The sequence below is a fragment of the Paenibacillus sp. TSA_86.1 genome, from assembly GCF_052691815.1.
On sequence record NZ_JBQZGE010000010.1, the window covers coordinates 115,344 to 172,674 of the forward strand.

The window sequence follows — 57,331 nt, forward strand, 5'->3', positions numbered from 1 at the left end:
TTGGGTGGATGGTATGAACCTGACCGAGCTTAGCAAAGGCGAATTGCAGCAGCAAAGACGCAAGATCGGGATGATCTTTCAGCACTTTAATCTGCTGTCTTCTGCAACGGTGTACGACAATGTCGCTTTTCCATTAAAACTGGTGAATACACCTAAGGATGCGATTGATCGCAAAGTGAAGGAAATGCTGGCTCTGGTGGGTCTGGAGCAGCATAGCAGCAAATATCCGGCACAGCTGTCCGGTGGACAGAAGCAGCGGGTAGGCATAGCGAGGGCGCTTGCAAGTGATCCAAGTGTGTTGCTCTGCGATGAAGCAACTTCAGCACTTGACCCGCAGACAACGAATTCGATTCTGAAGCTGTTGCTGGATATTAACGAGAAGTATAACTTGACCATTGTGCTGATCACTCACGAGATGCACGTCATTCAGAACATTTGTGATCGAGTGGCTGTTATCCATCAAGGCGGTATCGTAGAACAAGGGCCAGTAACGGAAGTGTTCTTGAAACCGCAGCATGCGATTACAAGAGATTTTGTCTCACGTGACAGCGAAGGTGGACTGGCACTGGAAGAGACGGTTTTGGCGAATGCCGGAACGGAGCTGCCAGTAGGTGTATCCTCCAAGCTGGTGAGGATTTCATTTCTCGGAGATAAAACGTATGAAGCGATTCTGTCGAGAACGGTTCGCAAAACAGGTGTGGATTTTGCTATATTGCAAGGCACCATCTCTACCATCAAACAGGTTCCTTATGGTCAACTGACGGTGCGTTTCGAAGGTGACTCCCGTGCGATGGAGCAGACCTTGTCTGAACTAACCGCAGAAGGACTTGATGTGGAGGTGTTGCGATAATGGATTTTTCCAAAGTACGCTGGGAAGAGGTTGGCACGGCTTCCATTGAGACACTGCAGATTTTAGCAGCTGCCGGTTTGTTTACCGTCATTCTGGGGTTGCCGCTTGGTGTAATACTGTTTATGACAGGCCGCTCGGCTTCACCGAAATCAAGAATAACCTACGTTATTTTATCGATCATTGTTAATATTTTGCGATCTGTACCTTTCATCATATTAATTGTTGCTCTTATTCCGTTTACACGTACGCTTGTGGGTACGGCGACAGGTGTACTTGGTGTCATTCCACCGCTTGTCATTTCGGCCGCTCCGTATTTTGCACGTCTGGTGGAGAATACGTTGCGTGAAGTGGATCGCGGTGTCATTGAAGCAGCACAGGCAATGGGGGCGTCCACAGGACAGATCGTCAGACGGGTGTTACTGCCCGAGGCGTTACCTGGCTTGCTTGCCGGAGTTACGATTACCATCGTTACGCTGGTGTCTTATACGGCGATGGCGGGGATGGTTGGCGGTGGAGGTCTGGGAACACTGGCCATTAACTATGGATACTATCGTTATCAGAATGAGATCATGATCATTTCCGTTGTGTCTATGATTATTCTGGTTCAGCTTCTGCAGATGATTGGCGATCGTCTGGTCATTTATTTCACCAGGAAATAACAGATAGATGAAAAAATACAAAGCGAAGGGGTTTTACAGATGAAAAAGTGGTCTATTATTCTAATCAGTTTGATGATGATTGCAGTGCTTGCAGCATGCGGCAACAACAAGAAATCAGACAGCGGTGCGGATAACCAAGCAGGCGCTCCGCGTACTGTAGAATTGAAAGTCGGCGCTTCACCTACACCGCATGCCGAAATTTTGGAAAGCATCAAACCGGAGCTTGAAGCGCAGGGCATTCGTTTGCAAGTGGTGACGTTTAACGACTACGTGCAACCCAACCAACAGTTGGCTGATAAGAAACTGGACGCAAACTTCTTCCAGCATCAACCGTACCTGGATACCGAGAACAAAGAGCGCGGTTTTAACCTGGTTTCTGTAACTCCAGTCCATGTAGAGCCTTTTGGCGGTTACTCCAAAAAGATTAAATCCTTGGATGAACTGAAAGATGGCGCCAAGGTTGCTATTCCGAATGACCCATCTAATGGTGGACGTGCACTTTTGCTGCTCGCGAAAAAAGGTCTGATCACCCTCAAAGATGATACAAACATCGCATCCACTAAACAGGACATTACAGCGAATCCGAAAAACCTGGAAATCATCGAACTGGATGCAGCCATGATGCCTCGCCAGCTGGATGAAGCCGATCTGGTATTTATCAACGCAAACTATGCGCTGGAAGCAAACCTCAATCCATCTAAAGATGCATTGTTGATCGAAGATCTGCAAGGCAACCCATATGCGAACATTCTCGTGTCCCGTGAAGATAACAAAGACGCCGACGCGATCAAAAAACTGGCCGAAGCTCTTCACTCCGAAACGGTGAAAAAATTCATCAAAGAACGTTACCAAGGTGCAGTTGAACCTGCATTTTAAGGTGAAATAAGTTAAAACAGCATAATTACTGCTGATCCATGTTATGACAAAAAAAGGCCGTTACTCTCTAACCTGGAGAATAGCGGCCTTTGCGCATTGCTGTTTTGATCATGAACATATATTATGTATTGTCTGTTTTAGAACGTGTGTCAGATGAACGGTAGTAGGTTAATTCATTCTGTTCTGCACTATGCTGCTGCTCATGTTCTTCATAGTTATATTCTCGGGTCACCGGGTACTGTGTTTCCTCTTGATGTAATGCATCTCTCTTTTGTTGGTATCTGACCCAGCTGAATAATAATATTAGACCAATTAGACCCCAGTACCATCTATGTTTCAAAAATGACCATATTCCTTCATCTTCAGCGGTAAAAGGAATGCCTCCCAGAACGAGGCTGTTCAGGCCTAGACGCGATGTCTGGTCTGTTTTATCATTATAATCCTCATACTTATATCCGGGATTCACGGTTAGATGCTGAAGTACCGTTTCTTCAAAAGCAGCACGACTTTGCTCCAAATTAGCCTTTTGGGTTACAAGAATCGCAGTGATATAACCTTCGCGAGTTAAGAGATTAACATTATAATTGACCAAGGCTTGTTCGTAGCTATCTTTGAAGCCAAGTGCATAAATCAGTTGATGACTGGAAGGACTATATTCAGGTTCAACCTCCCATCCCGTTACATGAAGCTCGTTTTCTTCGGTTGCATCACGGTTATGTTCGACTTCCCAACGGATGTAGTTGCTTAATAACTCGTGAGCATCCAATTGATTCTCGTCATCGTCATGAATATGCCCGCTCTGTACGTATTCGAATATGACGGACCATGAACCCATAGGGTCGTTACTATACATGCTTCCGATCTCATTCCCGTTCGGCTGATTACCCGTATCCAGCATCGAACGTTGTGTATCCGTTTTACTTAGAAATGAGAAGTTTGCTGGAAGCTCTAGTGAGGCCTTCCCGTCCAAGGATACAGTACTCGGGCCAACCACCCATTGGTATTCATTGGACGAGGTAATATTCTCATTGTCAGCAGAGACAAGCCCATCACCGGTTGAGAGTAAAGAATGCATTAGCATCAACGCCATTGTGAGTCTAAATGAAGCAGATTTGAACCATTTCTTCATTGAACACGATCCTTTCAAAAATGAAAATAATATTCTTTTTTAGATAAGAAACGACTTTAAGACATTATCATAGGTGTTTGGCTTAAGCAAGATGAATTTGGATAATAAGGACTTATTTGTATTCATAAAATAACTGGAATAGTTTGTGAAGGGCTACAAGTTGTGAGAGGGGCCTAAATCTTTTATACTGGATGAGTGACTGCTCTTTGAAGAGGGGGATGAACGTGAAGGGAAAGATTGCCCTCATAACGGGAAGTGCCAAAGGCCTTGGTAAAATGACAGCCCTCAGTTTGGCGGATCAGGGATGTCACATTGCCCTTAATTATGTGCACAGCAGGTCAGAAGCTGAATCGCTGCAAGCTCAGATTATCGCCAAAGGGGTACGTTGCATTGCCGTTCAGGCTGATATATCCAAGGCGGAAGAGATTCATACACTCGTTACAGCGGTGGAAGCACAACTGGGTCATATTGATATTTTAGTGAATAACGCGGGTCCATTTGTGCGTGAGCGCAGGGTGTTCGCAGACTATTCTGAAGCAGAAGTGCAAATGCTGGTGCAAGGTAACCTGCTGGGACCGATGATTCTGGATCAGCTCGTCCTGCCCGAAATGCGCCGCAAGCAATGGGGACGGATTATTCATTTTGGCTTCAGTCATGCGGGTGAAGCAAGATCCTGGCCTCATCGTGCCGTATATGCTGCTGCCAAGGTAGGTCTGGTTTCGTTTACCAAGACCCTTGCGGTTGAAGAAGCACCCAATGGGATTACGGTCAATATGGTTTGCCCCGGAGATATTCGTGGTGCGAACAAAGAGAAAACGATTGATGATATTGCAGGGATACCCGATAAGGAAACGCCGAGAGGGCGGCCGGGGAGTGGAGAAGATATTGCGCGAGTGATCACGTATCTGTGTCTGGATCATTCGGATTTTATAACAGGCAACATTATGGATGTATCAGGCGGGCTTGATCCGATCAGGCCTACAATCTGATGGAATTACAAAAAAAGAGCCTCTCGCTTCTGACGAAGCGAAAGGCTCTCTGAGGTTTATTTCGTGAAGGATTGATTAGAATACTTGTACGACTTCTTGTACACCCTCGACTTCTTCAAGAAGGGCGCGTTCAATCCCGGCTTTTAAGGTAATGGTGGAGCTTGGGCAACTGCCGCAGGCACCGACCAGTTTCAGCTTAATGATGCCGTCCTCCACGTCGACCAGTTCCACGTCACCGCCATCGCGCTGCAGGAACGGACGAAGTTTATCAAGCACATCAGATACCTCATCATACATGGTGCTTTGTGCGTTTTCGCTCATATTGTTCAACTCCTTTCCTTCTTATATTATATTACAAATGACCATAAATTAAAATGGTCAAACAAAGCAGGTGAACTGAAATGAGACCAATTATTGAATTTTGTGCTAACAATATGCATTTTGGCACCGATGAAATCATGGATCAGCTGGATGAAAATCCAGACTATGATGTGATCGAATACGGCTGTCTGACCAATTGTGGTCAATGTTATATGACACCTTTTGCCTTAGTTAATGGTGAAGTGGTCACCACGGACAAAGTGGAGGATCTGTATAACGCCATTTTGGCCAAAATTGCCGAAGCAGACGCCTGGGACGCGCTGGATCTCGATTAACCTCAATTAACCGAGATGACGCTTGGACATCCAGAGCACGCCGCTTTTCAAAATACGAGGCACCCGTCCCATCATGGACGTTTTGCCCATCAGCCCAAATCCAGCCTTCTTGCCAAGTGCGCCCAGTGTGCCGCGAAGCTTAAGAGGTTGCGGATTGGGCTTTTCGCCTTTCCAGAGGGCATGCTGAATATGAGCGATCTGTTCACCCTGAACCTCCGCAGCCTGACCACTTGGTGCATAAGGGACACTCGCACAGTCACCTACCACGTAAACGTCAGTATATTCCGGAATTTGATAATATTCATTTAATACGACGCGACCTTGCGGGTCTTTCGTCACATTGAGGTCTTGGACCACTTTCACCGGCTGAATACCTGCCGTCCATACAACAGCATCGGTCTGGATCTGTTCATCGCGGTTGTAAATTGCATTGGGCTCAACCCTGGAGATGGCGATATGTCCTCGTGCTTCAACCTGATGTTCGCCGAACCATTCGTGAACATAAGAGGAGAGACGTTGGGGGAATGCGGATAATACACGTTCGCCACGATCCAGAATGCTGATATTCAGGTCGGGTCTGCTTTCACGTAATTCGGCAGCCATTTCAACTCCACTTAAGCCACCGCCCACAATGTGAACATGACCATAAGCTTTCACTTCATTCAGGCGCAGATACGTCTCGCGTGTTTTGCTGAAACTTTGAATGGTACAGCTGTATTCTTCGGCACCGGGTGTATTATGAAAACGATCCGTACAACCTAGTCCAATGACCAGCTTGTCATATTCAAGCGGTTCCTGACCTTCGAATTCAATCTGACGCTGCTCCAGATTAATGGCAGTCACTTCGCCGAAACGGTGTGTCACTTTCTCATTTACCGGAAATTGGATACGCAGGTCGTAATCCGATACCGTTCCTGCTGCGAGTGCGTAATATTCGGTCTTTAATCCCTGAAATGGACTCCGGTCCACCAATACAATTTGCGTGTCTGCCGGAATTTTACCTTCCAAAAGTTCCTTGATGATCGTGAGGCCGCCATAACCGCCTCCAAGAATGACGAAATTTTTCATGACTCGGCTTCCTTTCTGCATCAGTCCCACTGCTGGGGCTGCAACCTGTAAAGCAGCCATGTTAGGACATCGCTGCTCTGCTTGTTGTTTTTAATAAAAGATAGATGAGATTAAGAATTTCATTTTCATTTGCTTAATTTAAAAATAGGAAGTGCAAATTTGAGATATAGGGTCACAGCTATGCATCACTCGTTGCAAAACATTCTCCTGGTTTAAACAAGTTTCGTTCGGAAGAGTGATGCAGCTGCCACTGCTGTGTCAGGTACCCTAGGTGCGAGTGTGTCTACTCGTAAACTTGAATTTCATTGTAGAACGTATCACGTTCTACCGGGATGCGGCCTGCGCCTTTGACAAGCCAGATCAGCTCTTTGCGTGTCAATCCTTCCGGTGTCAGTGCGCCGGCAGCATGGCTGATTTTCTCACGTACAATCGTACCATGCACGTCAGATGCACCGAAGCTCAGGGCGACCTGTGTCAGCTGTGGACCAATGTTAATAAAGTATGCTTTTACATGTTGAATGTTATCCAGCATCAGGCGGCTGATCGCAATCGTTTTGAGATCCTCATAAGCGGAGTTGCGGCGCATAATGCTTGCGGATTTGCTTTTTGGCTGCATGGACAGCGGAATGAATACCATGAATCCATTGGTTTCATCCTGCAATTCACGAATCTGTACCATGTGGTTCACACGATCCTCATAGGACTCGATGGAGCCATACAACATGGTGGTATGTGTACGCATGCCCAGGTTATGAGCGGTGCGGTGTACTTCAAGATAACGATCCACATTGGCTTTATCTACACGCATTTTTTTGCGATATTCATCCGATAGGATTTCTGCACCGCCGCCAGTCAGGGACTTTAGACCCGCTTTTTGCAGTTCTTGCAGAACTTCTTTGATGCTCAGGCCGCTGATACGGGTGAAGAAATCAATCTCTGCCGCAGTGTAAGCTTTCAGCGTAACATCCGGATATTTTTCGTTTAAAGCACGCAGGGAATCGACATAATACTCAAAAGGAACATGGTTATTATGTCCGCCGACGATATGGAACTCACGCACACCTGGATGAATATGCTGCTCCACATACTCGATCATTTCCGGACCGGATAACGTATAAGAGCCTTCCTCACCCTGGTCTTTGCGGAAATTACAAAATGCGCAGTGAGCTTCGCATACGTTGGTGAAATAAAGGCTCATGTTCTCAATAAAATATACTTTCTTGCCGTTCTTGCGCAGATTGGCCTCATTGGCCAGTTGGCCCAAAGTCAGCAGATCATCTGTTTCATACAGATAGACGCCATCTTCAACGCTCAACCTTACGCCGTTCTGTACTTTCTCAACGATTTCAGCCATTCTTTTGTCTGTGAACGGTGTTACCAATGTAGACATGCTGTTTCCTCCTGTTCTTTACCGGAATTCGAGTTATGATGTGTAGGACTTGATAGCAGAACTACATAGCAAAGATGCGGTCAACTGCCGCCTTCTTGTGAAAGACTAACTCTTATTACCCGGTGCAGCGTGTGCTGCATGCGAAAAAATCTTTTTTTCAAATGAGTCAAACGACTCTATATGCATTGGGGACTGAAAACCAGTCTCGAAATGTGAAAAAAATTACAACTCCATATATGACCATCAACCGAACAAGTCATGGCAAAATATTGACATTTTCAGAGTGACCACCTATCCATTATAAACCTCGTGTCCCGGGGGTTCAATACACTGGGAAGAAAAAGGAGTATAGGGGGAAGGCGGAAACAGGCAAACATGACTTGACCCCTTGACGGGGTGGAGTATAATTTAGGGAAGAGTGATGAAAAGGAGAGTGACCTGGCATGATTAATATCAGCGAAACGGCTGCTGACCGATTGAAAGAGATGCTTGCACAGCAAGAGACTCCTGGAATGTTCCTTCGTCTGGGCGTAGCACCGGGCGGTTGTACCGGATTTTCGTACGCCATGGGCTTTGATGATAAAGAGTCCGATGAGGATATATATATGGACATTCAGGACATGAAAGTCGTTGTAGAGAAAGAAAATGTGAAATATTTGAATGGACTTGAGATTGATTTTGAAGAATCCGGCATGTCCGGCGGTTTCACCATTCACAATCCCAATGCAGTAGCCACTTGCGGCTGCGGCTCGTCCTTCCGTACGCGTGAAGAAGCGGGTGTCCCGGATAAAGATTGTTAATCTGCAATATAGTATGGGTTTGAGCGTGTGGAATCATTAAAGCGTACAGAAAAGATACAACGGTCAAGGCACATTTCCGGCGAAGAGGATTCGCTGGAAGTGTGCTTTTTGTGCTTCTTGTCATGTTATATGTGTTCTAATCCAGCCTGAAGTGGGGAGAAGTGAATACGTATTTTCATTATTGACATTTTGTTCCATGTATAGGTATATTATTTTGTGCAAACGTTTGCAAAATTTAGGGTAATCATTAACGTATATCCAGTTGATTACCCGATAAAATGTTGATGTATAAGAGGTTATTCATTTCTTCAATATGCAAACGTTTGTGCAAAAGACATCATCTTGCTTGGATGCCACGAAGATTATTTCACCAGAGAATCAAAGAATCACAGGAGAGAGGAGGCGCGATAGCAGGCTCATTTTCAAATTCAAACAAAGGGTTCGTTAACAAGGTTATAATGACTTTCAAATGAATTCAAATTCATGATCCCCACAGGGGAAACAGATAAGGGAGGAAAAACATGAAGCTTGTGCGCAGGCTTGGCGCATTCCTGTTGGCATTATCCATTGTTGTTTCCACACATACTACAGCAGCTTATGCCGAAATCTCCGCTTCCCATGTGTACCATAACCATATGCCGAATTTCTGGGCTTACTACGATACATCCAAGTATGCTTCCACACCTGTAGGATCACCCATCCGATACACTTATGACGGGCAAGTCATTGAATTGAAAAAGAATCCTCCAGCAGGTTATCCGTATTTTCTGCCTGGTGGTGCACCGATGCCACATGATGATCTGGTCGCGTATTACACACACCATGCGAAAACCGGAGCCTATCTCAGTTGGCCATGGCAAGTGGCAGGTGATCTCAAAAATAACCATCCAGCCGCAGGCATGCAGGTAACGATGTCAGGTTCTCTCCTGAACAATGTGGACAGCTTTATGTATACGAATAATGTAAACGGTTACAACAATAAAGCTTGGGGTGTTCCCTGGAAGAACGCGTACAACAATCTGAAAACGACCCACGGTGAGCGGACAATGGACCTCGTTCATTTTTCCGGGCACCACTCCATGGGGCCACTTGCGGGTAATGAATATTTGCTCAAGGATCTGATCTATCAAAATGTTGTCATGGCTCAGCCCTTTTTCCTGGGGGACAGCTTCAAATCTTCCAAAGGCTTCTTCCCGACCGAGCTTGGCTTCTCGGAACGCATTATTCCGGTACTGGATCAACTCGGCATCGAGTGGTCTGTGATTGGCAACAATCACTTTTCACGTACGCTTAAGGATTATCCGTTGTTGAACGATCCGGGCAAGGATACGATGGTATCTCCACCCAATCGAGCCGATCTGCAAAATACCAGTAGTGTTGGTTCATGGGTGTCTGCACCGATGTTCAACGAAAAACAGGTCGTGTACAACAAATACCCGTTCGCCTCTACACCGCACTGGGTGCGGCATGTGAATCCAGAAACCGGAGCGGAAAAGAAGGTTGTTGGCATTCCTGTAGCCCAGGCAGAATCATGGGAAGAAGGTTACCAAGGCTCGGTGAAGGCAGATGTACTCAAACCGTTTGAGGGACTTGTGGATCAGAAGCAGTTTTTTGTTATTGCGCATGATGGGGATAATTCTTCAGGCCGTGCAGGTTCTGAGGATACTTGGCGCAATGCAGGGAATGTAACTTATGCACAACCCGGGATAAAAGGAGAGAGCATCAACGAGTACTTGCGTACGAATACGCCGAAAGCCGAAGATGTAGTTCATGTGCAGGATGGCTCGTGGATCGACACGCGTGACTCCTCTTCCGATCCGACATGGTATCACTGGCGTCTACCTTTTGGCATTTGGAAAGGACAGTTTGATGCGTTCAACAAGGCGACGGGCCTTAATCTGGAACCGAAGAAGAATCTGGACGGGGTTCAGGAAGGCATGACGGTATCCTTTGAATACGGTTATCACTATCTGGAGCGTAACTTTGCCTTGGAACAAGCAGCGCTAAACTATGCAAAGACAGCCGAACAAATGTGGCTGGATGCCAACCCGAACCATTGGAAACCTTCTACAGCACTGGATCGGGAGATCACCTATGAAGGCAATCAGCTGAATCCATGGATGATGGCTTACCCAGTCAAGGGAGATCCGGCAAACAATTATAAGGGCGGAGCGAACCCGGCAGAGCTGAGTTGGTATTTTCTTATGCCTGCTCTGGATTCCGGTTTTGGATACTATGATGAAAATGTGGATGATGGTGTGAAGCCGACACTATCATTTAATCAGTCTCTGTTTTTCTCCAAGCCATATGTTAACGGCCAGCTAGCTAAGGATCGTACAGGACCATCAGTCTGGTGGCCGCAGCGTTATCCCTATAACCCAGGCAGTGCCAATGTCAGTAAGGCAGAGGGATGGACGCTTCATTATTTTGACAATACGTTTGGCATCTACACCTACGCTTATGATGTGAGTGGGATTCGTGATATCAAAGTGAAAGTACGGACTCATCGGGATAAGCAGGCGGATGCGAAGGACAATACTTTCCGTGTATATGATCCGGCAGCGCTCAAAGCCAAGGGTGTATCCAATATCGATCCTGCAAAAGTGAGCCCTTGGGAGGAATATCCGATGACTAAACGTGATTTGAAGCCTGACATTAATGGGGTGGCTTGGCAACCAAGCAGTACAGATATGTTTACACGTGTACCGGCTCAAGAAATCGGAGATATGTATTATACCTATTTCAATGATTTTAGGGATCAACTGGTTGACTATTATATCGAGGCCGTAGACGGTAACGGCAATATCACTCGCAGTGAGATTCAGACGGTATACGTAGGTACGGGAAAATACAAAAAGGATGCTTCCGGTAAAATCGTGGAAGACTCAAACGGAACAATTCAAGGCACCCACCCATTCCTGGTGGTGGATCAGACCCCGCCTTCCGCTCCAACCGAGGTGAAATCCACGCGTGTAACGGATCGCAGTGTCACGCTTCAATGGACAGCAGCTACGGACAATGTTGGTGTCGATGGATATGATATCTATCGGAATGGCACCAAAGTGGGCAGTTCCCAGACGACGGAGTATACAGATACCGGACTTGAACCTGCCAAAACCTACACGTACAGCATTAAAGCCAGAGATAAGGCCAATAACATATCTGTTGCCAGTCAAACTTTACAAGTGCAGACACTCGTTGCAGATACTGAGCCACCAACAGCACCGACGAACGTTGTGATTAAAGAGTCTACTTCATCCACTGTAACGTTGGTGTGGGTAGCAAGCCAGGATAATTACGGAGTTGCGAGATATGATATCTATCGTGCTGGGAGTAAAGTGGGAGAAGCAACCCAGCTGACATATACCGATTCTTCTCTCGCTCCTGCAACCAATTATGTATACACGATCAAAGCGGTCGATGAAGCAGGAAATGTCTCGGCACCCAGTGAGCCAGTAACGGTCAGGACCAAAGAAGGCAATGTGGTCACCATATATTACAAACAGGGTTACACCAATCCGTACATTCATTATCGTCCGACGGGTGGAACCTGGACGACGGCACCGGGTGTAAAAATGTCGGGAGCTGAAATTCCGGGATACATGAAAATGACAGTGAATGTAGGCACAGCTACCGGGCTCGAAGCGGTCTTTAACAATGGAAGCGGTACGTGGGACAACAACGGTGGAAAGAACTATCAGTTTCCATTAGGAGAAAGCACCTACAATGCAGGAGTCATCACTCAAGGTGCGCCGCAAGCGGATACGACTCCGCCGAGCATACCCACAAATCTGACAGTCACCTCGAAAGCTTCCGATCGTGTATCACTTGCTTGGGATCCATCAACAGATAAATCAGGTGTAGTCGGATACGAAGTATTTCGGGATGGCGTCAACATTGGCACAAGCACAACACCTTCGTATGTGGATGCAGGATTGAAGGCTTCAACAGCCTATGCTTACCATGTTGTTGCTTATGATGCAGCGCAGAACAAATCGGCAGTGAGTGAGGTAATCCGTGTTACGACCGATGCTGCACCAAAGAGCTACAGTGTCACTCTCTACTATAAGCAGGGATACTCGCAGCCTAACATTCATTACCGACCGGAAGGAGGGACTTGGACGACACCTCCGGGTGTTCCAATCCCAGCATCAGAGTTGCCCGGGTATAATAAAATTATAATTGATGTAGGCACAGCCACTGGACTTGAGGCCGTTTTCAACAATGGAAGCGGTACTTGGGACAACAACGGGGGTCGCAACTATGTATTTCCTCTGGGGGTAAGCACTTATAATGCTGGTGTCATCACACCGGGAGCCCCTGCAGGATCAACGTTTTCAAGTTCGAGTGACACCCCAGTGGCATTTTTGCCAGTAGAGTTCGTTCAGGTCTCCCCGTGGAAAATGGGACGTAAGAGCGCTTAAGTTGATGGGTGTGAAGAATAAGGCAAGTAAGGAAAAAAGGAAAATAGAAAATAAGGTCCAGGTATTCAATAAATACGTGATGTGTATTGTGTTCCGATACGAGAGGTTCATAAAACGGACGAAATTGTGTGGATGTCTGGAAATAAAGAAGCCTTGTTTATTGATGAACAAGGCTTCTTACTATGGCATTCATTAAGGATACTGGCAGGAGGATATTCATCTGTTTTTTGTATCAAGATCAGCTTTAGCCTTTGGTATCTGATGAGCTTCATTATAGCTCCACCTATTTCGTGGATGTATGGTTAAAAGATAAAAGAAAACATATTGACAAGAAAAGTTGTAACATATATAGTTACATTATGAATTAGGAAAACAACCTTAACATAATAGTAAAAAAATCGAGAATGAAGGAGAGATTGACGATGAACATTGCAATTATTGGTGCAACAGGTAAAGCGGGAAGTATCATTTTGAAAGAGGCAGCAGATCGCGGGCACGAGGTAACAGCGATTGTGCGTAATGCATCCAAATTAGAAGACAAAAGCCTGAATGTATTGGAAAAAGACGTATTTGATCTGACGGCTTCAGATGTTCAGGCCTTTGATGTTGTTGTTAATGCGTTTGGAGCTCCAGCGGGTAAAGAAAACCTGCATGTAGAGGTGGGACAAGCCCTGATTAACATTTTAAAAGATGCTCCTAATACACGCCTGATCGTTGTGGGTGGTGCGGGGAGTTTGTTCACAGACGAGTCCAAAACCCTGCGTGTTGTTGATTCCCCGGGCTTCCCTGATGCGTACAAAGCAACAGCAACGAGCCAAGGAAAGAACCTGCAAGACTTGCAAGCATCTTCGGGCATTCAATGGACATTCCTTAGTCCGGCTGGATTCTTCAATCCGGAAGGCGTACGTACTGGAAAATACCAGTCTGGCAACGATGTGATTATGGTTAACAGTGAAGGCAACAGCTATATCAGCTATGCCGATTATGCGATTGCGCTTGTGGATGAGATTGAGAACCCACAGCATAAAAATGAACGCTTTACTGTAGTTGGCGAAGCGAAATAAATGTTTTGAGATGATTGTTGAATAAACAAAAAAACAAAAGGACACTGAGCTTGGAAAAGCTGTGTCCTTTTGTTGTGGATATAAAATTATTAATAGCCTCCCGTCAAGAGTGATTCATTACCCAGATGTTTTTTTCTCCACGTTTGTCGGAAGTCTGAGCAATCCATGTTGTACGATGCAAAAGACAAATGCAAATACGGCATAAAACATTTTACTCAAAGGCAGCGTCTTATTATTGGCGTTTAGGCATCTTGCTCTCATCCATGTAGAGTAGGTTCCAGCGGTGACCGTCCAGATCTGCAAAGCCAGCTCCATACATCCAGCCGTCCGTTTCGCTTGGCTTGCCAAAGATACTTCCTCCGGCACGCTCTACTTTCTGAACAAAGGAGTCCACTTCATCTCTACTCTCGGCACCAATGGAAATGATAACCTCTGCACTATGCGAAGTGTCCACAGCTCTGGCTCCGGTAAATTTCTCGAAAGTTGCATAGGGAAAAAGCATAATTGTCGTTTGGCCTATGGAGAGCATGGCTCTCTCGCTACCAACGTTCATCGCTTTGAATCCTATTTCATTAAAAAAAGAAGTTGCCTTCTCGACATCTTGGACCGGCAAGTTAAACCAGATATCTTGTGACATCGTTTTAGCCTCCTAGATCAATTTTTATATTACTATACTCTATTTTGAGTTGAAGCGAGGATTTATATAAAGCCAGATGGATTATATCCCGCATGAATATTGTTACATATATGTATTTTATAAGTATGCCTTTACTTATGTAAGGACCGAGGCGTATAATCCGTTGAGACATTACAGATACAATGGAGACATATTAGAGAGAAAAAGAGAGGGTACGTTTCATGAACAACGGATTAATTAATGCTATTATTGCTTATGTCATGTGGGGAATTCTCCCACTTTATTGGAAGCTGTTTAACGACGTACCAGCTGGCGAAATTCTGTCACATCGGGTAGTTTGGTCATTTGTTTTTATGGGAATCTTAGTGGCGATTCAGCGTCGCTGGAGTGATGTAAAACGTATCTGGACTAGCCGTACACTCCTGTTGTCACTCACAGCTAGTGGACTGTTAATTGCGATCAATTGGCTGATCTTTATCTGGGCAGTTAACAACGGCCACGTTGTGGAGACTAGTCTTGGTTACTACTTGAATCCTTTGCTCAATGTGCTGCTCGCTGTTGTTTTCCTTCATGAGAAACCAAACCGGGGTCAATGGGTCGCCATTGCTATTGCAGCGGTTGCGGTGCTAGTTATCGCGATCGACTACGGACGTTTCCCGTGGATTTCCATTTCGCTTGCTGTATCCTTTGGTTTATATGGTCTTGCGAAGAAAAAGATCAAGCAAGACGCATCCGTAGGTTTGCTGTCCGAGACAGCAGTTGTGCTGCCTGTTGCATTAGGTTACTGGATTTATCTTGGCATCGTTGGCAAAACAACGGCCTGGACTTTGCCAGTGTCCATGTTTTTCGAATTACTGCTTTCCGGCGTTGTAACCGCATTGCCGCTACTGTTCTTTGCACGTGCAGCTGCCCGCATGTCGCTGTCCACGCTCGGATTTGTGCAATACATTGGTCCAACTATTATGTTGATCTTGAGCATATTTGTATTTAAGGAATCCGTTTCACCTGTGCTACTGGGTGGTTTTGCACTGATATGGACAGCCCTTATCGTCTATGCTGTTGCCTCCATGCGTGCTACTAAACTGGCGAAGTCGGTATAATTACGAAAATGATGTGATATCAGAGAAGTGTTGAAAGAGTAAAGGTATCTGATTTTTCTGCTATGCGGCTCTTTCCATCCCGGGGGATGGGGAGGGCTTTTTTTATAACTTGTTGAATATTGAAAAAGAAAATGTAGACGACTCTTCTCATGTACAAATTAAGGAACGTATGTTCTAATTATAGAAGCAGATTCATATTTTTTCGGACGGCGGTGGAGTTAGAATGACGAAGCAGCAGGGAATTGTAATCGTCGTGAGTGTTTCGATCGTAAATGAGGGTAAAGTGCTTATCATCCAAGAGAACAAAGCATCTGTACGGAATACCTGGAATTTCCCCTCAGGCAGAGTGGAGTATGGGGATATACTGGAATTGCGAGATCGGGAAGTGATGATGCGGATTACGGATAATGTAATGTCTAAAAAAGAGCATCCACTCACGCTTTTCCAAAGCCAGCTATAGAAACGGAGAAATAGGTTTATGAAGTCCTCGTATTTTGTATATCTTTGCTGGCATGGCTTGCTGAATACATTGGCATCGTCAAATGATGAATTAGGGGGAGAATTATAATGGTTAATGATGAGTTGGCAGAGCGCAAGCCAGGTCGTTTCGTGCTACCGGAAAACAGGATTCGTTTCATATTTCCGTTTCTTTTTTCAGTAATCATTGGGATGATCTATACGTGGTTAATCGTGAACGAAACGACAAACGGATATCTTGGCACAATATTACCAAGTACAGATGGTGCGGATTTTCACCGATATCTTCCGGTTATCCTTCCTGCATTTGTATATTCGTATGTTATGCAGAGGAAACACATGATTCTGATCGAGAATATATCGTTTAGTTGTATTCAAGCGATTATTGCTATCCTCAGTCTTTTTGTGTCTCTTATAGCTGTTATGGTGTTGATATGATTTCGATCAGAATCATCTAAACCCGTCTCCGGAACGTCCAAACGTAGCTCCCTCCAAGTACCCAGTCTATAAGGGCGTAATAACGCTCTTCAACGTCAAAAGGCGCCATCCCTAAGGGTGAGCGCCTTTTGTGAATCTTTTCTTACTCCCGTGAAAAGCCAAAGCACGTTTTAGAAGCCCTTCCTTAAGGAGCAGCGCGTAGTGGAGGGGGCGGGATCGATTCTGGAGAAGCGGAGCGTTCGCGTTTGACCTCGGATTTCCCCTATCGAGGGGAATTCAAACTGAAATCCGAGGACAACCAGCGATCGAAAGAACGACCCGCCCCCGGAACGTCCGCCCGCAGCTCCATCCGCGCAAAAGGCTTCTAACTCCCGTGCTTAGTCAATGAACCCTTCCATGGTAGCCGTCGGCATCATATTGGATTGCCAAGCACCTTTGGTATAACCGGCATTATAACCTGGAGTAGCTTGTGGCTCCCAGTAGAATACACCTTTTCCTTTGCCATTTGGCAAATTACGAATTTGATTTTTCATCGCTGCGACAAAGTTTTTACCTGCCGCTGCCTGATTGTTGTCCATACCAATTTCAGAGATCATAATTTCTTTGCCATAACGGTTGATCATATCCTTGGCGTTGTTGACCGTCTTCGTCACCGCGGTGTTCCAGCCAGAAGCGGAAGGATAGAGGGACATCGCGATCATGTCAAAGTTAGCTCCGTTATTGATCAGTCCTCCGATGTTCCAGACAAACAAAGCATTATCGTCTCCGTTTGCAAGGTGCACCATCGTTTTGGTACCGCTGCTTATGGATTTTACAGCATTATGTCCTGTGTTCACGAGCCAAGCATAATTTTTCATGTTGACCGAAGCTTTGCCATCTTCCCATAACATCCCGTTGTTCGTTTCGTTACCGATCTGTACCCAGTCCGGGGTAACGCCCTTGCTTTGCATCGTTGTCATCACATCACGAGTATGGTTCCAGACAGCGTCCATCAACTGTTGGAAGGAATAATTTCTCCAGGCGGCAGGTTTATTTTGTTTGCCCGGGTCTGCCCAGGAATCACTGTAATGGAGTGTAAGCATGACGCTCATACCCGCATTTTTGGCACGTTGTGCAAGAGCAGCGGCGCGGTCCTTATTCATGTAACCGTTACCATAATCATTCGAAGGATTAACAAACACCCGGATGCGGACGGAGTTAATCTGGTAATCCTTTTTCAGAATATCAATGATGTCGCGTTGTACCCCGTTTTTATCTTTCCATTTGTACCCTTGAGCTTCCATACCGGGGACCCAGCTGATATCGGCTCCTTTAGCAAAACTCGGTGCGGCGCTGGCGTGCTGGCCTACAGGCAGCAGGACAGAAGTGAAGAACAAAACAAAAGCTAATAAAATCCTCACCTTGAAACCCCTTACATTTCTAAACATGACAACATGCCTCCTTGGTTATAAGTTGAGATGCATCCTCATTATAGCCTCACGAAATCATGGTGCTAAAGGGTCCGTTTCCAATATTTTGGTTGTTTTCTTAACTTCTCATCTTTTTCACATGTTACATCCCTATGTATTATATAAAAAAAAGACAAAACAAAAAGCCGTCCGAAGACGGCTTTTCTACCCGTGGCGCTTTTTTAAACATTGATCCGTATCCCGCGCCTCCATTACCATCCAATTTATTTGGAAGTAGTGGATCGGGTAAGGGACACGTTCAACATGTCATTAGAAATGTTGACGCACCTCCTTTCCTTGTGGCAAGAGTATACAACACTCTGTTTTGGAAAGCTAGTCTTTTTTTCATATTTACGCAAAATTATTTTTCAGTTTGAAACATCGTCGTTTCCCGTGCATAATGGCTCTTCGTACCGTCCTCATTACGTATCCGCACACTGTCATCACTGATTTGTTCGACAATGCCGTGGCCGACTTCACAATATACACCTGCAGGATCTTCCTGCCATGCGGTAACCACACATTGGGATAGGGCAGCAGTGAAAAACTCGATGTTTTTCTGTAACGTTCTAGGTTTGTTCGATTTCATGAGATACTCCTTTAAAATGATATAAATTTGGGATAATAACAACAGCCGATCCAAATCACACTGTAGTTCACTTTACCTTGTCTATTGTTCTTTGTAAAGGGATGGAAAAAGTTACGGTCATGAGTTATCATTTACATAAATTTAACACTGCGTTAACATTCCGATGACGCTTGAAGTCGATTTCGAATAGTACAATTATATGTAGAGTTCCAATAAGAATTGACATGCATCACATTCGGAGGCCATACATGCATAAGGATATTAAAACAGGCAATTATGTTAATCGTGATTTGAGTTGGGTTGAATTTAATCGGCGAGTGCTTCAGGAAGCTCAGGATTCCACAACGCCTATGCTGGAGCGGATGAGGTTCCTTGGTATTGTTGCCAGCAATCTGGATGAGTTTGTCAGTGTCAGACTCGCAGAGACCAAGGAGAAGATCAAGGCTGGATTCACGCAAAAGGATTTCACAGGTTATACTCCTCCGGGGCTGTACCGCAGACTCATTAAACGAACCGGGACCATGGTCGCGGAACAATATAAAACATACCGTGAGCTCATTCGTCTTCTTGCCAAGAAGGGCGTGCATATCCAGGAGTATGTGGATCTTAATGTGACGCAGCAACGGGCGATGGATCAATATTATCATGATATTATTTTTCCGGTGCTTACGCCGATGGCCATCGACCAGAGCCGGCCTTTTCCGCTGGTGCATAACAAGTCCGTTTATCTGTCCGTTATGCTGCAAAAAGAAGATGAGCAAGATGGCGAGCCGTTTATGGCCATTGTGCAGGTACCTTCCAATCTTCCTCGCATTGTGAAGGTTCCCCTGAGGGCCAATAGCAAGAAAAAAAGCTTCATTCTGATCGAAGATCTGATTAAACAACATGTGCATACCCTGTTCAGCGGATATGTATCGCTGGCTGTGCAGGAGTTCAGAGTGACTCGCAATGCAGATCTCTCCATTAATGAAGAGGAAGCGGAGGATTTGCTGGAGGCTATCGAAAAAGAGTTGCGGCGCAGACGTCGCGGAGCCCCTGTCAGGCTGGAAGTGTGCAAGGATTTTCGTAGCGATGCCCTGCAGGAGCTGCAAGATGAATTTGAAATTCAGGACCCGATCTTTGAAATCGACGGACCGCTGGATCTCAGCTTCCTGGCTGGATTTGTGGATAGCCTTGAAGGTTTCTCTCATCTCAAATACAGTCCGGTACAACCTGTATATCCGCCGGAGTTCCTGCCAAGGGAAAGTCATTTTGAACTGCTTCGCAGACAGGATGTATTGGTTCATCACCCATATGAGTCGTTTGAGCCGGTGACGGATTTTATTCTGGAAGCTTCAGAAGATCCACAGGTTCTGGCGATCAAAATGACCCTTTATCGGGTGAATGGTGATTCACGCTTAATCCCAGCGCTGGCACTCGCCGCAGAGAGCGGCAAGCAGGTTACCGTCGTTGTGGAGCTAAAAGCTAGATTTGATGAAGAACGGAATATAGCCTGGGCCCGTAAGTTGGAAAAAGCAGGCTGTCACGTCGTCTATGGTCTGGTCGGTCTGAAAACACATGCAAAGATAATTCTTGTTGTACGTCGGGAGCAGCAAGGGCTGCGCCGATACGTACATGTGGGGACGGGCAACTATAACGAGAGCACAGCCAAAGTGTATACCGATGTGGGTCTGTTTACCTCTAACCCGGTCATCGGGGAGGATGCATCCGAACTGTTTAACGAGATTACCGGTTATTCTGGTCCGAAAGCATTGCAAGCATTCCGTGTTGCTCCGGATGGCATGAAGGACGAATTATTCACACTGATTCGACGAGAAACAGAGTATGCATTAAAAGGCAAACGTTCCCGTATCATTGCCAAGATCAACTCTTTATCTCATCAGGAAATGATCGATCAATTATATGTAGCTTCGCAGGCAGGGGTGCAGATTGACCTGATTATCCGCGGTGTATGCTGCTTACGTCCAGGTGTAGAAGGACTGAGCGAGAACATTCGTGTGATTAGCATTGTAGACCGTTTCCTTGAACATTCCCGGTTGTTTTACTTCGAAAATGACGGTAACCCGGATGTTTTCATCTCCAGTGCAGACTGGATGTCGCGTAACTTGAACCGGCGCATTGAGCTCATGTGTCCTGTATTTGATCCTTCATTGAAAAAGATGCTGGTGGATATCCTGAATCTGTCGCTGAATGACAATGTGAAGGCCAGAGAACTTATGCCAAACGGGAATTATATATTTGTAAAAAATGAAAAGCCCCCGCTGAGAAGTCAGACGGAGGCGATGGGGATTATCCCTTGGAAGCCTGCTGAGTGGAGTGTTTTATCGTAACTCCCCAGGCTTCCTGCAGATCTTTAACGGCATCTTCCAGACTGTTCAGTTCAAGTAAAGGCTCGTCTGTACAGGTCAATGTGACCTGCAGCGAGTCTTTTTCTTTGACTGCGTGAATGGCGGCGATGCTCTCCGCACGGTTGATCGCTTCGGCTGCACGTAGCAACGAGCCAATGCGGTGAGCATGCTGTGCATCCGAATCTTTTAGAATATCCTCATGCTTCTGCAGCAGTTGGGGGGTTCTTTTTTTCGGATGATAGTCAGCTGCAATGGCACTAAGGATCGTTTCCCTGTGAGAAAGACCGTAGATGCTTGCATTCATAATCCAGTATGCCGAGTGCTGCGTGTACCTAAAATAGTTAATTTGTTTACCAGCCATGTGCAGCATGGAGGAGGCATACAGAATTCGTTCATCAGACTCATCCGGTGCGGCCTCCTGCAAGGCGGTGTACAAGTGAACCGTATCGTGATGGATCCGGTTCAGACGTTTCTCGGGGATCGGCGGGCCATAATGAAGAAAATTGCGGATACTGTCCTTCAGTGCATCCGGTGCGGCAGGCTGACCAGATGCGAGATAGTCTCTCAAGAGACCATCACGAAGTCCTGCTCCGCTCACCACATAACGATCTCCTTGGATGATGCGGAAGATGGTACGCAGGATCAGTACGCCAGGTACGATAATGTCAGCCCGATCCTTGGCGAGACCTGGCACCTTTTTGCGTTGGGCCGAAGTAAGATAGGGCAAGGAATGTGCGATATTTTCCATCGCTTCCTGTCCAATCTCATAATGATGTGACACCGGCAGAGAGTATTGTGTCCGTTTTTGTTCTACTTTTGCAAGTGTACGCATCGTACCGCCCAGTCCAATCAACGGCAAACCGGGATGTTCCCGAATCCAGTCCGATCCCTGTAGCGCTTCAATGACCTCATTGCAAAGTGCGTGTTCATTGGCTTCGATCCATTGATCCTCGCCTCCATAACGGGCATGGGAATTCACGGCGCCGATCGGCAGGGACACGCTATGCAATCTTTCGCGATTGCGGAATACAGTGATTTCCGTACTGCCGCCCCCGATATCCACGACAAAACCGTCCTTCAGATCAATGGACTGAATCACGCCCAAAAATCCGTAATAAGCCTCCCGATCTCCCGAAACACATTCAATAGTAAGTCCAGTCTCAGTTTCTAACCAGGCAATAATCTGCGCGGCATTGGTTGCATTGCGAATAGCTGCTGTCGCTGCTGCCCGAATCAGTCCCGTTTGATAAGCTTCGCAGGTGGCTTTGAATTGCCGCAATATAGTCATCGCGGTTATTAAAGACTGCCTTTGAATGCTGCCATCCGGTTCGACAACCCCGCTTAGTCTGGCAGCATATTTGTCTTCATGAATAATGCGGTACGCTCCGTCTTCATTCACCTCATAGATCACCAGACGAATGGAGTTAGAGCCGATATCAACAATTCCAAGTGTTTTATTATTTTGTGTCATAAGCATCTCCTTCTACAAAGATCAGTTACCCGTAATGCAACAGGGCAGCCATGGCTTCCGGTGAGCCTGGAGGCGTGGCAGAGAAGGGCGTGGTGAACATAACGACAATGATAAAGACGATGAAACAGGCAAATAAAATACAACTTACGGCAAAGCCGCGATTGCGTTTTTTGATAAACAGACGAATACCGATCACGAAGAGAAGTACCGTCACCGCGACCAGTACAATGGACATTGCGAAATAGGCCACGCCATAAAGTGATTTGAAAAATACTTCCATGTCTTTTGAACGCTCCTTAAGTCCTCATTTTTAGCCAATACAAATCATTCTTTAGTAGCATACGACAGATTGAACCGTTTGAAAAGTAAAGTGGGCATTGTCCCAAATTGCCTTTCGATAAGCAGGACAGGTTCCACGGAAAAGGGGCCTTTGCCTTGGACAATCATCCAAGAATACGATCCCAGGGTTGAGTATGTATAAGGAAGGAGCATTGTTTCAGAGAGGAGATCAACCCATGTCGAGACAATTAGCAAGCAAATGGCGGAAGACAGCTGCGTTAATAAAATATCCGGTGGCTGCTGCCCATATTCCGCAGACCATGGCGTTTAGTTCAGGTAATCTGCTGCACATGCTGCAGCGTTATGGAATGGTATTTATTAAACCGGTGGTGGGCGGTGGCGGGTATGGCGTGATCCGGGTATCCAGGAACGGCGGAGCCTACAGATACACACATATGAAGGTTAGTCGTTCATTCGCCAGCTTTAAACAGATGTATCATTCCCTTGTGCGGGTGAAGGCCAGACGAAGATATCTGATTCAACAAGGGATTCATCTTGCGACGATTCATGGAAGACCTGTAGATTACAGAGTCAAGGTGGTCAAGACTGCGCAGGGCTGGGTATTTCGTTCTTTGGTCGGAAGACTTGCTCGTCCAGGTCTGTGTGTAACGAATCTGTGTAAGGGAGGAACGATGCTATCAGGCAAAAGAGCACTTGCCTTATCGCTGCCCCATATCGCTAATCGGCATAAAAGGCAGGAGATGCGTTCATTGACGCTGACTTGTACACATATTATGGAAACGCAGTTTCCAGGCATAGGTCAGTTAGGATTTGATTATGGTTTGGATCACTCCGGCAGAATATGGATTCTGGAAGTAAATACCAGACCTCAATGAAAATCGCTGGAAAGACTAAAGAAACCTTATGAAAAACCGATAGTATATACAAGAGATATCATATGAAAAACGTTTGAAAATTTTCACTTTGGGGTAATACATCCCGAGTATCGTCGGAAAATATGAAAATAGCTTGAAATTTTCTTTTGATCTTGGCTTTTATAGAGATTCCATCCGTCCTGTGTATAAATAATGTCCACATTATCCACTGTATATAATCTATGTTTTTTCCAATTATCAACAAACTATGCACAGGATTTCCACATGTTGTTGTGGATAACAAGAACGCTTGTTCTCTTTGATAATCTCTGATATGATAGTTTTGAGGAAAATAAAGGAAAGGTTGTGGCGGGAAATGGCTATGTTATCCGATGAGATGTTGTTGGATTCCTACCATAAGGCGATCGAACTGGATCTCGAACGAGATTTCATCGCGCTGCTATTGGCAGAAATCCATAAGCGCAAACTGGGTACCAACGTATCTGCCATACTTCACTAGAGATCCTCATTGCAGGCAATATTACAGGTTTCCGGACATGTCCCATAAAGAGACTGGTAGCAGCATGCTTGTCTGACAATGGTGACAGTGCATCAAGTGATTGCATACGTTTTCAGTTTCGTCTGCCGTGTCAGAGGAAACCTGAAGTTCGTAGGGGCTGTATGGTCCGGTATAGTCGACCAATTTGCCGCATTCTGACAGTCCCTGGAGGCAGTGGGGACAAGCCTGCTCCGGAACAACCAGACCGTTACACAGCGGGCATATATAAGACAAGGGTATCCCTCCTGATTATGAGATTGCTCAGGAGTAAGATACCCTTTTTTGTACCCTATTATGTGATTTCTTTGAATTAGCGTTTCATATTACTACTATGTCCAGGAGACAATTTGGCATCCGGATCGAAGTAAACTTTCGCATTATTCACTGCCGTTGGAGCTTCACCGAAGCCAACGGCAATCAGTTTCAGCTTGCCTGGATACGTAGTGATATCACCAGCAGCAAAGATGCCAGGTATGGACGTTTCCATGCGGGAGTCCACAACGATGGAATTGCTATCAATTTCGATACCCCATTCGGCAATCGGACCAAGAGATGAGACGAAACCAAAGTTTACAATGACATCATCCACTTCAATTTCTTGTGTTTCTTTCGTTTTAACATGCGCGAGAGTAACCTTCGTAATCGTTTCATCTCCGTGAAGTTCCGTAATTTCGGTTGGTGTGACCACGTTAACTTTGGAATTCATCAGGTTTTCCACACTGTGCTCATGTGCACGGAACTTGTCCCGGCGGTGAATCAGAGTAACCTGCTCAGCAATTGGCTCAAGCATAAGTGCCCAGTCCACAGCGGAATCTCCGCCGCCGCTGATCAAAACTTTTTTACCTGCAAAAGCGTTTAAATCACTGATGAAGTAATGCAGATTGGTTTTCTCAAACTTTGCTGCACCTTCCAGTTCAAGGCGGCGAGGTTCAAAGGCACCGACACCAGCTGTAATAATAACGGCTTTGGCATGATATTCATTCTCATCTGTCTTTACGATGAAATGCTGTTCTTCTATTTTCTCCACCGATACCACTTTTTCTTCCAGACGGATGTTCGGGTTAAAGTGGTTCATCTGCTCGATCAGGTTATTAACCAGTTCCTGGGCAGTGACTTTTGGGAAGCCGGCTACATCATAGATGTATTTCTCTGGATATAGGGCAGCAAGCTGTCCGCCAAGCTGAGGCATACTTTCTACGAGCGTAACGGATGCCTGACGCATACCTCCATAAAATGCAGCGAACAGGCCCGCAGGGCCGCCGCCGATAATAAGCAAATCGGTCATTTCATGACCGGATGTCTGTGCAGTCAAAAATCAACAACACCTTTCTTATTTTAATAGGTAGAGACCAGTACTTATTATTGCAAATTACGTCACATAATCTGCATGGGTGTAAACTGTCTTTCCTATTATAAACGGTGTAATCTGGGTTGCAAAGTTAGCTGGATCACTAATCTGAGAATAATTGATGAAGATCTGGTGAGAATAGGATGAAATTGGAAATGAAAGGTTATGAAAAATAACAAAAAAAACTTGATCTTTGCGAGAAATCCAGATATCCTTGACCTGTACTATGTGTTTTTTTGCCAAAATTAGAGTGATGGCGTCAAGTCGAGACACCCCGCGCGTTTTGTGTAATCTTGTGGTTAATTTCACAACTTAAATCGATGATATGCGTATAGAAGTTCAAAACCATTCATGAAGTTTACATTTGTCGTCATAATGGATAAGACCTGAGCAATACTTGTAAGTAAGAGTATTTTGCATTCCACCTGTTAAAGGGAAGGATAGGAGCAAAACCGGAAGGAGTACAGATATGAGCAGCATTCCCAAAATCGTCATTCTCGGAGCGGGATATGGCGGGATTCTGACAGCCCAGCGGCTGCAGAAGGAACTGAACTATAACGAAGCCGATGTCACGTTGGTGAACCGGCATGATTATCATTATATTACAACTCATCTACATATGCCGGCAGCTGGCACGGATAAAATAGAACACGCGAGAGTTTCAATTTCGAAACTGATCGATGAGTTCAAGATTGACCTGGTGAAATCATCGGTGAAGGAGATCCGTCTTCAGGATCGTAAAGTCATTCTGGAGGACGGTACGTTGTCTTACGATTACTTGATTATTGGACTGGGCGGGGAGCCGGAAACTTTTGGTATACCCGGTATGCTTGACCATGCGATGACAATTCGTAGTATTAACTCCGTAAGGCTGATTCGAGAACATATCGAATATCAATTCGCGATGTACAAAAACGATAATAAACGAAACCGTATTCGCTTCGTTGTAGGCGGGGCTGGTTTCAGTGGAGTGGAATTTGTCGCGGAACTTGCAGACCGTATTCCGCAATTGTGTAAGGAATTTGACGTGGACCCGAAACATGTACACATCTATAACGTTGAAGCCGCGCCTTCGGCATTGCCGGGGTTTGATCCGGAACTCGTGGATCATGCGATGAATGTGCTGAAGAAAAAAGGAGTTACGTTTAAAATCGGTGTTCCGATCAAGCAATGTCTTCCTGATGGTGTAATTGTCGGTGAAGGTGAGAAAATTGATGCGGCTACGGTTGTATGGACGGGCGGAATTCGAGGTAATTCTTTACTTGAGCAGGCTGGTCTTGAAGTGATGCGTGGCCGCGTGAAGGTGGATGAATATTTGCGTGCTCCCGGACATGAGCATGTGTATGTCATCGGAGACAACTCCCTTGTATTTAACGAGGAAGGCAGACCTTACCCGCCGACGGCTCAGATTGCGATGCAGCAGGGTGTGAATTGTGCGAAGAACATTGTCGCGGCTATTCGCAACAAGCAGCCTCAGCCTTTTGAATTCACGAGCAAAGGCACGGTGGCCTCATTGGGTAAGGGAGAAGCGATTGCTGTGGTCGGCAGCAAAAAATACAAAGGCTGGAAGGCAGCGCAGTTGAAAAAACTGGTTGATCTGCGGTATTTGTTCATCATTGGAGGCATTCCGCTGGTTCTAAGGAAAGGGCGGTTTTTCGGATGAGACATTGCAGTGTACAGGTTCGCGGTCTGTTAACCCGTGAGGAACTGGATCGCTACAATAGCCTGATGCAGGTCGGCGGTTATCTTGAGGAACAGAACCAATATGACTTGGCGTACATCGTTCAAAAAGAAGTAGACATTCTTATTCTGCCGGCGATTGAACGGCTTAAGGAAAAGAGCCGTGACCGTGACCGTGCAACTGCCGAGTTTCTTGAATCTCTGAAAGCGGTTGATGAAGAGGAGCAGGATTGAAATTTTATTAAGTTCTAAAAAAGAGTTTACTCGCACACTTCGATGACAGAATAACCTTTCAATCGCTGTTATCCCCAGATTTTTTGGAATCCCTTTTCTCAAAGGGAAAATCCGGTGATAAAGGCGATAGCAGATGCTTCCGATGTAGCTTTCTTTCAGAAAGCTTTTAGCTTCGCTTTTCCAGTTTATTTCTGTCCTCTCCGTTTTTGTGTAAACAATTCGTTCAACTTAAATAAATCTAAATCATGCTTGAAGTAAGGTAATACGGAAAAACTAAAAAAAGCACCGCGGATTATTCCTTTAGGGATATCCGCGGTGCTTTTTTTATAGTGATTAGATTATTAGCCTATCTTTACAGCTTCAGCATCTCTTCCAGCGTGCTTTCGTTCAGCAGACTTCCTACGTAGAAGGAACCGAATTCGCCATAACGTGCACTGACTTCATCAAAACGCATCTCGTAAACGAGCTTTTTGAATTGAAGCGCGTCATCTGCAAACAGGGTAACGCCCCATTCCCAATCATCAAATCCAACCGAGCCGGTAATGATCTGTTTGACTTTACCTGCATAGCTACGGCCGATCATGCCATGACTGCGCATCATGGTACGGCGTTCATCCATAGACAGCATGTACCAGTTGTCGTCCAGCTCACGCTTTTTATTCATCGGATAGAAGCAGATGTATTGGCGCTGTGGTAGCACGGGCTTAAGACGGGCAACGATCTCCGGATTTTGCATCGGATCTTCGCCCTCTTTGCCAAGATAGTTGCTCAGTTCCACTACACTGACATATGAGTAAGACTTGTTTGTATATTGGGCAAACGTCGTTTTGTTGAAAGCGTTCTCTACTGCTTTCAGATCTTCCAGCGTCTCGCGCAGATGCATCATTACAAAGTCTGCTTTCTGGCCTACAACTGTATAAACAACGGTACTGCCTTGAGAAGCCTCCTCGACTTTTTTCCATTCGTTCCAAAACTCCTGAAGCTCGTCCAGGGCAACAGCACGCTCTTCATCATCGGCTGCTTTCCAGGCGGTCCAGTTCATTGAGCGAAAATCATGCAGGGCATACCAGCCCTCCAGGGTTGATGCGGCTTCGTTCATGGATTTTGTTCCTCCTACAGGTTATATTTCCAAATCCCGGTAAGGGACAGTTTAGTGCTTTATCGTTATATTGTATCCCAACATGAAGCAGAAGGGCAAATGATCTTCTCGTGAAAATCGGCAGATTTGTCCATAAAGTTCGTTGCTTCGCCACATTTTTTGCGGTAAACTTACTACTATCCAGAAGGGAAAACCGAAAGTGTGAAAGAAGAGGTGAACGTCAGCCGATGCAGTTTATACCGGTGCTCGTATTAATGGTATTATTTTTTGTTATGATGTTTGGTATCGGTTTCATATTGAATATGCTTATGAAGACTACCTGGTTTCCTTCCTATTTGTTCGTCATCGTTATATTGCCTGTGGTGGTATATTCTTTATGGGACCATTCGTCTACGCTCATGTCACATCTGGGATCATTTCAACTGGTCGATTATATGACTGGGGTTGCAGGTCTCGCGGGTGCGATCATTAGTGGCTGGACGATTCAGAAGCTGCGACTGGGCGGATATCGTATGTTCTGATGGCTGGAAAGTGAAGGCAGCTGCGGCACTGAGTTTTGAAAAGGTCTTTTCTTTGACGCAAACGCTTACGCGTGCAAAGAGAAGGCTTTTTTTGCTGTGATGAACGGTACAGGGGAATGTTTGTTTGCTTCTTATCATATGTATAAGATGAATGAATTTAAACGATTTTGCTTGTAATCTCGTACTGCAGCTTTTATAGTATTCTAGCGACTCTTTGGAGTGACCCACTTGAAAATTCGCCCAATTTTGCGAAAACGTGAACGATGTCGACCTAGGACGAAATGCAGTGAGAACGGGTTCGTTTTTTACCTGTTTTTGAGCATTTGAGGATCGGACATTTATGATAGAATAGAAAAACAACGTTTGGGAAGAAGGAGATCAGGCTATGCGCATGAAGAATTTGCATCATTTTACGGAACATCATCGCTACTGCGTATACAGGGAGTTTGGATTAAGCGCCCTGGACGACCGCATGCTCACAGGAGCTTACCAGCCTATGGTAGGTGCTTTTGCGGTTGGCTTGTATCGGCTGTTATTTCAGCATCTTCCCGGAGAACAGGTCGGTTATTCCCCGCTTGAGCAGCAACGGCGGTTGTTTATGACATTGGGGCTGGAACCCAGTGAGAAGGGACGCAAATATTTGGTTGAACAAGCGTCGAAGCTGGAAGCGGTAGGGCTACTTCAAACCTCAAGGCTTTACACTCCGGAAAATGATGATTACATCTATGAGTATGAGTTGCAGCCGCCACTCTCTCCGGCAGAGTTTTTCCGCACACAACATCTGACATTGCTGCTTCGAGACAAGATTGGCAAGTTTGCTGTGTTATCCTTGCGAGCCGGTTTTTCAGCTGTAGAAAATGGGGACACGCCTTATGTGGCAGCAAATAAAGAAAATATTTCAGTACCCTTTTACGATATATTTGAGCTCAATACACATGTGATTGATTATGAACTGGAGCAGGCCTTATCCGAAGTGTCCTCGTCGGCGCAGCGAACAGGCACGAATGATGCTGCTGAAGAGAACAAGCTGAATTATGCTGATATTATTTTACGATTCCCGCGTGAGTCCGTGAACCGTCGGTATGTCGAACAGCTGCGTTTTGATCATGAGCAGCTCGGGATCGTCAATTATGTGGTGAACAAGTTTAACCTTAGTGTGCAAGATGTATGCCGCTTGCTGGATGAAGATGATGTGTTCGGCCCGCAAGGGCAGCTGTTACTGGATGATCTGCAGCATAAGGCAAGCATGCAATTCAGACAGACGAAGAAACGTCAGGAGCAGCAGACGGTACAAGCCGCCAAGGTGGTTGCTCTTCGGCAACATATGGAGGAGCCACAGCCATACACAGACTCTAGTGAGCCACCAGTCGAGCATGTTGTACAGATGGAATATTATGTCGAGGTACCGCCGCAGTTCTCAACCAAGTGTGATATTCATCAATACAATATGATGCTGCGCAATGAGCCTTATACACGTTTGCTACAGACATTTTTCCCTGGCGCTGTGCCGGATAACCTGGTAGATATTTTCGAAAAAATCGATCTGAGTTACAAGTTGCCCGGTGAAGTAATCAACGTGTTGATCCATTATCTGATGGCACTGCTTGTATCCGGTGGAGAGCAGCGTATTAACCGTAATTTCGTAGAGGCGATCGCCTCTAACATGTTGCTCAAGCAGGTGAATTCTTACGAGAAAGCTGTACAATACATCCGTGATCAGGCGAAGGTAAAAGGCAAGCAGGCTGCAGGAGCAGCTGGAACCCGTACCCGTACATACGGCAAAGGAACCAAAGCGAAACCCGAAATTCCGATCGTACAAGACATAAGTCATGGCGGGGATAGCGTCTCGGAGGAAGAGTTCGAAGAGATGATGCGTTTTGCCCAGGAGATGCAGGCGAGCAAGCAAAAAGGAACATTATAGTTGCATAATACAGGCGGGTCCCTTGTGAGAGGTGACTCGCTTTTTTACATCGGCGTGCAGCAGTACGTCATTAGAGGACCACAATTCAATTGGAAGGGAGAGCAACTCCGTTGAGTACGAATCAAAAAGCAATCGAATGTCTTGAAAATAATGATTATGATGCGGCTTTGGCTCTATTCCGAGAAGCGTTGAACGAATCGAGAGATGTTCAGTCTTTGACAAACCTGGCTTGGATCTATTATCACGAAGAGGGAGATGTAACGGCGGCTATAGAATTGGCTCAAGAAGCAGTGGGTTTGAACCCAACCTCCCATTTTCCTTACAGCCTGCTGGGTGAAATGCTTCTGGTTAATGAAAGATGGGAAGAAGCTAAGACCGTATTAGCGAACTCTATCCGTAGGGAACCTTCCAAAGAGGCTTGCAATAACCTCGCGATTGCCAAATACCATCTGGAAGAGTGGGATGAGGCTTCGGTTTTGTTTTTGCAAAGTGCCGGGCCTTCTGATTATGCGATGTATAGTCATATCCACTGTCTGATCAAGATGGGCAAAACAGATGAAGCAAAACAGAAACTGGATGGTTTCTCGCAAACGGATGATGATTTCGTCGGAGAAGTTCATGTCGCAGAACTGTACCTGGAGTTGAAATGTTTTTCTGAAGCAGTGCGTTGGTTTGAACAAGCGTGGGCCACCTATTATAAGTCGCCGGATTGGGTGTGTAGATATATTTACGCTTTAATTCAGACAAATGCAAAGGAACGAGCGGTTGAAATTACGAAAGAATGTATTCAATTCAAACAAGATGATATGGAGGAAGAACAGGCAGAAGAGTGTGATGAGAATTGGACAGAAGGTGACAAGGCGACATATCTGATTCAATTGCAAAATGAGAAACAGGAGTACGAGCAGATTATCGAACAGATTTCCTCGGATTTTGTTCCACCATTCCAATTCACGACATCTCCCAGTTCAAGCTGTTACTTATTCGGGTGCTCCAGACATGATCATCCCGAGTATACGAATTAGAGTAGCCGTTGAGTCATTCGGTGCGGTAGTTTTTCCAAATGTATCAGTTGAGTTATTGTCGGCTTTTCTATAGAATGAACAGTACGAATGATTGAACATAAGGCGATAATTATGTCCCGTTATTCACTAATACAGATACTATTAAAGGGGGCTTGAAGTCATGGAATCCTTGGGAGGACTGCTTCAGCAGCTGAACCCTTCGTTTCGTGAGCAGTCGCGGCGAATTATGGCGGATTTGCTGGAAGACCCGTATGTGCGCGAGTTCCGCGCAGGTCATCCTGAACTGAAAGATGCACAGCTTATGCCCGATCTGAGCAAGCTGTTTCAGTATGCCAAAGATTCGAAGAACTGCGCGAATTGTCCGGGACTCGACAACTGTCCCAACGATTTTCAGGGTCATTTTTGCAAACTGGAAGTAGAAAACTTCAACGGTAAACCCGAAATTATAGATATTAAAGCACCTTGCTCGAAACAGATCGCCCGGCAAAATGAACATATCATCAAGCAGCGCATTCGCAGCTTCTATGTGGATGAGCGTGCACTTAGTGCAGGATATAATGATGTGGAGATTATGGGTAAAGATCGCATGCGTGCGCCAGCGGTGAACCGGGTGCTTCGTTATATCAGCGAGACCAAAGCAAACGGACTTTCAACGCAAGGACTATATCTGGAAGGTTCGTTTGGAACCGGTAAAACGTTTCTGATGTGTTATCTGCTGCATGAACTTGCAGTTGCAGGTCATACGGGTGTGATCATTTATATGCCTGACTTTGTGGAGGATCTGAAATCCATGATCAGTGAAGGGCAGAAGCTCAAGGAAATGACAGATGTTCTGAAAAGCTGTGACTTGCTCATCTTTGATGATATTGGGGCTGAGAACCTGAACCCGTGGGTGAGGGATCATGTGATGGGCTCAATTCTCAATTATAGAATGAATCGCAAGCCGACGTTCTATACGTCCAATTACAACCTGGAAGGGCTTGAGAAACACTTGAGCTTTACCAACCGGGATGGCGAGGAAATGAACAAAGGCCAACGACTGATGGATCGGATTCGTCCATTTGTGGATGTTATTCAGGTTCGGGGCGAGAATCAGCGAGGCAAGGACTGATTTTGTGGAAAAGTCGAGTTGTCATCATGCTCAAGAGGGTTATCGCGTCAGTACCTGAGTCCGTGTGACTTACGTTAAATGCACAGATATACCAAGAAAAGCCTGGCTTTCGCAATTTGCGAAAACCGGGCTTTTCTGGTCTGTGGAAGTCTGAGTGAGCTTGAACATCCTATTCGGTCAGGAATTTGAAAATTACCATCCCAAAGAAGATGACAGTCATCAGGCCGCCCATGCCGACAACACCCATAATCAGATCGAAGAGGTCGTTGCGCGGCTCCTCGTTCACATGTTCACGTGGGTCGGTCATCCGAATATTAGCATCCATCGTATTGCCTCCTTATGAGGATTGATAGCTTGGCCTGCAAGCAGGGCTACAATCCGGAGTAATTTTAGTATACTTGGAAAAGAAAGCGTTTGTAAAGATTTTGCAGATGACCTGCTGCACCTGTAATTATGAAGATTTCATGTTGGGAAGATGAACATTAGCTGTTCATTTCACAAGTTTAACGCACATGTGTTATACTGGAAGTGTCGTTCACGACGTTACAGGTTAAAATAAAACCGTAAGTATATATAAGGAGGACAATTCTATGGCTATTGTTAACGTATCCGATCAATCCTTTAACACGGAAGTCGAAGGAGAAGGAACGGTTCTGGTTGATTTCTGGGCGCCTTGGTGTGGTCCTTGCAAAATGCTCGCTCCAATTCTGGAAGAACTGTCCACAGAAGTTGGCGATTCCGTAAAAATTGCTAAAGTAAATGTGGATGAGAATCCAGAATCTGCTTCCCGTTTCGGTGTAATGAGTATTCCAACACTGATCTTCTTCAAAGACGGTCAACCCGTTGATAAAGTGGTTGGTTTGAACTCCAAAGAAGCTCTCAAAGGAATCATCGAAAAACATCAATAAACTTCAAGCCAAAACATTAATAAGTGCAGGCTGACACATCGCCTCCGGTTTACATGCCGGGGGCGTTTTGCGTCGAAAAGCTTGATACAGGACAATATAAAAGTAATATATAAATGACGTAAAAAATTATTTGTATTATATAATTGAATATGAAATGAAACTGGAAATTTACATGATTAACGGAGAGGCTAGAAAAGAACTGGGGAAGCTAAAAGCTTTCTGAAAGAAAGCTGCATCGGATGCATCTGCTATAGCCTTTATCACCGGAGCTTCTCCTTTAAAAGGGAATCAAAAAATCTGGGGAAAACAGCGATTGGAAGGTTGTTCTGTCATTGGAGTGGTCGTTGTGAATTCTTTGTAACCATTAATTTTACTTTTCTCGGAAAGGAGGACTCCCGAATTATGGATCCATTTATGCAAGAGTTAAATGAGCAGGAGAAGGCATTGGAGCAAATTCGCCACAAGCTCGCACTGCTTCCTGACATGCCGGGCTGTTATCTGATGAAAAACAGTGAAGGTACCATTATTTACGTTGGTAAAGCCAAAGTGCTGAAAAACCGTGTGCGCTCTTATTTTATTGGCAGTCATAATGGAAAGACACAACGTCTGGTAGCAGATATTCGAGATTTTGAATACATCGTGACAGGCAGCAATATGGAAGCACTCATTCTGGAGTGTAACCTGATCAAAAAACATATGCCTCGTTACAACGTATTGCTCAAAGATGATAAAACATTTCCTTATCTTAAAATAACGAATGAAAAACATCCGCGGCTCGAAGTGACCCGCCGTGTGCTGAAAGATAAAGCCAAATATTTCGGTCCTTACCCGAACTCGTATGCGGCACACCAAACCAAAAAATTGCTGGATCGGATGTATCCGCTCCGCAAATGCGGCGTAATGCCGAAGGAAGTATGCCTGTATTACCACATGGGTCAATGCCTCGCTCCTTGTGTAAAAGAAGTAGGCAAAGAGCAGTATGACGAGATTTCCCAAGAAATCGGATCATTTCTGAGCGGTGGGCATGAGGAGATCAAAAAGGACTTGCAGCGCAAAATGCAGGAAGCGGCCGAAGATTTGTATTTTGAACGGGCCAAAGAACTGCGTGACCAGGTTATCGCGATCGACGCGATCATGGAAAAACAGAAAATTACGATGGCGGATGCCAGAGACCGTGACGTCTTTGGATTTGCAATTGATAAAGGCTGGATGTGTGTCCAGATTCTATATATGCGTCAGGGGAAAATGATTGAACGCCATGTGTCCACTTTTCCGTTTTACGGTGAGGCCTACAGTGATTTCATGTCTTATGTAACACAATATTATAGTGACAATCCAGCTTTGCCACAGGAAATTTTGTTGCCAGAGATGCCAAAAGAGTTGATCTCTGAAGAGGATGTTATCGATTCAGGATCCGAGCCACTTGTGGCTGAGACACGTACAACTTATGGCACGGATTCAATGAAGGTAGAAAATAACGATACAGCCGATCAGTTGGAAACATCAAACGCCAAGCTGCCATCCGAGCTGGAGGAGCCGTCCCAGATGGCAGCCTCTCTTCAAGAGTGGCTGGAGATCAAAGTCCATATTCCGCAGCGCGGATTGAAACGCCAGATGATTACGATGGCACTCGACAATGCACGGGTGGCATTGGAGGAGAAGTTCCGTCTCATCGAGCGTAATGAAGAGCGGACTTCCAAAGCATCCGAGGGATTGGGGCGTTGGATCGGTCTGAATCAGTTGCGTCGGATCGAAGCATTCGATAACTCGAATATTCAGGGTACGAATCCGGTATCTGCCATGATTGTATTTACTGACGGTAAACCGGACAAGAAGGAATACCGCAAATATAAAGTACGTTCTGTGGAAGGGCCGGACGATTATGAAACGATGCGGGAAGTCATCCGCCGTCGTTATGAGCGAGTGCTTAAGGAGAATTTGACCCAGCCTGACTTGATCGTGGTCGATGGTGGTAAAGGGCAGATTTCGGCTGCTGTGGATGTGCTTGAAAACGAGCTGGGGTTATTCATTCCGGTTTGTGGATTGGTCAAGGATGCCAAACACAAAACATCACAGCTGATGATTGGCAATCCACCAGAGGTGATTTCCCTGCCGCGGGATAGCCAGGAGTTTTATCTGCTGCAGCGGATTCAGGAAGAGGTTCACCGATTTGCGATCTCGTTTCATCGCGAGCAACGCGGTAAATCGATGGTTACGTCTCGGCTGGATTCCATCCCAGGCATCGGAGAGAAACGGCGCAAGCTGCTGTTGAAGCATTTTGGCTCTTTACGCAAAATAAAAGAGGCCAGCGTCGAAGACTTCCGGCCTCTATCTATTGGAGATAAGCTAGCAACTCAGATTATTGCAGCACTTCGTGATGAGGAGTCGTGACATACGGCTTCTCTTTTTGTTTTGGATTGAAACGGTAGACGACATATCCAACAATAGCCGGTAACACAATCCAGAACATTCCGGCACCCATGTTCAGTGCATCTCCCATGAAAATCAAGCTGAGTCCCATCAGCAGGCTGTCGAAGATGACATGTGCGAAAACGACAGCAATGAAGCCGTGACGCAGCATGATCAGGCTGAATAACAGTCCGATGACGGTTAGCTCGATCGGCCGTGTAATGACCGGATAGATCGGATACAGCGTGTGTCCAAGTGCCCAGATAATTGTAGGAATCAGGCAGGCGATAAACGTATTACGCACGACCTTTTGCATCATGCGAATACCAAACAGTCGATATACCGCCTCTTCGCCAATACCAGCCATCCAGGCCATGATCGGGAAGATCCATGCATACGTCATGTTATACGTCGATTGATCCGCGGAGGTTGTGGACCATGTGCCAATACTGCGTTCCAGAATAAAGAACAACACGGATTGCACACCTAGCAGAATGAAGGCCCACAGATAACCGGTAAACATACTGTGCAGCACATATTTGCCGTAACCTGGCTCCTTGGCACGTGGCCATGGATTGAATCCGATTTTACGCCACATACCGTCGCCTGCTACAAGTGACAGATATATGGTGACACTCATCACAATTGTAATCCCTGTTTGAATGAGCATGAGAAACACTAACATGAAGCTGGAAAGTCCCCGTGCCTCAAAGAGAGGTAACATGTTCAGTGTACCGATCATGGAGGCTGCAAAGTACACCAGCGATAATACCACACCGCGTTTGAACGATGTATTGGCCCGAGCCAGGATGCTGTAGATGATGGCAAGCACGCCGAGAATAAATGTCAGAAAGGCGTAACCACCGTAAGTTAACCAGTTGGCCAATTGGGTCTGGTTTTTAACATAATCCGTGTGAGATTTCGGTACGGAGAAACCCGGATCGAACGAACGGACAGCACCGTTTTCAAAAGTGAAATTCAATTCTAACTTGGAGTTGCCAATCGTTTTACTTGCATCTGTGTACTTCAGACCCGGCTCGCCATCCCGTGTATCCAGTTGAAGCTTGGGACCGTCATAGCCAAATTCTTTTAATACTCCAGCCGCCAGTTTTTCTTTCTCGTTCAAAGGCATGTGGCCCTCCGCAAGCGACTCGGAAGTGCTCTGGATGCCCTGCTCTTGTTGAGTTTCAACGGCCGTATAGAGCGAGGAAGGTTGTACACGTTTGAAAGCGACCACTTTTCCTGTTTTCATATGTACGTCAACGTTAAGGTAACCGCCCTTGTCCTGATCAAGCAAGCGAACGCGGTACACATCGTAAGGATAGGCTGGTTCCCACTTCTGATTGTACGTGCTGAGCTGCTTGGTCTTCGCCATATATCCGTAAATATCGGAATGGGTCTGATAGGTTACAAGAGGTTTACTGTCACTGCTCGGAAGTGTGTAGTCATCAACAGAAGCTGCAAATGAACGTGCAGACTGAATCGCTTGTTCCTTGCTAATGAAGGATGTTGACGAGATTTCTGTCGTTTGTGATGAAGTTGCAGGTAAGATCTGAAAGACAAAAAATAAAATCAGGCCGATCACCGCAAGCAACCCCAAACGTTTGAAGTTAGCCTTAAGCTGTAAAGGCTGCCCTAAGGGATTCATGAAATGGTGTTCCTCCTTTATTCAATTACATATTTAAGTAAAGATAGCACAGGGCATGTACCCATTGCCAATGACATCACGAAAACAGGTGTAAATCTTTGAAAAAGAATGAAAATGACCGAAAAAAACGGATACAGCTGTCCGGACATGAACTTTTTTCCCGTTTTGCTCGAATTCGATGTTATTTACACAAAAATCGTTTTGTCTGTAATCGCCACAGCGCTTATAATTTTGAAGCAAATATGCAAAAATCCGCATGCCTCAAGTCTAACAAGGGAACGAATAGAACGTAGAACCAACTGAACTATAGGGAGAACAAACTGAATTATAGAACGTACAGAGTTATTAAAATGAACAAGATGTATATTAACTCCAATTATATGTTGCTTTTTTATGATTGATACATGGGCTCCACAGGGTGGAGTTATTTTCTTTTTAGCAGAGGTGGATGATACAGAAGTGAAAGCGAATGTTCAATGGATGCGATTATCGCCGCCACGTATTCTGGTTTTGGGGTTTGCTGGCATTATTATGCTGGGAACATTACTGCTCATGCTTCCGGTATCCAGCCGCAGCGGTGAAAGTCTGGTCTTTATCGATGCACTCTTCACGGCGACGTCAGCTGTCTGTGTGACAGGACTGGTTGTTGTGGATACGGGAACCTATTTTTCGGTATTCGGTCAGGTGATTATCGCTATTCTGATACAGATCGGCGGTCTCGGCTTTATGACGATGTCGACGCTGGTTGCGATTGCCTTCAAACGAAGAATATCGCTCAAGGAGCGTTTGATTTTGCAGGAAGCGATGAATCAGAGCACGATGGAAGGCATTGTGAGGCTGATTCGCAAGGTTGTGATCTACTCGCTGATTTTGGAGGGGATCTGCGGCACTTTGTTTGCATTGCGCTGGTCGTTTGATATGCCCATTGGGCAGGCGATGTATTATGGGTACTGGCATGCGATTTCGATGTTTAACAATGCCGGTTTTGATATGTTTGGTGACTTTCGCAGTCTGACCGGGTATGTCTATGATCCGCTTGTCAATTTTACCGCGATGTTTCTGATCGTTTCCGGAGGAATTGGTTTTGTTGTGCTGTCCGATTTGGTGGATTATCATAAAACAAAGAAGCTGTCGCTGCATTCCAAAGTTGTGCTGCTGATGACCGCTTTGTTGATTGTGTTTGGCGCACTGGTCATCTTTGTGTTTGAGTTCAGCAACCCGCGGACGCTGGGCGGCCTGAACTGGGGCGGTAAAATAATCGGTTCGTTTTTCCAGTCGGTAACACCACGTACAGCCGGGGCAAACACGGTAGATATCGCTGGACTGAGGCAGGCCACACAATTTTTCATGATTATATTGATGTTTATCGGTGCTTCGCCGGGTTCAACGGGAGGCGGAATCAAAACAACGACATTCCTGATTATGGCCGGAGCGGTCATTGCCATGATGCGTGGAAGGGAAGATATCGTCTTTTTCCGGTATCGGCTTGTGCAGGAACGGATCTTCAAGGCGCTTACGATTACGTTGCTGGCGCTGTTATTCATTATTACAGTCACGATGGTGCTGAGTACAACAGAGGACAGTACTTTTTTAATGATTTTATTTGAAACGACTTCCGCCTTCGGTACCGTAGGACTTTCACTTGGCTTGACGCTGAAGCTGACCACGTTTGGCAAACTAATGATTTGTTTTACGATGTTTGCAGGACGGCTTGGGCCGATCACGCTGGCGTATGCACTGGGGCAGAAAAAGGGTAAGGACTTATATAGATATCCGGAAGGCAAGATGATTATTGGTTAGTGATTGTTAATGATTATTTGGATAGAGGGGTTCGTGAGGCACAATGAAAAAACAGCAGTTTGCGGTGATCGGGCTTGGCCGGTTCGGCTCTAGTCTGGCACAGGAATTAATGGAATTAGGCTATGAGGTGCTTGGTATCGATAAAAATGAAGAACTCGTCGAAGACATGAGTGATCTGGTCACTCATGCTGTTGTGGCAGATGCTACGGATGAGGAAGTGCTGCGCTCCCTGGGCATTCGTAATTTTGACTGCGGCATCGTTGCGATTGGCGACGATATCCAGACAAGTATCCTCACCGCCATCCTACTCAAAGAGCTGGGTGTCAAAACGGTTGTCGCCAAAGCCATCTCCGTTCTTCACGGACGGGCACTCGACAAGCTGGGCATTGACCGCGTCGTATACCCTGAACGGGATATGGGGATTCGGGTTGCCCACCAATTAGTTACACCAAACCTGCTGGATTACATCGAATTGTCCAATGATTACAGCATAGTTGAGATGAAAGTGCCTGCTTGTCTACACAATAAAACACTCTCCACCCTCAATGCACGCGTACGCTTCAACTGCAGCATCGTGGCGCTGCAAAAAGAAGCCGGGGTCATTATTGCCCCGACGGCAATGGATTCGTTGCAAACCGGGGATATCATGGTCATTATTGGTAATAATAATGATATCGACCGATTTGAGGAAGAAGTTATTAGTCAAGAAAGCTGAGCAGGTAAGCTGCTTCTTCTGCATGATATCAAGGCGTTGTTGTCTTCCGTGAGGGCAATGGCGCCTTTGCTGTAAAAAATGCAGCTGTCTCCCTGACCCATTGTCTGGAGGTTTCGCTGAGGTTTTCTTTTTCCCCATAGATCATGCAGGTTGTTCTTCGAGTCTGTTTCAATTGGGGTAAATGCACCGCAACAAGATCATTATCTGCCAGCAACTGCGGGCGAAGATAGGATTTGGGAAGCAGGGCAGCAGCTTTGCAGGTCGGCAGCAGGCGAATAATCGCTTCAAAGGAATCGATCTCCATACGAATGTCAGGCATCACAGTGCAGCGTTGGAACAGATCGTCTGTCAGTTTGCGGTACCATGTTCCTTTGGAGAACGTAATCATCGGCAGATCCTGCAAATGCTCCATCCCGGCCTCTTTGTCAGCAAGAGGGTGCGTAAGCGGCACAACCAGTTCCAGGTGATCATCAAACAAAGGCACACAATTGAGACCTGTTTCGCTAATGGACGAGGCCACAATACCCACGTCGGCTTTTTTATCACGTACAAAAGATACGATCTCATGTGTCTTGCCTGTTAAGAGCTTCAATTCAGCATGAGGATGTTTCTCCATAAAAGCGTTGACGAGCGGAGGCAGGGTGGTCTGGAGTGTCGTGAGGCTGGCTCCGAGAGTAATAATACTCTGTTTCTCATCCTTATATTGAGACAGCATGGTGAGAAATTTCTGCTGCTGCTGTTTTTGCTCGACGGCGAAAGTGTAAGCTAGTTGACCTACGTTTGTTAATTCTAGCCGTTTACCGCGGCGGTGAAAGAGGGACACGCCCAGTTCGCCCTCCAGCTTGGCAATTTTGCGCGAGAGTGCCGGCTGGGACAGATTTAGTAATTTGGATGCGCGGTTCAGGCTGGATTGTTCTACAACCGCCGCAAATGCGTTTAATTCTTCGAACATGAACACAACCCTCTTTTCTTATGTATGTGATTCTTGCCCTTGATTAATCGTTTGCCCTATTGTATGGCCTTTTGACCGGATGTTATAAGATTGTACGGCCTAGAAACCCGTTGTTTCAAAGCTTATACCTATAGGTTATAACATTTAATAATTATATTGCAATTCCCTTATAAGAAAAAAAGGAGTAACATGAATCGTGACACAAGTTGTTCACACCTGATGAAAACGGAACAATTTGTCGAACCTTTTCATGGAAAAGTGTTCGAGTCGTGATAAGGTATGAGTATTAACATTTATGAAAACGTTGTATTTAGCGAAAGGGGATCGACATTTTATGAAAGGGTTTTACTCCAGAAAGCTGCACTCCTTGCTTGGCGTCATTCCGCTCAGTCTGTTTTTTGTTGAGCACTTGGTGACGAACTTCACGGCAGTTGAAGGCGGCAAAGAAGCTTTTTACGGTGCCGTTGCATTTCTGAACGGTTTGCCTCTTGTTATTGTTATTGAGGCGCTCCTCATCTGGCTGCCACTGTTCTATCATGGTGTATACGGTCTGTATATTGCTTATCAGGCCAAGCCTAACGTTGGGCGTTATGGCAATGAACGCAACTGGCGTTATACCTTGCAACGGGTCAGCGGGATCATCACCTTTGTTTTCGTGATCTGGCATGTATGGGAGACGCGTGTACAAATTGCTTTGGGTAATGTAACACATGAAGAGATTGGCGGCGTCATTCATAATGCTGTGACGAATCCGATAACCTTTGCAATATACATGGTCAGCGTGGTTGCGGCGTCATATCACTTTGCCAACGGATTGTGGTCGTTCCTTGTTAGCTGGGGTATCACAGTTGGTCCGCGTGCGCAGCGTGTATCCTCTTACGTATGTATGAGCATGTTCGTTATTATTTCCATTATGTTTATCGCTTCATTGTTTGCTTTCCGGAACGTTGATTTCCAGACAGCTACTTCAATGATCGACAGCGTAAAATCAGTTCTGGTCTAAACTTGTTGAATATTGTTTGTAATTTTGAATTAAGGCTTACTTATAAGGGAGTGAACTAGCAATGGCATCATCGAATGTAATTATTGTGGGCGGCGGTCTCGCGGGATTGATGGCGGCGATCAAATCGGCTGAAGCCGGAGTCCACGTTCATTTATTTTCACTGGTTCCTGTTAAAAGATCCCACTCCGTATGTGCCCAGGGCGGTATCAACGGTGCGGTAAATACCAAAGGGGAAGGAGACTCCCCATGGGTTCACTTTGACGATACGGTTTACGGCGGAGACTTCCTGGCTAACCAACCGCCAGTTAAAGCGATGTGCGAAGCAGCACCTGGCATCATTCACCTGATGGACCGGATGGGCGTTATGTTTAACCGGACACCGGAAGGTCTGCTCGATTTCCGCCGTTTCGGTGGAACGAAGCATCACCGTACGGCGTTTGCAGGTGCAACGACAGGTCAACAGCTGTTGTATGCACTCGATGAGCAAGTACGCCGCTGGGAAGCAGCAGGTCTCGTTACCAAGTATGAGAACTGGGAGTTCCTGCAAGCCGTTATCGACGATGAAGGTGTATGTCGCGGTATTGTGGCACAAGACCTGAAAACGATGAAGGTGCAGACGTTCCCTGCCGAAGCCGTTATTCTGGCGAGCGGTGGTCCAGGTATCATTTTCGGTAAAACGACAAACTCCGTTATTAATACAGGTACTGCTGCAAGTGCGGTGTATCAGCAAGGCGTGAATTATGCTAACGGCGAATTCATTCAGATTCACCCGACAGCGATTCCAGGAGATGACAAGCTGCGTCTGATGTCCGAGTCTGCGCGTGGTGAAGGTGGACGGATCTGGACTTACAAGGACGGAAAACCTTGGTATTTCCTTGAGGAAAAATATCCTTCCTACGGTAACCTTGTTCCGCGTGATATCGCAACACGTGAAATCTTCAGCGTCTGCGTAGATATGGGACTTGGTGTGAACGGTGAGAACATGGTATACCTCGACCTCTCACACAAAGATCCGAAGGAATTAGATGTTAAACTGGGCGGAATTATTGAAATCTATGAGAAATTCATGGGTGACGATCCACGTAAAATTCCGATGAAAATCTTCCCGGCAGTCCACTATTCCATGGGCGGCATGTGGGTAGATTATAACCAAATGACCAACATTCCAGGGCTGTTCGCAGCTGGCGAATGTGAATACCAATATCATGGTGCAAACCGTCTGGGTGCAAACTCACTCGTATCCGCAATCTATGGTGGTATGGTAGCTGGACCGAAAGCAGCTGAGTATATCAAAGGACTTAAGAAATCATCTGCTGATATCTCTTCTTCTGTATTCGATGGTTACACGAAGCGCCAAACCGACAAATACGAAGGCATCATGAAAATGCAAGGTACAGAAAATGCTTATGTGATTCACAAAGAGCTGGGCGAGTGGATGACAGCTAATATGACCGTGGTTCGTTACAACGACAAACTTGAAGCGACTATCGGTAAAATCAAAGAATTGAAAGAGCGTTATGGCAAAATCAACATGTATGACAACTCCGGCTGGAACAATCCGGGTGCGGCATTTACCCGTCAGTTGTGGAACATGCTTGAGCTTGCTGAAGCGATGACACTCGGCGCATTGCTGCGTAACGAGAGCCGCGGAGCGCACTACAAACCGGAATTTACACAGCGTAACGATGAAGAGTTCCTGAAAACGACCATCGCAAGCTGGTCGAAGGAAGGCCCGCAAATCTCGTACGAGCCAATCGATGTATCCCTGATTCCACCACGTATCCGGGACTACTCGAAAGACTAATCGGATGAGGGAGTAACAGCGATCAAAGGGCATTCCACGACCGGAGCGCATACCCGAGCACCAACACAGCTACTTTGCGCACTTTCATTAAAATTCAAGGAAGCCCAGCATCAGCAGGCTTCCACAAAAATTACAGCAATCCAGATGAATGGATTGCAGTTCCAGCAAAGCAGCAGAGGTGCAAGTCGTAGCGGAGGGAGTGGAAATGCCCGAAAGAAGCGAAGCGTTCGCGTTTATCATCGAATTTTCACCCTAGTAAGGGTGGATCAAAAAATTCGAGGATAATGGCGATCCAAAGGGCATTCCATGACCGAAGCGTCCACCCGAGCACCAACATTGCTTTGCGCACCAGCAATACAATCATCGTCACCAGAGGAGGGGACAACGATATGGCGGAACAAGCAACAGTGAGTAAAACCGTCAAGTTTATTATCACCCGTCAAGACAGCCCGGAGTCATCTTCGTACACCGAAGAGTTTGAACTTCCGTACCGTCCGAACATGAACGTGATCAGTGCCCTTATGGAAATTCAGAGAAATCCGGTTAATCAGGAGGGCAAGTCGATTGCTCCGGTATGCTGGGAATCCAACTGTCTTGAAGAAGTGTGCGGCGCATGTTCCATGGTTATTAACGGCAAACCGCGTCAAGCGTGCGCGGCGCTGATCGATAAGCTTGAACAGCCGGTTCGTATTGAACCGATGAAAACATTCCCGGTTGTACGTGACCTCGTCATTGATCGTACACGGATGTTTAACGCTTTAAAACGTGTTAAAGCCTGGATTCCAATCGATGGCACTTATGATCTCGGTCCTGGACCTCGGATGCCTGAGAAGAAACGTCAGTGGGCTTATGAGCTGTCCAAGTGTATGACTTGTGGCGTATGTCTCGAAGCCTGTCCGAACGTAAACGAAAAGACCGATTTTATTGGTCCGGCAGCGTTATCCCAGGTACGTCTGTTCAATGCTCACCCTACAGGAGAGATGAACGCAGACGAGCGTCTGGAAGCATTGATGGAAGATGGCGGTATTGAAGGATGCGGAAACTCACAAAACTGTGTGCGTTCATGTCCAAAAGGTATTCCACTTACAACGTCCATTGCAGAGATGAATAAACAAACCACCAAGCACATGTTCAAACGTTGGCTGGGTGTATAAAGTTGTAACGTAGAAGCAGAGATCCACCCTGCTTCATGAAGAGGTCGTGATCCCGTATAGCGTTAAGGGGGCACGGCTTCTTTTGTCATCCACCGAAGGAAGCGGGCAACCTATGCAGAATATGATATACTACAGGGATGGATAAAGCTTATAACAACTTTTAAGAAACACGATCCGAGGAGGGGAAAGATGGGAAAAGCACCTCGTTTGAACAACGGTACTCCGCCGTCCCGGCACTTGAACAGGTCCAATGGATCCAATGCACCTCTTTTTCCCGGAGAAGAAAAGGATCACGACCCTTCTCGTCGAATGTTCCAATTACGAAAAAACGTCATGACCATGGTAGCCAGTGTGCTGACGTTGGGATACGCGCTGTGGGAGCCAAAGCGTTTACAGATCAATCACATTGATCTCAAGCTTCCTTCATTTCCTGAATCATTTGATGGATTGCGTATTGTTCATTTCAGTGATGCACACCTTGGTTTTCATACAGGGCTGAACGAGTTGAGTAAACTGGCAGCACAAATCGAGAAGCAGCAGCCGGATCTCATCTGTTTTACCGGGGATATCGTTGAGAGACAAGCGGAGCCTATGCGTGAGTGTGTGCCAGTTCTGGCCTCCATGGCGGCAAGATACGGAAAATTTGCTATTTTGGGGAATCATGACTATCGTGGACGGCAGCAACAAGACATACGGGACATGTTTCATGAAGCTGGTTTTACGTTGCTGTGTAACCAGCATGTCATTATAGAACAAGGGCGCGAGAAGATCGCGGTAGTAGGCCTGGATGATGCGTTAACAGGTAAGCCAGACCCGGAAGAAGCCATTACAGGGTTGGATGAGAGCGTATGGAAATTGCTTCTGATGCATGAACCGGATTATGCTGATTATGCCGTTCCATATGGATTTGGGTTGCAGCTTTCAGGTCACAGCCATGGTGGCCAGGTTCGTTTCCCTTGGTTCGGAGCTATGACAACTCCGCGCGGATCGCGCAAATACATCCAGGGATTACATTACACCTCTCAGAGCCAGATGCCGGTGTACGTGAATCGGGGGTTTGGTATGACGCAGCTACCTATTCGTTTTCTATGCAGACCTGAACTGACCGTGCTTCATTTAGGCCGGGATGATGAGAGCGAACTTAAGGCTTAATAAACATGAATGGAGGTTAACCCGATGGAACGAATAGCGATTGTATCCGACATTCATGGCAACATGACTGCCTGGGAAGCCGTGATGAAAGATATTCAGCATCGCGGCTTGAGCAGAATCTTTTGTCTGGGTGACCTTGTAGGCAAGGGGCCACAGCCAGCTGAAGTGGTGGATCAGGTCAGAGCAGCATGTGAAGTGATCATTCGCGGCAACTGGGATGAACTTGTCGCTGTGAACCAAGATGTACGTGATTTCACATGGCAAGCTGAGCGGCTGGGAGCCGAGCGAGTGGCTTATTTGGCGAGTCTACCTTTCAGTCATGAATTTAAATTAAGTGGACGCGTGGTTCGGTTGGTTCATGCTTCACCCCAAAGTGTCTACCATCGTGTTCAGCCATGGGATGAGATGGATAAGCGACTGGCGATGTTTAATTCTCCAACGGACGATTCAGGGGCTGGAATAGCCGATGTGGTGGGTTATGGTGATGTGCATAATGCATTCCTGCAATATCTGGATGGGAAAATGCTGTTTAATACAGGAAGCATAGGCAATCCGCTTGATCTTCCGCAAGCCTCATATTGTATCCTCGAAGGGGAATACGGCGAGGATAACCAGAAGCCGTTTAACCTTCAATTTGTTCGAGTTCCTTACGATATTGAACATGAAGTACAGATCGCACAGAAAGCAGAAGTTCCTGCACTCGATGCTTATGTTCGTGAGATCCGTTCAGGCATCTATCGCGGATTACAGGAGTAAATATGCATCGTGACAGAATAGGGCTGAGCGAGTAGAGGATATACTACAATTTATATCACGAAATCAATTCTAAAATGCCGGATCATCTTCAGAGCATGCTTGTCTTACCGGACTAAAACCCGTTAGACAAAGGAGTGATTGTCATGCTTAACCGAGACATGTTAATCCAAGGTCTGCCAGCCTTATGGACAGAACGTCTTGTACTTCGGTCATTACGTCAGGGTGACTATATGACTTTATCTGAACTATTATCCGATCCTCAAGTGATTCGATATGTCAATCGAGGGAGCCAGCCTCCACCTATTCGGGCGAGGAAACTGCTTAACCAGATCCGGAGCAGCAGTGCCAAGCTGGATTCGTTGCATTACGGCATCTGTTGGAAAGGGAGGGAGCAAGTGATCGGCATTACCTCTTTTCAGCACTGGAACGATCAAAAAGGGACTGCACAGATCGGTTACATCCTGGACAGGTCGTGCTGGGGAAAAGGCGTGGCGACTGAAGCCGTTCACCGCCTGCTGACATTTGGATTCGACGAACTTCATCTATGGCGCGTTGAAGCACGATGTTATGAGGCCAATGGTTCCTCCGAGCGGGTACTCCTTAAAATGGGCATGACGTATGAGCGCAATCTCCCATCCTATGGCCTGAATGATGGAGAGGATCAAGCGTCTGAATGCTCCATGGATGTTAAGGTATATGGTATGTATCGAGAACAGTTTCAGCTCTGAAACGAACTTCAATCTTTTGTTACACAATTGAAATATAGCTGCAATTGAACTCTAACAGACAAGGGGTAAACTTATCTCATGACCCCCTTTTTGATAATAGATAATGCAGTTGGAACCCGCGATGAGCGGGTTCATTTTTTTTGTCTAGACATATAGCGATAGCACTAATCTGTTCAGTTAGTGAATAAAACAAGAAAAGATCCTCACGCATATTTATGCTACGTGGGGATCTTTGCGTTTCGCCAGCTTTTATAGAGGCACAATCTGCATTTGCTTCTGCTTGAAATACACCCAATCCGTGAAACCAATTTCCCGCAGACGTGTGCGTACATCGTCAAGCTCATCCGCTACCCGGCCTGGGATATGAGCATCTGAACCGAAGGTGACTTTTACACCGTAATGATTGGCACGTTCTAAAATGGCATCGGACGGATACCAGCCGCCGCTAAGCTTGGTTTTGCCTGAAGTGTTGATTTCAATCGCAACGTTGGCATCGGCAATGACCTGCAGAGTTTCGTCAATCGCATGGTCTGCAATAATTTCCGAGAATGGCGGATAATTGCCTTTCATGGCATCGATATGTCCAAGAATCTGGAACATGCCGCTGCGGGCCGATTGCGCGATCAATGCATAGTAGCCTTCTTTCACTTCAATTTTACGAGCAGTGCTTAGTCCGTTCCAGCGGGTCTTGTTGAAAATACTCACATCCTCTGTGTGATGGACGGAACCGATAATATAGTCAAATGGATACTGCCCCAGCGTTGTCCGGTACAATTCAGCATGAGGCGGAAAGTAGTCGGATTCGATCCCGAGCAGAACATCAATTTTGCCAGCATATTCTTCTTTTAACGCGAGCACTTCAGCTACATAATGTTGTAATTCAGATTTACCCATCGCAATTCGTGGATGCGCCTGCTCCAGTTCACTGCCAAAGTAAGGGGTGTGATCCGAGATTCCGATGGCCTGAAGTCCTGCCTCAATGCCTGCTTCAACGTAATCCCTGATGTTACCGTCCGCATGACCGCAGCGGAAATGATGCGTGTGAAGATCAAATTTCATATGGAATCCCTACCCTTTCTTTTCATCTATTTAAGTTGAACTGAAGATTTTACACAATCCACTCCGATGACAGAACAACCTTCCAATCGCTGTTATCCCCAGATTTTTTTGATTCCCTTTCCGAAAGGGAAAATCCGGTGATAAAGGCGAGCGCTCCGCTTTTCAGGTTTTTTCTGTCCTCTCCGTTCACGTGTAAAAGAATAGTTCAACTTATCTAGGCTTATTCGGAGCTTATAAATTGTGTTTCCGGCATGCCCTTGAGATCACTCAGGAATTGATGCATTGCCGAGTTAAGATAACGACTGGATTTATAGATCACTCCTACAGGATGACTGACCTCCAGCTCACTTAAAGGTATCATTCGTAGTGTGCCTTGCCGCAGTTCATGTGCTACAGATTGTTTAGAGATAATAGCAGCACCGAGATCAATCTCTACCATCCGTTTGACTTCTTCACTGCTCGACAGCTCCATGACCACATTGGGGTCGATGTTGTATTTTTTGAAAACAGCTTCTGTAAACCTGCGTCCGACCGTATCCGGGGACAAGAGAATCAGAGGTGTGCTTCGCAGCACATCAACCGCCGCATGTTTTTTCTTCGCCAGCGGGTGGGAGGGAGATACAACAAGTTCGAAGGTATCATAGTACAGCACCGACGTACTGAGATTAGGATTCCGTTCGGTCAGATATCCGATTCCAATGTCCACGAGACCATTCTCGACCTGTGTATAGATCTGAGAGGAAGGCAGAGATTGAATGCTTGTTTTGATGAGTGGGAATTGATCTTGGAAGTAAGAGAGTACTCTTGGCAAAATCTGAATCGCTATTGATGTTGTTGTTCCAAGCACAATGCGTCCTTGCGGTGTTTCATCCAGATCAGACAGCTTCTGTTTCAACTCATCCACAATATCTAACATCCGCTCAGCATGTTCCAGAAAAACCTGGCCGCGATCTGTGAGGGTTACCGGCTGGTTCCGATCGACAAGCACTGTGTTGAATTCGTCCTCCAGGCTTTTGATCTGGGCCGAGACAGCCGGCTGGGTCAAGTTAAGGAGTTCTCCCGCTTTGCGGAAACTCATCGTTTTGGAAATCGTAATCAGCGTTTCCAGTTGGCTTATGTTCATATACGGCCTCCTTGCGGCAAAATATCCTCTGTATGATGTCATGTATCATGCAGCGAATTCCGTGACGGGTTATGTTTCTCTTATCTTAAATTATAGGGGATTACGGAGATCAGAGCAATGAAGGGCATACGTCTATATGAAAGTAGGCTAACGGACTAATAAATGGAGTAAATATGAAGAGGACTATAAATTTGAATTTTAACTATATACAAAACCGGTATAAAAGTCCTATTCTCCTTTTGCAGCTTGAACGAAGGTGTAATATTTCTTTTCAAGAAGTGAAAAGCGACAAAAACAGCTATAAACATTTGCTATTCGAATGACGATAAATTATAGTACACAAGGTTTAATGAATTCTTAATGAATTCTCGTACGTGATAAAGTATAATAAATTTAACGAATATGGGACTTTTGGTATGTGACCAATAACCCAGTTTGAGGAGGGCATACACAGTGAAAGCGGAAGTAATTAACCCATTCCTGGAATCGGCACGCAACGTATTTGAACAGCTCATCCAGGTTTCGCCTTCCACCGGGAATCTTGGCGTGAAGAATGTAGAGTACATTGCTGACCATGTCTGGATCGTGATTGGAATGACGGGGCAGTTGAGCGGAAATATTGTTTTTGGTATACAAGAAACGGTTGCTTTGAAAATTGTTTCAGCCATGATGGGTGGTTTTGTCATCACCGAGATGGACGATATGAGTAAAAGTGCGATCTCTGAGTTGGGCAATATGATCAGTGGTAATGCAAGTACAATTTTGTCCAACCAAGGCGTTGTGGTGGATATTACTCCTCCTCAAGTCATGCAGTCCGAAATTTTATCCACATTTACCGCAACGAAAGCGCTCAGTATTCCTTTGTTGATGGATGGGATCGGACAGATGGATATTCAGGTGATGATCTCGTAAAATAGAAGCATAGGCCTACATCAGGCCAAATGTGTTTTATTACGGGAGGATATTAACCATGCTGAGAGATCAGGTTGTTTTTATAACAGGAGCATCGAGTGGAATTGGTGCGCTCTGTGCGCAAATGCTGATCGAGGAAGGAGCCATCCCGATTTTGGCTGCCCGTTCGCGGGACAAGCTGGATCAGATTGGTGCTTCACTACAGGGACGGCATGAACTGCTTACGCTGGATGTGACAGACAGTGAGCAGGTTCAGGCGGCTGTAGATGCGATGTTACATAAATACGGACGAATCGATATTCTGCTGAATAACGCCGGATACGGAAAGTTTGCCGCAATGACGGATATGTCTGTGCAGGAATTTGACGAGATGATGGACGTGAATTATATGGGCATTGTCCGCTGTACCAAAGCGGTACTTCCGCATATGCTGGAACGCGGCCAAGGCCAGATTATAAACGTTGCTTCGATGGCTGGCAAAATCGGGACTGCCAAATCAGCCTCTTATACGGCCACAAAGCATGCTGTACTCGGATTTAGCAACGCGTTGCGTCAGGAGCTGCGCAAGACGGGTGTTACCGTCACGACGATTAATCCAGGCCCTATTGATACACCGTTTTTTGATCGTGCGGATCCTTCAGGGAATTACGTGAACAATGTGCGCTGGCTGATGCTGACACCTCAGAATGTAGCAGGCCACATGATTCGTGCCATGAAGAAACGCAAGGAAGAAGTGAATCTGCCGAGGCTGGCATCCGTTGGCATTTGGTTTTATCAATTATTCCCGCGGCTTACCGATCGATTGTCTCACGGTGTAATGAATCAGAAGTAGAATGTAACAAGTGCACCATATACCGGATGAAGAAGGGCTCCGCCGAGGGGCTTTTCTTTTTTTTTGCGTGGGCTTGAACATTTCCGGAATAAGATTTGGTACGCAGGCTTTTTTCGCATATAATGAAAGGTAATGTGATGACAGGCTTTGTTTTAATACGAATAAATTTAAAGGATGGAATACATGACGAATCAAACTTTTGCATCAATAGGCGTGGAACAGGATCTGGAGGCGCTGCTGGCTCAGCATGGCATTAACGAACCTTCACCGGTACAGGCGCAGACCATTCCGGTTATTTTGGAAGGCAAGGATGTGGTGTCCAAGTCTCAGACGGGGACAGGCAAAACGCTGGCCTATCTGCTGCCACTATTACAATCCATCAAGAGTGAAATTAAAGGAACCCAGAAACTGATTATTGCGCCAACCCAGGAACTTGCGATGCAGATTGTACGTGAGGCACAGCGTTACGGCGCGGAGCGGGGCATCGGAGTACAAGGTCTGATTGGCGGTGCAGCTGTGAAACGTCAGATCGAAAAATTGCGTGAGCATCCAGAACTTGTTGTGGGTACGCCAGGACGACTGAAGGAACTCATTACACTCAAAAAGTTAAAAATGCACAACATATCCACTATTGTTATCGATGAAGCGGATCAGGTGTTCCAGCTCGGCGGCGTAAGTGATGTGGAATTTGTGTTGAAAAGTGCATTGCGTGACCGTCAGTTAATCTTCCTGTCCGCAACCATTGATGAGCATACGGCTACACTCGCCAAGCGCGAGATGAAAGAGCCTGTGCAGATTGGCATCGAACCGGATCGCGCAACGGCTGCCGGACTTGAACATTATTACTTTGTAGAAGAGGGACGTAACAAGATTGATATGCTGCGTCGTCTGGTTCGACAATATAACCCGGATCGTGCCATTGTATTTGTGAATGCAACAGAGGACATCGGTGAGGTAGAAGCAAAAATGAACCACTTGGGGCTGAATGCGGCTGCGCTGTACGGGGATGCCGACAAGGTAACTCGCAGCAACGTACTGGCTGCCTTCCGTAATGGCAAAATCCAATTGCTGATTGCCTCCGAGGTGGCAGCGAGAGGACTCGATATCGAAGGCTTGCCGATGGTCATCAACTACGACCCTGCCTTTGACTCAGAGCATTACGTTCATCGCGCTGGCCGGACAGGCCGGATGGGGCGCTCAGGTATCGTGCTGTCCATCGTTGATGAAACGCAAATTTTCATTATGCGTAAATTCGCACGGGAACTCGGCATCGAATTGCAGGAGCGTACTCTCTTCGGCGGCAAAGTTTTGGAGGCTGATCCACGGCCGGATACTCGCCCGGAAGGACATTCGTTCTCCCGAAAACCTGGACAGTCCCGGGATCGCAAACCAGCTCAAGGGAGCCGGAAACCGGGCACGAGAGCAACCATTTCGAATGCGAGTCAACGTCCTGCAGGCGGCAAGCCAAGTGGTAATGGAGGCCGCACAGGTAGCGACCAGAATCGCAAAAACAAGGGAGCACCCAAGTGGAGCAAAGACAGAGCACCGCGCTCTGAGGAATAATCGGATGAAAGGGGTGCAGGGATAGATGGAGAACGTTCAATCGCCTGTGCTGCAAATCAGCGGGCTTAGCGGAGGTTACAGTGCCAAAAGACCGGTGCTTCATGGCGTTGATCTGGAAGTCGGACGCGGAGAAATGGTCGGACTGATCGGATTAAATGGTGCTGGCAAGAGTACAACCATGAAACATATCCTGGGCCTAATGACTCCGCAGCAGGGAGAAGTTCGGGTCATGGGCAAAAAACGGGATGAGGATGCGCAGATCTACCAATCTGCGATGGCCTTTGTACCGGAATCTCCCGAGTTATATGATGAAATGACTGTTATGGAACATCTGGAGTTCACAGCAAGGGCATATAATGTGTCTGAGGCTGATTTTAAACAAAGAACAGAGAAGCTGCTGAACTTGTTCCGCATGAATGAGAAAAGTACAAGCCTGTCCACACACCTGTCCAAAGGGATGAGGCAGAAGGTTATGATTATGTGTGCTTTTGTCGCAGGCCCACCGCTCTACATTATCGATGAGCCGTTTCTGGGACTTGACCCGCTGGGCATTCGCTCCCTGCTTGATTTTATGCTGGAGATGAAAGCCGCCGGGTCTTCCATTCTGCTGAGTTCGCACATTTTGTCCACGATTGAAAATTATTGTGACCGTTTTGTTGTATTACATCGTGGACATGTCATTGCACAAGGAACACTGAATGAATTGCGTACACAGTTCGGAGAGCCTGACACAACGCTGGAGCACATGTTCTATTCCCTCGTGCAAGGCAGGGATTAAGTATGGATCTCAAGCTGTTATGGAAGCAACGTCGGACAGGTTTCTGGAATGGAATTCTCCCTTATGTGGGTTATGTCATCCAGAGCGGTGTAGCGATGGTCTTTTTGTTTCTCGTCATCGCTTTCTCGGCCTGGTATACATCATTTGTACAGAATATTCCCGCGGGATTTCCAGTTCGCTGGATTGCTCTATTGCTGCTGGCTCCGCTTGCGCTGTTTAGCAGCTATCGTACATATCTGCTTCCGGCAGATATTGTTTTCCTAAGGCCGCAGGAGTACCGGATGCAGGATTATTTAAAAAACAGCTTTGTTCGAGGCGTCATTTATAAAATGCTGGGGCTTCTGTTTGTATTTATTACACTGTGGCCGCTCTATGTAAGAGCAGATACAGCTGCCAAGCCGCTGGGCTGGTCCATTCTGTTTCTGGTGTTATGGAAAGTGCTGTCCAGTTACGGTGCGTGGCAAGAACTGAGAATGGTTCAGGCTGGAGCATCAAAGGGATATCGGGTGCTTCGTTGGGCTTTGGCTATCCTTGCCGTTGCAGCTTGGCTATGGCAGCCGCCGCTACGGAGTCTCTGGTTCCTGTTGCTGCTTGCCGCTGTTTATATCGTTGCACTGCGTGTGCCTGTTAAACATCGAGTTGCTTGGGAACGTCTGATTCAAGTGGAGCAGACACAGGCGGGCAGAGTGATGCGCACATTAGGCTGGTTTGTAGATGTGCCGTCGTCCGGACAGAAAGTAAATTCCCGCCGTTGGCTCAGCAAATGGGGGAACGGCCTTCCATGGAATGCAGGACAGGCCTACCGGTATCTCATGACCAAAACATTTATTCGAACGGAAGTATTTACAATTGTTCTGCGTTTAGTCATTCTTGGTATGCTGCTGTCCTGGTGGACGGCGGGCAGTTACTTCGGAATTGGGGTTTATCTGTTCTTCCTGCTGCTTGCAGGCATTCAACTCGGGGTGCTGCGGCGTAGTCATAGTGAGTCCTTCTGGGTCATGATCTACCCGATCTCAGGGGAGAGCAGGCGATCACAGGTACTCGGTTATATCTTCCAACTGCATGCCATAGCTGCATTGCTCATGTGGCTGCCGATGCTCGCGGCAGGAATGGAAGGACTGAGTATAACAGGCATTGCTCTTCTACTCGGTATACTGGTCATTGTGCTGATGCGTCGTTCGCAGGGCAGCAAATGGCTCAAAGAAGAAGAGGATGAGTAGAGCCGACTCATGCCAAGCCGCTGTGCTTATCCATCGCAGGTGAATGAGTCTTAGGCATAATATAAAGAAGGGTATTTCGGGCTGTATCCCGAAATACCCTTCTTTTTGATGTGTGATGTAAACTCATGATGTCATGCGAGTGAATGGTGAAGGCATACTAACACAGAAACGATTTTGTGATGATCACGAGCAGGATGAACAGTACGAGAATGGCACCAATGTTTGTGAATCCTCCAACGCCACAATATCCGTATCCGCCTCTTGTATCTTCAACTTGGGACATGGGTCATACCCCTTTCGAGTGATGGTTTGGCACGCCCTTGCGTACATCGTATATTATGTGCCATAAGGTTAGGCTGATTGGGCCTTTGCCCGTACGTCCGTGTTTTGGGCATTTGTCTGGAAGAAGAGACAGTTACGCTAGTGGAAGCAGAACGAGGTACGCAATAGTGATGTTTCTGACCTTGTAAATGTAGATGGAATAGACCAAAGAACCCTTTGGGACACATTAGCTTTCGCCTTGTGCTCCAAAGGGTTCTATTCTTGAGACCGTCTATGTGAGATCGTTATATTACCTGTATATTAAGTCGTTTGCAGATCCTGCACGCCGCGATAGATGGTATCGAACAACTCTTCCAAATCACTTTCTTCAATACATGAGAAGGCAATCCGCAGATCGGATTCACCAAGTGCGATCGTACCTACACCATATTGGTGCAGAAGATGACTGCGAAGTGCTTCAGCACCCACTTGTTTCAGCTTCAGACACATGAAGTAACCGGAGTTGAATGGATAATAATCCCATACTTCTCCATACTTGCTGCTGTCGAGAATCGCTTTGACTTTGTTGGCGCGGCCTTTCATAATCTCGAACTTTTCCTGTTTCTGTGCTTCAAACTCCGGTGCTTTCAGCGCATCCAGAACAAATGTCTGTGAAGGATGTGGCCCGCTGGAGATGGTTGCACGGATGATACCGAGCGTTTTCTGTTCCAATGCATGCAGTACAGCAGCATCCTCGTGTGCAAACGTAATGAATCCAACGCGGAAGCCCCATACGAATTCTTCTTTGGTTGCTCCGTCAATCTTCACCGTTAATACCCGCGGATGAATATTGGCAAGCTTACCAAAAAGAGACTCGTGAATAGAATCTTCGAAGAACAGACCAAAGTATGCATCATCCGTAACAACAACGACATTAACGCCAGCTTCTGCGGCTTGATGAATGGCATCTACAATAGCATCTGCCTCTGCGCCCCCTGGTGTGTAACCTGTCGGGTTGTTCGGGAAGTTAAGCAGAACGATGGCTTTGCCTTTGTCCTTCTGCGCCAGCAAGGCCTGAAGTAGCCCGTTGCTGTTAAAGTTCAATTGATTATCAAACAATGGATAATGAATCAATTGGCCATGGCGACGAATTCCGAAAGTCAGCTCGTAATTCTCCCAGTTTTTATCCGGATATATAACAGCGTCCCCTTCTTCAGTGAACAGGTCGGCTACGATACTGAGTCCATGAGTCAGTGCATTGGTTACAATCGGGTTACCGAAAGATTTACCTTCAAGAGAAGGGGTTTCTCTCAGCATCTTCTCTCTCCAAACGGTGCGCAATTCAGGTTTGCCTGCAGGCGGCGCATAAGGATACAGATCCTTCGGCTGGAATGCGGACAACTTCTCCTGAATCACCGGAAGATGCATCGGCACACCACCCTCCAAGGCGATACCAATCGTGGCATTATAGGTCTTGGCCAGGCTTGCT

The 57,331-nt window shown here is 46.2% G+C and carries 55 protein-coding genes (2 of these 55 only partly in view); 35 read left to right on the forward strand and 20 right to left on the reverse strand.

Going from position 1 to position 57,331, the window contains the following annotated elements; translation table 11 throughout:
* The 3 genes in view from ACUTVW_RS18650 to ACUTVW_RS18660 are tightly spaced (at most 39 nt apart) and all read left to right on the forward strand, a layout consistent with a single transcriptional unit that may run on beyond the window.
* On the forward strand, positions 1-850 hold the 3' portion of the coding sequence (locus ACUTVW_RS18650) for a methionine ABC transporter ATP-binding protein (RefSeq protein ID WP_445647155.1). The gene continues 185 nt to the left of window position 1, outside the view; only the last 850 of its 1,035 coding nucleotides appear in the window; the start codon falls outside the window, past its left edge; its stop codon occupies positions 848-850.
* Entirely contained in the window at positions 850-1,509 is a 660-nt protein-coding gene (locus tag ACUTVW_RS18655) for a methionine ABC transporter permease (protein ID WP_445647156.1), read from the forward strand. The genes ACUTVW_RS18650 and ACUTVW_RS18655 overlap by 1 nt, the downstream gene beginning before the upstream one ends.
* 39 nt (positions 1,510-1,548) lie before the next feature.
* Positions 1,549-2,385 carry a MetQ/NlpA family ABC transporter substrate-binding protein gene (locus ACUTVW_RS18660; RefSeq protein ID WP_445647157.1) on the forward strand — a complete coding sequence of 279 codons (837 nt, stop codon included), beginning with the start codon at positions 1,549-1,551 and terminating at the stop codon, positions 2,383-2,385.
* 121 nt (positions 2,386-2,506) lie between these two features.
* Here the strand turns inward: ACUTVW_RS18660 and ACUTVW_RS18665 are convergent, their stop codons facing one another.
* A complete protein-coding gene (locus ACUTVW_RS18665; protein WP_445647158.1) occupies positions 2,507-3,514 on the reverse strand; it encodes a DUF2167 domain-containing protein in 1,008 nt (335 codons plus the stop codon).
* A gap of 224 nt (positions 3,515-3,738) precedes the next feature.
* Between ACUTVW_RS18665 and ACUTVW_RS18670 the strand changes: the two genes are divergently transcribed.
* Positions 3,739-4,503 carry an SDR family oxidoreductase gene (locus tag ACUTVW_RS18670; protein ID WP_445647159.1) on the forward strand — a complete coding sequence of 255 codons (765 nt, stop codon included), beginning with the start codon at positions 3,739-3,741 and terminating at the stop codon, positions 4,501-4,503.
* Between the two features lie 75 nt (positions 4,504-4,578).
* On the opposite strand, the gene ACUTVW_RS18675 is transcribed toward ACUTVW_RS18670, so the two are convergent.
* Entirely contained in the window at positions 4,579-4,824 is a 246-nt protein-coding gene (locus ACUTVW_RS18675) for a NifU family protein (protein WP_053783253.1), read from the reverse strand.
* An 80-nt stretch (positions 4,825-4,904) separates the two neighbouring features.
* Here ACUTVW_RS18675 and ACUTVW_RS18680 point away from each other — a divergent pair, with 80 nt between their 5' ends.
* Entirely contained in the window at positions 4,905-5,159 is a 255-nt protein-coding gene (locus ACUTVW_RS18680) for a YuzB family protein (RefSeq protein WP_441929858.1), read from the forward strand.
* 6 nt (positions 5,160-5,165) lie between these two features.
* On the opposite strand, the gene ACUTVW_RS18685 is transcribed toward ACUTVW_RS18680, so the two are convergent.
* Both ACUTVW_RS18685 and mqnE read right to left on the reverse strand, forming a co-directional pair.
* Positions 5,166-6,227, reverse strand: a complete 1,062-nt coding sequence (locus ACUTVW_RS18685; RefSeq protein ID WP_434753209.1) for an NAD(P)/FAD-dependent oxidoreductase — start codon at positions 6,225-6,227, stop codon at positions 5,166-5,168.
* A 283-nt stretch (positions 6,228-6,510) separates the two neighbouring features.
* On the reverse strand, positions 6,511-7,617 hold the full coding sequence (gene mqnE / locus ACUTVW_RS18690) for an aminofutalosine synthase MqnE (RefSeq protein WP_445647160.1): 1,107 nt from the start codon (positions 7,615-7,617) through the stop codon (positions 6,511-6,513).
* Between the two features lie 443 nt (positions 7,618-8,060).
* Between mqnE and ACUTVW_RS18695 the strand changes: the two genes are divergently transcribed.
* From ACUTVW_RS18695 to ACUTVW_RS18705, 3 genes are all read left to right on the forward strand, one after another.
* A complete protein-coding gene (locus ACUTVW_RS18695) occupies positions 8,061-8,417 on the forward strand; it encodes a HesB/IscA family protein (protein ID WP_434749531.1) in 357 nt (118 codons plus the stop codon).
* A gap of 521 nt (positions 8,418-8,938) precedes the next feature.
* Complete coding sequence (locus ACUTVW_RS18700) at positions 8,939-12,841, forward strand: carbohydrate binding domain-containing protein (protein WP_445647161.1); 3,903 nt, start codon at positions 8,939-8,941, stop codon at positions 12,839-12,841.
* Between the two features lie 422 nt (positions 12,842-13,263).
* Entirely contained in the window at positions 13,264-13,905 is a 642-nt protein-coding gene (locus ACUTVW_RS18705) for an NAD(P)-dependent oxidoreductase (RefSeq protein WP_445647162.1), read from the forward strand.
* Between the two features lie 232 nt (positions 13,906-14,137).
* Here ACUTVW_RS18705 and ACUTVW_RS18710 read toward each other — a convergent pair whose 3' ends face one another.
* Positions 14,138-14,542: a VOC family protein gene (locus tag ACUTVW_RS18710; RefSeq protein ID WP_445647163.1), complete on the reverse strand. Its 405-nt coding sequence runs from the start codon at positions 14,540-14,542 to the stop codon at positions 14,138-14,140.
* A gap of 221 nt (positions 14,543-14,763) precedes the next feature.
* On the opposite strand from ACUTVW_RS18710, the gene rarD reads away from it, so the two are divergent.
* The 3 genes from rarD (at position 14,764) to ACUTVW_RS18725 (ending at position 16,557) form a co-directional block, all read left to right on the forward strand.
* On the forward strand, positions 14,764-15,642 hold the full coding sequence (gene rarD, locus ACUTVW_RS18715) for an EamA family transporter RarD (protein WP_445647164.1): 879 nt from the start codon (positions 14,764-14,766) through the stop codon (positions 15,640-15,642).
* A gap of 223 nt (positions 15,643-15,865) precedes the next feature.
* Positions 15,866-16,102, forward strand: a complete 237-nt coding sequence (locus ACUTVW_RS18720; RefSeq protein WP_445647165.1) for a hypothetical protein — start codon at positions 15,866-15,868, stop codon at positions 16,100-16,102.
* A gap of 107 nt (positions 16,103-16,209) precedes the next feature.
* Positions 16,210-16,557 carry a hypothetical protein gene (locus ACUTVW_RS18725; RefSeq protein ID WP_445647166.1) on the forward strand — a complete coding sequence of 116 codons (348 nt, stop codon included), beginning with the start codon at positions 16,210-16,212 and terminating at the stop codon, positions 16,555-16,557.
* A 377-nt stretch (positions 16,558-16,934) separates the two neighbouring features.
* Here ACUTVW_RS18725 and ACUTVW_RS18730 read toward each other — a convergent pair whose 3' ends face one another.
* A complete protein-coding gene (locus ACUTVW_RS18730; protein WP_445647167.1) occupies positions 16,935-17,984 on the reverse strand; it encodes a glycoside hydrolase family 53 protein in 1,050 nt (349 codons plus the stop codon).
* Positions 17,985-18,366: 382 nt separating this feature from the next.
* Positions 18,367-18,594, reverse strand: coding sequence for a hypothetical protein (locus tag ACUTVW_RS18735; RefSeq protein ID WP_434749539.1), 228 nt, complete (start codon positions 18,592-18,594; stop codon positions 18,367-18,369).
* A gap of 248 nt (positions 18,595-18,842) precedes the next feature.
* Here ACUTVW_RS18735 and ppk1 point away from each other — a divergent pair, with 248 nt between their 5' ends.
* The gene (gene ppk1 / locus ACUTVW_RS18740) at positions 18,843-20,924 is read left to right on the forward strand and encodes a polyphosphate kinase 1 (protein WP_445647168.1); all 2,082 of its coding nucleotides are present in this window, start codon (positions 18,843-18,845) and stop codon (positions 20,922-20,924) included.
* On the opposite strand, the gene ACUTVW_RS18745 is transcribed toward ppk1, so the two are convergent.
* A complete protein-coding gene (locus ACUTVW_RS18745) occupies positions 20,884-22,413 on the reverse strand; it encodes a Ppx/GppA phosphatase family protein (protein WP_445647169.1) in 1,530 nt (509 codons plus the stop codon). The genes ppk1 and ACUTVW_RS18745 overlap by 41 nt on opposite strands.
* A gap of 25 nt (positions 22,414-22,438) precedes the next feature.
* Positions 22,439-22,693 (reverse strand): hypothetical protein, encoded by a 255-nt coding sequence (locus ACUTVW_RS18750; RefSeq protein WP_445647170.1) that lies wholly within the window; start codon positions 22,691-22,693, stop codon positions 22,439-22,441.
* 235 nt (positions 22,694-22,928) lie between these two features.
* Between ACUTVW_RS18750 and ACUTVW_RS18755 the strand changes: the two genes are divergently transcribed.
* Together ACUTVW_RS18755 and ACUTVW_RS18760 are read left to right on the forward strand one after the other, a co-directional pair.
* Entirely contained in the window at positions 22,929-23,588 is a 660-nt protein-coding gene (locus ACUTVW_RS18755; RefSeq protein WP_434756437.1) for a YheC/YheD family protein, read from the forward strand.
* A gap of 355 nt (positions 23,589-23,943) precedes the next feature.
* Positions 23,944-24,087, forward strand: a complete 144-nt coding sequence (locus ACUTVW_RS18760; protein WP_434749543.1) for a sporulation histidine kinase inhibitor Sda — start codon at positions 23,944-23,946, stop codon at positions 24,085-24,087.
* A 21-nt stretch (positions 24,088-24,108) separates the two neighbouring features.
* Here ACUTVW_RS18760 and ACUTVW_RS18765 read toward each other — a convergent pair whose 3' ends face one another.
* Positions 24,109-24,360: a hypothetical protein gene (locus ACUTVW_RS18765; protein ID WP_445647171.1), complete on the reverse strand. Its 252-nt coding sequence runs from the start codon at positions 24,358-24,360 to the stop codon at positions 24,109-24,111.
* A gap of 76 nt (positions 24,361-24,436) precedes the next feature.
* Positions 24,437-25,438, reverse strand: coding sequence for an NAD(P)/FAD-dependent oxidoreductase (locus ACUTVW_RS18770; protein ID WP_445647172.1), 1,002 nt, complete (start codon positions 25,436-25,438; stop codon positions 24,437-24,439).
* A gap of 505 nt (positions 25,439-25,943) precedes the next feature.
* Between ACUTVW_RS18770 and ACUTVW_RS18775 the strand changes: the two genes are divergently transcribed.
* Entirely contained in the window at positions 25,944-27,137 is a 1,194-nt protein-coding gene (locus ACUTVW_RS18775) for an NAD(P)/FAD-dependent oxidoreductase (protein ID WP_434749545.1), read from the forward strand.
* Positions 27,134-27,388: a hypothetical protein gene (locus ACUTVW_RS18780; protein ID WP_445647173.1), complete on the forward strand. Its 255-nt coding sequence runs from the start codon at positions 27,134-27,136 to the stop codon at positions 27,386-27,388. Before ACUTVW_RS18775 ends, ACUTVW_RS18780 begins: the two co-directional genes overlap by 4 nt.
* A gap of 352 nt (positions 27,389-27,740) precedes the next feature.
* Here ACUTVW_RS18780 and hemQ read toward each other — a convergent pair whose 3' ends face one another.
* A complete protein-coding gene (gene hemQ, locus ACUTVW_RS18785; RefSeq protein WP_445647174.1) occupies positions 27,741-28,487 on the reverse strand; it encodes a hydrogen peroxide-dependent heme synthase in 747 nt (248 codons plus the stop codon).
* Between the two features lie 227 nt (positions 28,488-28,714).
* Between hemQ and ACUTVW_RS18790 the strand changes: the two genes are divergently transcribed.
* From ACUTVW_RS18790 to dnaI, 4 genes are all read left to right on the forward strand, one after another.
* Complete coding sequence (locus ACUTVW_RS18790; RefSeq protein WP_123064681.1) at positions 28,715-29,008, forward strand: YuiB family protein; 294 nt, start codon at positions 28,715-28,717, stop codon at positions 29,006-29,008.
* A 385-nt stretch (positions 29,009-29,393) separates the two neighbouring features.
* Positions 29,394-30,929, forward strand: a complete 1,536-nt coding sequence (locus tag ACUTVW_RS18795; protein ID WP_445647175.1) for a helicase DnaB — start codon at positions 29,394-29,396, stop codon at positions 30,927-30,929.
* Positions 30,930-31,039: 110 nt separating this feature from the next.
* Positions 31,040-31,954, forward strand: a complete 915-nt coding sequence (locus ACUTVW_RS18800; RefSeq protein ID WP_445647176.1) for a tetratricopeptide repeat protein — start codon at positions 31,040-31,042, stop codon at positions 31,952-31,954.
* A 160-nt stretch (positions 31,955-32,114) separates the two neighbouring features.
* Positions 32,115-33,065 (forward strand): primosomal protein DnaI, encoded by a 951-nt coding sequence (gene dnaI, locus ACUTVW_RS18805; protein ID WP_445647177.1) that lies wholly within the window; start codon positions 32,115-32,117, stop codon positions 33,063-33,065.
* A 169-nt stretch (positions 33,066-33,234) separates the two neighbouring features.
* Here the strand turns inward: dnaI and ACUTVW_RS18810 are convergent, their stop codons facing one another.
* Positions 33,235-33,390, reverse strand: coding sequence for a YqzM family protein (locus ACUTVW_RS18810; RefSeq protein ID WP_110897381.1), 156 nt, complete (start codon positions 33,388-33,390; stop codon positions 33,235-33,237).
* A gap of 265 nt (positions 33,391-33,655) precedes the next feature.
* On the opposite strand from ACUTVW_RS18810, the gene trxA reads away from it, so the two are divergent.
* Positions 33,656-33,973, forward strand: a complete 318-nt coding sequence (trxA, locus tag ACUTVW_RS18815; RefSeq protein WP_090919457.1) for a thioredoxin — start codon at positions 33,656-33,658, stop codon at positions 33,971-33,973.
* Positions 33,974-34,375: 402 nt separating this feature from the next.
* Entirely contained in the window at positions 34,376-36,364 is a 1,989-nt protein-coding gene (gene uvrC / locus ACUTVW_RS18820; protein ID WP_445647178.1) for an excinuclease ABC subunit UvrC, read from the forward strand.
* Here uvrC and ACUTVW_RS18825 read toward each other — a convergent pair.
* The gene (locus ACUTVW_RS18825; RefSeq protein WP_445647179.1) at positions 36,333-38,030 is read right to left on the reverse strand and encodes a CPBP family intramembrane glutamic endopeptidase; all 1,698 of its coding nucleotides are present in this window, start codon (positions 38,028-38,030) and stop codon (positions 36,333-36,335) included. The genes uvrC and ACUTVW_RS18825 overlap by 32 nt on opposite strands.
* A gap of 480 nt (positions 38,031-38,510) precedes the next feature.
* On the opposite strand from ACUTVW_RS18825, the gene ACUTVW_RS18830 reads away from it, so the two are divergent.
* Together ACUTVW_RS18830 and ACUTVW_RS18835 are read left to right on the forward strand one after the other, a co-directional pair.
* Positions 38,511-39,830: a TrkH family potassium uptake protein gene (locus ACUTVW_RS18830; RefSeq protein ID WP_445647204.1), complete on the forward strand. Its 1,320-nt coding sequence runs from the start codon at positions 38,511-38,513 to the stop codon at positions 39,828-39,830.
* 43 nt (positions 39,831-39,873) lie between these two features.
* Positions 39,874-40,545: a potassium channel family protein gene (locus ACUTVW_RS18835; RefSeq protein WP_445647180.1), complete on the forward strand. Its 672-nt coding sequence runs from the start codon at positions 39,874-39,876 to the stop codon at positions 40,543-40,545.
* Positions 40,546-40,573: 28 nt separating this feature from the next.
* Here the strand turns inward: ACUTVW_RS18835 and ACUTVW_RS18840 are convergent, their stop codons facing one another.
* A complete protein-coding gene (locus tag ACUTVW_RS18840) occupies positions 40,574-41,497 on the reverse strand; it encodes a LysR family transcriptional regulator (RefSeq protein WP_445647181.1) in 924 nt (307 codons plus the stop codon).
* A 334-nt stretch (positions 41,498-41,831) separates the two neighbouring features.
* Here ACUTVW_RS18840 and ACUTVW_RS18845 point away from each other — a divergent pair, with 334 nt between their 5' ends.
* Complete coding sequence (locus ACUTVW_RS18845; protein WP_445647182.1) at positions 41,832-42,500, forward strand: succinate dehydrogenase cytochrome b558 subunit; 669 nt, start codon at positions 41,832-41,834, stop codon at positions 42,498-42,500.
* Positions 42,501-42,561: 61 nt separating this feature from the next.
* A complete protein-coding gene (gene sdhA, locus ACUTVW_RS18850) occupies positions 42,562-44,304 on the forward strand; it encodes a succinate dehydrogenase flavoprotein subunit (protein ID WP_445647183.1) in 1,743 nt (580 codons plus the stop codon).
* Between the two features lie 87 nt (positions 44,305-44,391).
* On the opposite strand, the gene ACUTVW_RS18855 is transcribed toward sdhA, so the two are convergent.
* Positions 44,392-44,544 carry a hypothetical protein gene (locus tag ACUTVW_RS18855; RefSeq protein ID WP_445647184.1) on the reverse strand — a complete coding sequence of 51 codons (153 nt, stop codon included), beginning with the start codon at positions 44,542-44,544 and terminating at the stop codon, positions 44,392-44,394.
* A gap of 149 nt (positions 44,545-44,693) precedes the next feature.
* Between ACUTVW_RS18855 and sdhB the strand changes: the two genes are divergently transcribed.
* The 4 genes from sdhB (at position 44,694) to ACUTVW_RS18875 (ending at position 48,094) form a co-directional block, all read left to right on the forward strand.
* Positions 44,694-45,458, forward strand: a complete 765-nt coding sequence (gene sdhB, locus ACUTVW_RS18860) for a succinate dehydrogenase iron-sulfur subunit (protein ID WP_445647185.1) — start codon at positions 44,694-44,696, stop codon at positions 45,456-45,458.
* Between the two features lie 189 nt (positions 45,459-45,647).
* Positions 45,648-46,610, forward strand: a complete 963-nt coding sequence (locus tag ACUTVW_RS18865) for a metallophosphoesterase (RefSeq protein ID WP_445647186.1) — start codon at positions 45,648-45,650, stop codon at positions 46,608-46,610.
* A gap of 24 nt (positions 46,611-46,634) precedes the next feature.
* Positions 46,635-47,366 (forward strand): metallophosphoesterase family protein, encoded by a 732-nt coding sequence (locus tag ACUTVW_RS18870; protein WP_445647187.1) that lies wholly within the window; start codon positions 46,635-46,637, stop codon positions 47,364-47,366.
* 143 nt (positions 47,367-47,509) lie between these two features.
* The gene (locus ACUTVW_RS18875; protein WP_445647188.1) at positions 47,510-48,094 is read left to right on the forward strand and encodes a GNAT family N-acetyltransferase; all 585 of its coding nucleotides are present in this window, start codon (positions 47,510-47,512) and stop codon (positions 48,092-48,094) included.
* A 249-nt stretch (positions 48,095-48,343) separates the two neighbouring features.
* Here the strand turns inward: ACUTVW_RS18875 and ACUTVW_RS18880 are convergent, their stop codons facing one another.
* Together ACUTVW_RS18880 and ACUTVW_RS18885 are read right to left on the reverse strand one after the other, a co-directional pair.
* Complete coding sequence (locus tag ACUTVW_RS18880; protein WP_445647189.1) at positions 48,344-49,153, reverse strand: histidinol-phosphatase; 810 nt, start codon at positions 49,151-49,153, stop codon at positions 48,344-48,346.
* Positions 49,154-49,373: 220 nt separating this feature from the next.
* Positions 49,374-50,276: a LysR family transcriptional regulator gene (locus ACUTVW_RS18885; RefSeq protein WP_434749573.1), complete on the reverse strand. Its 903-nt coding sequence runs from the start codon at positions 50,274-50,276 to the stop codon at positions 49,374-49,376.
* A gap of 453 nt (positions 50,277-50,729) precedes the next feature.
* Here ACUTVW_RS18885 and ACUTVW_RS18890 point away from each other — a divergent pair, with 453 nt between their 5' ends.
* The 5 genes from ACUTVW_RS18890 (at position 50,730) to ACUTVW_RS18910 (ending at position 55,581) form a co-directional block, all read left to right on the forward strand.
* A complete protein-coding gene (locus tag ACUTVW_RS18890) occupies positions 50,730-51,188 on the forward strand; it encodes a chemotaxis protein CheX (RefSeq protein ID WP_434749574.1) in 459 nt (152 codons plus the stop codon).
* Between the two features lie 58 nt (positions 51,189-51,246).
* The gene (locus ACUTVW_RS18895; RefSeq protein WP_445647190.1) at positions 51,247-52,020 is read left to right on the forward strand and encodes an SDR family NAD(P)-dependent oxidoreductase; all 774 of its coding nucleotides are present in this window, start codon (positions 51,247-51,249) and stop codon (positions 52,018-52,020) included.
* A gap of 183 nt (positions 52,021-52,203) precedes the next feature.
* Positions 52,204-53,583 (forward strand): DEAD/DEAH box helicase, encoded by a 1,380-nt coding sequence (locus ACUTVW_RS18900; RefSeq protein ID WP_445647191.1) that lies wholly within the window; start codon positions 52,204-52,206, stop codon positions 53,581-53,583.
* A 25-nt stretch (positions 53,584-53,608) separates the two neighbouring features.
* On the forward strand, positions 53,609-54,361 hold the full coding sequence (locus tag ACUTVW_RS18905) for an ABC transporter ATP-binding protein (RefSeq protein ID WP_434749577.1): 753 nt from the start codon (positions 53,609-53,611) through the stop codon (positions 54,359-54,361).
* Positions 54,362-54,363: 2 nt separating this feature from the next.
* Positions 54,364-55,581, forward strand: coding sequence for an ABC transporter permease (locus tag ACUTVW_RS18910; RefSeq protein ID WP_445647192.1), 1,218 nt, complete (start codon positions 54,364-54,366; stop codon positions 55,579-55,581).
* A 157-nt stretch (positions 55,582-55,738) separates the two neighbouring features.
* Here ACUTVW_RS18910 and ACUTVW_RS18915 read toward each other — a convergent pair whose 3' ends face one another.
* Complete coding sequence (locus ACUTVW_RS18915) at positions 55,739-55,864, reverse strand: sporulation protein YjcZ (RefSeq protein ID WP_192895109.1); 126 nt, start codon at positions 55,862-55,864, stop codon at positions 55,739-55,741.
* Between the two features lie 299 nt (positions 55,865-56,163).
* Positions 56,164-57,331: the 3' portion of an aminotransferase class I/II-fold pyridoxal phosphate-dependent enzyme gene (locus tag ACUTVW_RS18920; protein ID WP_445647193.1), read on the reverse strand. It continues 131 nt past the right edge of the window; the window shows 1,168 of its 1,299 coding nt (coding positions 132-1,299); the start codon falls outside the window, past its right edge; its stop codon occupies positions 56,164-56,166.

Excerpts from the sequence above, each read along its gene's own strand:
- sdhB (WP_445647185.1), top strand. The coding sequence starts at position 44,694 with ATGGCGGAACAAGCAACAGTGAGTAAAACCGTCAAGTTTATTATCACC.
- ACUTVW_RS18760 (WP_434749543.1), top strand. The coding sequence starts at position 23,944 with ATGGCTATGTTATCCGATGAGATGTTGTTGGATTCCTACCATAAGGCG.
- ACUTVW_RS18810 (WP_110897381.1), bottom strand. The coding sequence starts at position 33,390 with ATGGATGCTAATATTCGGATGACCGACCCACGTGAACATGTGAACGAG.
- ACUTVW_RS18895 (WP_445647190.1), top strand. The coding sequence starts at position 51,247 with ATGCTGAGAGATCAGGTTGTTTTTATAACAGGAGCATCGAGTGGAATT.
- ACUTVW_RS18675 (WP_053783253.1), bottom strand. The coding sequence starts at position 4,824 with ATGAGCGAAAACGCACAAAGCACCATGTATGATGAGGTATCTGATGTG.
- ACUTVW_RS18665 (WP_445647158.1), bottom strand. The coding sequence starts at position 3,514 with ATGAAGAAATGGTTCAAATCTGCTTCATTTAGACTCACAATGGCGTTG.
- ACUTVW_RS18750 (WP_445647170.1), bottom strand. The coding sequence starts at position 22,693 with ATGGAAGTATTTTTCAAATCACTTTATGGCGTGGCCTATTTCGCAATG.
- ACUTVW_RS18865 (WP_445647186.1), top strand. The coding sequence starts at position 45,648 with ATGGGAAAAGCACCTCGTTTGAACAACGGTACTCCGCCGTCCCGGCAC.
- ACUTVW_RS18660 (WP_445647157.1), top strand. The coding sequence starts at position 1,549 with ATGAAAAAGTGGTCTATTATTCTAATCAGTTTGATGATGATTGCAGTG.
- ACUTVW_RS18705 (WP_445647162.1), top strand. The coding sequence starts at position 13,264 with ATGAACATTGCAATTATTGGTGCAACAGGTAAAGCGGGAAGTATCATT.
- ACUTVW_RS18900 (WP_445647191.1), top strand. The coding sequence starts at position 52,204 with ATGACGAATCAAACTTTTGCATCAATAGGCGTGGAACAGGATCTGGAG.
- ACUTVW_RS18875 (WP_445647188.1), top strand. The coding sequence starts at position 47,510 with ATGCTTAACCGAGACATGTTAATCCAAGGTCTGCCAGCCTTATGGACA.
- rarD (WP_445647164.1), top strand. The coding sequence starts at position 14,764 with ATGAACAACGGATTAATTAATGCTATTATTGCTTATGTCATGTGGGGA.
- ACUTVW_RS18655 (WP_445647156.1), top strand. The coding sequence starts at position 850 with ATGGATTTTTCCAAAGTACGCTGGGAAGAGGTTGGCACGGCTTCCATT.
- ACUTVW_RS18755 (WP_434756437.1), top strand. The coding sequence starts at position 22,929 with ATGTCGAGACAATTAGCAAGCAAATGGCGGAAGACAGCTGCGTTAATA.
- ACUTVW_RS18880 (WP_445647189.1), bottom strand. The coding sequence starts at position 49,153 with ATGAAATTTGATCTTCACACGCATCATTTCCGCTGCGGTCATGCGGAC.
- ACUTVW_RS18700 (WP_445647161.1), top strand. The coding sequence starts at position 8,939 with ATGAAGCTTGTGCGCAGGCTTGGCGCATTCCTGTTGGCATTATCCATT.
- ACUTVW_RS18720 (WP_445647165.1), top strand. The coding sequence starts at position 15,866 with ATGACGAAGCAGCAGGGAATTGTAATCGTCGTGAGTGTTTCGATCGTA.
- ACUTVW_RS18910 (WP_445647192.1), top strand. The coding sequence starts at position 54,364 with ATGGATCTCAAGCTGTTATGGAAGCAACGTCGGACAGGTTTCTGGAAT.
- ACUTVW_RS18730 (WP_445647167.1), bottom strand. The coding sequence starts at position 17,984 with ATGTTTAGAAATGTAAGGGGTTTCAAGGTGAGGATTTTATTAGCTTTT.
- ACUTVW_RS18790 (WP_123064681.1), top strand. The coding sequence starts at position 28,715 with ATGCAGTTTATACCGGTGCTCGTATTAATGGTATTATTTTTTGTTATG.
- ACUTVW_RS18680 (WP_441929858.1), top strand. The coding sequence starts at position 4,905 with ATGAGACCAATTATTGAATTTTGTGCTAACAATATGCATTTTGGCACC.
- ACUTVW_RS18825 (WP_445647179.1), bottom strand. The coding sequence starts at position 38,030 with ATGAATCCCTTAGGGCAGCCTTTACAGCTTAAGGCTAACTTCAAACGT.
- ACUTVW_RS18780 (WP_445647173.1), top strand. The coding sequence starts at position 27,134 with ATGAGACATTGCAGTGTACAGGTTCGCGGTCTGTTAACCCGTGAGGAA.
- ACUTVW_RS18840 (WP_445647181.1), bottom strand. The coding sequence starts at position 41,497 with ATGTTCGAAGAATTAAACGCATTTGCGGCGGTTGTAGAACAATCCAGC.
- dnaI (WP_445647177.1), top strand. The coding sequence starts at position 32,115 with ATGGAATCCTTGGGAGGACTGCTTCAGCAGCTGAACCCTTCGTTTCGT.
- ACUTVW_RS18695 (WP_434749531.1), top strand. The coding sequence starts at position 8,061 with ATGATTAATATCAGCGAAACGGCTGCTGACCGATTGAAAGAGATGCTT.
- ppk1 (WP_445647168.1), top strand. The coding sequence starts at position 18,843 with ATGCATAAGGATATTAAAACAGGCAATTATGTTAATCGTGATTTGAGT.
- ACUTVW_RS18835 (WP_445647180.1), top strand. The coding sequence starts at position 39,874 with ATGAAAAAACAGCAGTTTGCGGTGATCGGGCTTGGCCGGTTCGGCTCT.
- sdhA (WP_445647183.1), top strand. The coding sequence starts at position 42,562 with ATGGCATCATCGAATGTAATTATTGTGGGCGGCGGTCTCGCGGGATTG.
- ACUTVW_RS18845 (WP_445647182.1), top strand. The coding sequence starts at position 41,832 with ATGAAAGGGTTTTACTCCAGAAAGCTGCACTCCTTGCTTGGCGTCATT.
- ACUTVW_RS18885 (WP_434749573.1), bottom strand. The coding sequence starts at position 50,276 with ATGAACATAAGCCAACTGGAAACGCTGATTACGATTTCCAAAACGATG.
- uvrC (WP_445647178.1), top strand. The coding sequence starts at position 34,376 with ATGGATCCATTTATGCAAGAGTTAAATGAGCAGGAGAAGGCATTGGAG.
- ACUTVW_RS18905 (WP_434749577.1), top strand. The coding sequence starts at position 53,609 with ATGGAGAACGTTCAATCGCCTGTGCTGCAAATCAGCGGGCTTAGCGGA.
- ACUTVW_RS18915 (WP_192895109.1), bottom strand. The coding sequence starts at position 55,864 with ATGTCCCAAGTTGAAGATACAAGAGGCGGATACGGATATTGTGGCGTT.
- mqnE (WP_445647160.1), bottom strand. The coding sequence starts at position 7,617 with ATGTCTACATTGGTAACACCGTTCACAGACAAAAGAATGGCTGAAATC.
- ACUTVW_RS18685 (WP_434753209.1), bottom strand. The coding sequence starts at position 6,227 with ATGAAAAATTTCGTCATTCTTGGAGGCGGTTATGGCGGCCTCACGATC.
- ACUTVW_RS18775 (WP_434749545.1), top strand. The coding sequence starts at position 25,944 with ATGAGCAGCATTCCCAAAATCGTCATTCTCGGAGCGGGATATGGCGGG.
- ACUTVW_RS18735 (WP_434749539.1), bottom strand. The coding sequence starts at position 18,594 with ATGAAATCGAACAAACCTAGAACGTTACAGAAAAACATCGAGTTTTTC.
- ACUTVW_RS18795 (WP_445647175.1), top strand. The coding sequence starts at position 29,394 with ATGCGCATGAAGAATTTGCATCATTTTACGGAACATCATCGCTACTGC.
- ACUTVW_RS18855 (WP_445647184.1), bottom strand. The coding sequence starts at position 44,544 with ATGATAAACGCGAACGCTTCGCTTCTTTCGGGCATTTCCACTCCCTCC.
- ACUTVW_RS18710 (WP_445647163.1), bottom strand. The coding sequence starts at position 14,542 with ATGTCACAAGATATCTGGTTTAACTTGCCGGTCCAAGATGTCGAGAAG.
- ACUTVW_RS18830 (WP_445647204.1), top strand. The coding sequence starts at position 38,511 with ATGCGATTATCGCCGCCACGTATTCTGGTTTTGGGGTTTGCTGGCATT.
- ACUTVW_RS18725 (WP_445647166.1), top strand. The coding sequence starts at position 16,210 with ATGGTTAATGATGAGTTGGCAGAGCGCAAGCCAGGTCGTTTCGTGCTA.
- ACUTVW_RS18745 (WP_445647169.1), bottom strand. The coding sequence starts at position 22,413 with ATGACACAAAATAATAAAACACTTGGAATTGTTGATATCGGCTCTAAC.
- ACUTVW_RS18870 (WP_445647187.1), top strand. The coding sequence starts at position 46,635 with ATGGAACGAATAGCGATTGTATCCGACATTCATGGCAACATGACTGCC.
- trxA (WP_090919457.1), top strand. The coding sequence starts at position 33,656 with ATGGCTATTGTTAACGTATCCGATCAATCCTTTAACACGGAAGTCGAA.
- hemQ (WP_445647174.1), bottom strand. The coding sequence starts at position 28,487 with ATGAACGAAGCCGCATCAACCCTGGAGGGCTGGTATGCCCTGCATGAT.